The 56076-nt window shown below is 64.9% G+C and carries 55 protein-coding genes (2 of these 55 only partly in view); 35 read left to right on the top strand and 20 right to left on the bottom strand.

The features are described from left to right. The 4 genes from GTP41_RS07365 to GTP41_RS07350 all read left to right on the top strand — a co-directional run. Nucleotides 1–2584, top strand: the 3' portion of a protein-coding gene (locus GTP41_RS07365; protein ID WP_161024913.1) for an efflux RND transporter permease subunit. 563 nt of this gene lie to the left of the window's left edge; only the last 2584 of its 3147 coding nucleotides appear in the window; its start codon lies off the left edge, out of view; the stop codon is at nucleotides 2582–2584. Further along, nucleotides 2584–4065 carry an efflux transporter outer membrane subunit gene (locus GTP41_RS07360; protein ID WP_371867300.1) on the top strand — a complete coding sequence of 494 codons (1482 nt, stop codon included), beginning with the start codon at nucleotides 2584–2586 and terminating at the stop codon, nucleotides 4063–4065. The genes GTP41_RS07365 and GTP41_RS07360 overlap by 1 nt, the downstream gene beginning before the upstream one ends. Beyond that, nucleotides 4065–5138 carry a patatin-like phospholipase family protein gene (locus GTP41_RS07355; RefSeq protein WP_161024911.1) on the top strand — a complete coding sequence of 358 codons (1074 nt, stop codon included), beginning with the start codon at nucleotides 4065–4067 and terminating at the stop codon, nucleotides 5136–5138. Before GTP41_RS07360 ends, GTP41_RS07355 begins: the two co-directional genes overlap by 1 nt. Before the next feature lie 89 nt (nucleotides 5139–5227). Continuing rightward, the gene (locus GTP41_RS07350) at nucleotides 5228–7003 is read left to right on the top strand and encodes a methyl-accepting chemotaxis protein (protein WP_161024910.1); all 1776 of its coding nucleotides are present in this window, start codon (nucleotides 5228–5230) and stop codon (nucleotides 7001–7003) included. On the opposite strand, the gene hemW is transcribed toward GTP41_RS07350, so the two are convergent. From hemW to GTP41_RS07335, 3 genes are read right to left on the bottom strand one after another with little or no spacing between them, the layout of a single operon-like run. After that, nucleotides 7000–8247: a radical SAM family heme chaperone HemW gene (gene hemW / locus GTP41_RS07345; RefSeq protein WP_161024909.1), complete on the bottom strand. Its 1248-nt coding sequence runs from the start codon at nucleotides 8245–8247 to the stop codon at nucleotides 7000–7002. The two genes, GTP41_RS07350 and hemW, sit on opposite strands and share 4 nt — an antisense overlap. After that, complete coding sequence (rdgB, locus tag GTP41_RS07340; protein ID WP_161024908.1) at nucleotides 8244–8828, bottom strand: RdgB/HAM1 family non-canonical purine NTP pyrophosphatase; 585 nt, start codon at nucleotides 8826–8828, stop codon at nucleotides 8244–8246. The genes hemW and rdgB overlap by 4 nt, the downstream gene beginning before the upstream one ends. A 32-nt stretch (nucleotides 8829–8860) precedes the next feature. Beyond that, complete coding sequence (locus GTP41_RS07335) at nucleotides 8861–9865, bottom strand: NADP-dependent oxidoreductase (protein WP_161024907.1); 1005 nt, start codon at nucleotides 9863–9865, stop codon at nucleotides 8861–8863. A 100-nt stretch (nucleotides 9866–9965) separates the two neighbouring features. Between GTP41_RS07335 and GTP41_RS07330 the strand changes: the two genes are divergently transcribed. Continuing rightward, complete coding sequence (locus tag GTP41_RS07330) at nucleotides 9966–10871, top strand: LysR family transcriptional regulator (protein WP_161024906.1); 906 nt, start codon at nucleotides 9966–9968, stop codon at nucleotides 10869–10871. Here the strand turns inward: GTP41_RS07330 and rph are convergent. The 3 genes from rph to GTP41_RS07315 are packed head-to-tail and all read right to left on the bottom strand — an operon-like array spanning nucleotide 10840 to nucleotide 13513. Continuing rightward, nucleotides 10840–11568 carry a ribonuclease PH gene (rph, locus tag GTP41_RS07325; RefSeq protein WP_161024905.1) on the bottom strand — a complete coding sequence of 243 codons (729 nt, stop codon included), beginning with the start codon at nucleotides 11566–11568 and terminating at the stop codon, nucleotides 10840–10842. The two genes, GTP41_RS07330 and rph, sit on opposite strands and share 32 nt — an antisense overlap. A 7-nt stretch (nucleotides 11569–11575) precedes the next feature. Then, entirely contained in the window at nucleotides 11576–12508 is a 933-nt protein-coding gene (locus GTP41_RS07320; RefSeq protein ID WP_161024904.1) for a PP2C family protein-serine/threonine phosphatase, read from the bottom strand. Between the two features lie 12 nt (nucleotides 12509–12520). Further along, entirely contained in the window at nucleotides 12521–13513 is a 993-nt protein-coding gene (locus tag GTP41_RS07315) for a serine/threonine protein kinase (protein ID WP_161024903.1), read from the bottom strand. Between the two features lie 97 nt (nucleotides 13514–13610). Here GTP41_RS07315 and GTP41_RS07310 point away from each other — a divergent pair, with 97 nt between their 5' ends. Further along, the gene (locus GTP41_RS07310; protein WP_161024902.1) at nucleotides 13611–14501 is read left to right on the top strand and encodes a YicC/YloC family endoribonuclease; all 891 of its coding nucleotides are present in this window, start codon (nucleotides 13611–13613) and stop codon (nucleotides 14499–14501) included. 191 nt (nucleotides 14502–14692) lie between these two features. Here GTP41_RS07310 and GTP41_RS07305 read toward each other — a convergent pair whose 3' ends face one another. Further along, the gene (locus GTP41_RS07305; RefSeq protein ID WP_161024901.1) at nucleotides 14693–15994 is read right to left on the bottom strand and encodes a M20/M25/M40 family metallo-hydrolase; all 1302 of its coding nucleotides are present in this window, start codon (nucleotides 15992–15994) and stop codon (nucleotides 14693–14695) included. 49 nt (nucleotides 15995–16043) lie between these two features. Here GTP41_RS07305 and GTP41_RS07300 point away from each other — a divergent pair, with 49 nt between their 5' ends. Next, nucleotides 16044–16793, top strand: coding sequence for a DUF72 domain-containing protein (locus tag GTP41_RS07300; RefSeq protein WP_161024900.1), 750 nt, complete (start codon nucleotides 16044–16046; stop codon nucleotides 16791–16793). Nucleotides 16794–16802: 9 nt separating this feature from the next. Here GTP41_RS07300 and GTP41_RS07295 read toward each other — a convergent pair whose 3' ends face one another. After that, nucleotides 16803–17837 carry an ABC transporter ATP-binding protein gene (locus tag GTP41_RS07295; protein ID WP_161024899.1) on the bottom strand — a complete coding sequence of 345 codons (1035 nt, stop codon included), beginning with the start codon at nucleotides 17835–17837 and terminating at the stop codon, nucleotides 16803–16805. A gap of 40 nt (nucleotides 17838–17877) precedes the next feature. Here GTP41_RS07295 and GTP41_RS07290 point away from each other — a divergent pair, with 40 nt between their 5' ends. Further along, nucleotides 17878–19536 carry an ABC transporter permease gene (locus GTP41_RS07290; protein ID WP_202419652.1) on the top strand — a complete coding sequence of 553 codons (1659 nt, stop codon included), beginning with the start codon at nucleotides 17878–17880 and terminating at the stop codon, nucleotides 19534–19536. On the opposite strand, the gene GTP41_RS07285 is transcribed toward GTP41_RS07290, so the two are convergent. The 3 genes from GTP41_RS07285 to GTP41_RS07275 form a co-directional block, all read right to left on the bottom strand. Next, nucleotides 19512–20519, bottom strand: a complete 1008-nt coding sequence (locus tag GTP41_RS07285) for an extracellular solute-binding protein (RefSeq protein ID WP_161024898.1) — start codon at nucleotides 20517–20519, stop codon at nucleotides 19512–19514. The genes GTP41_RS07290 and GTP41_RS07285 overlap by 25 nt on opposite strands. Nucleotides 20520–20588: 69 nt before the next feature. Continuing rightward, nucleotides 20589–21470, bottom strand: a complete 882-nt coding sequence (locus GTP41_RS07280) for an alpha/beta hydrolase family protein (protein ID WP_161024897.1) — start codon at nucleotides 21468–21470, stop codon at nucleotides 20589–20591. Continuing rightward, entirely contained in the window at nucleotides 21467–22051 is a 585-nt protein-coding gene (locus GTP41_RS07275) for a TetR/AcrR family transcriptional regulator (protein WP_229502774.1), read from the bottom strand. Before GTP41_RS07275 ends, GTP41_RS07280 begins: the two co-directional genes overlap by 4 nt. Before the next feature lie 105 nt (nucleotides 22052–22156). On the opposite strand from GTP41_RS07275, the gene gmk reads away from it, so the two are divergent. Genes gmk through GTP41_RS07260 form a run of 3 tightly spaced genes read left to right on the top strand, consistent with a single transcriptional unit; the run spans nucleotide 22157 to nucleotide 25331 of the window. Beyond that, nucleotides 22157–22795, top strand: coding sequence for a guanylate kinase (gene gmk, locus GTP41_RS07270; RefSeq protein ID WP_161024896.1), 639 nt, complete (start codon nucleotides 22157–22159; stop codon nucleotides 22793–22795). A 28-nt stretch (nucleotides 22796–22823) separates the two neighbouring features. Then, a complete protein-coding gene (gene rpoZ / locus GTP41_RS07265; RefSeq protein WP_005665923.1) occupies nucleotides 22824–23027 on the top strand; it encodes a DNA-directed RNA polymerase subunit omega in 204 nt (67 codons plus the stop codon). 24 nt (nucleotides 23028–23051) lie between these two features. Further along, a complete protein-coding gene (locus GTP41_RS07260; RefSeq protein ID WP_161024895.1) occupies nucleotides 23052–25331 on the top strand; it encodes a RelA/SpoT family protein in 2280 nt (759 codons plus the stop codon). Between the two features lie 33 nt (nucleotides 25332–25364). Here the strand turns inward: GTP41_RS07260 and GTP41_RS07255 are convergent, their stop codons facing one another. From GTP41_RS07255 to greB, 6 genes are all read right to left on the bottom strand, one after another. Then, nucleotides 25365–25985, bottom strand: coding sequence for a transposase (locus tag GTP41_RS07255; RefSeq protein WP_161024894.1), 621 nt, complete (start codon nucleotides 25983–25985; stop codon nucleotides 25365–25367). A gap of 104 nt (nucleotides 25986–26089) precedes the next feature. Next, nucleotides 26090–27313, bottom strand: coding sequence for an ABC transporter permease (locus GTP41_RS07250; RefSeq protein WP_161024893.1), 1224 nt, complete (start codon nucleotides 27311–27313; stop codon nucleotides 26090–26092). A gap of 3 nt (nucleotides 27314–27316) precedes the next feature. Beyond that, nucleotides 27317–28000, bottom strand: a complete 684-nt coding sequence (locus GTP41_RS07245) for an ABC transporter ATP-binding protein (protein ID WP_371867297.1) — start codon at nucleotides 27998–28000, stop codon at nucleotides 27317–27319. Further along, nucleotides 27997–29211 carry an efflux RND transporter periplasmic adaptor subunit gene (locus GTP41_RS07240; RefSeq protein ID WP_161024892.1) on the bottom strand — a complete coding sequence of 405 codons (1215 nt, stop codon included), beginning with the start codon at nucleotides 29209–29211 and terminating at the stop codon, nucleotides 27997–27999. The genes GTP41_RS07245 and GTP41_RS07240 overlap by 4 nt, the downstream gene beginning before the upstream one ends. 9 nt (nucleotides 29212–29220) lie before the next feature. Next, a complete protein-coding gene (locus GTP41_RS07235; protein ID WP_161024891.1) occupies nucleotides 29221–29901 on the bottom strand; it encodes a YIP1 family protein in 681 nt (226 codons plus the stop codon). A gap of 73 nt (nucleotides 29902–29974) precedes the next feature. Next, nucleotides 29975–30538: a transcription elongation factor GreB gene (greB, locus tag GTP41_RS07230; RefSeq protein WP_161024890.1), complete on the bottom strand. Its 564-nt coding sequence runs from the start codon at nucleotides 30536–30538 to the stop codon at nucleotides 29975–29977. A gap of 18 nt (nucleotides 30539–30556) precedes the next feature. Between greB and GTP41_RS07225 the strand changes: the two genes are divergently transcribed. The 11 genes from GTP41_RS07225 (at nucleotide 30557) to GTP41_RS07175 (ending at nucleotide 42365) form a co-directional block, all read left to right on the top strand. After that, nucleotides 30557–31636, top strand: coding sequence for a sensor histidine kinase (locus GTP41_RS07225; RefSeq protein WP_161024889.1), 1080 nt, complete (start codon nucleotides 30557–30559; stop codon nucleotides 31634–31636). Beyond that, nucleotides 31629–32276: a response regulator gene (locus GTP41_RS07220; protein WP_161024888.1), complete on the top strand. Its 648-nt coding sequence runs from the start codon at nucleotides 31629–31631 to the stop codon at nucleotides 32274–32276. Before GTP41_RS07225 ends, GTP41_RS07220 begins: the two co-directional genes overlap by 8 nt. A 112-nt stretch (nucleotides 32277–32388) precedes the next feature. Beyond that, the gene (locus tag GTP41_RS07215) at nucleotides 32389–33966 is read left to right on the top strand and encodes a GGDEF domain-containing protein (RefSeq protein WP_161024887.1); all 1578 of its coding nucleotides are present in this window, start codon (nucleotides 32389–32391) and stop codon (nucleotides 33964–33966) included. Between the two features lie 312 nt (nucleotides 33967–34278). After that, complete coding sequence (locus GTP41_RS07210) at nucleotides 34279–35766, top strand: flagellin N-terminal helical domain-containing protein (protein WP_161024886.1); 1488 nt, start codon at nucleotides 34279–34281, stop codon at nucleotides 35764–35766. A gap of 74 nt (nucleotides 35767–35840) precedes the next feature. Then, a complete protein-coding gene (locus GTP41_RS07205; protein ID WP_161024885.1) occupies nucleotides 35841–36215 on the top strand; it encodes a flagellar protein FlaG in 375 nt (124 codons plus the stop codon). Nucleotides 36216–36398: 183 nt separating this feature from the next. Continuing rightward, the gene (gene fliD, locus GTP41_RS07200) at nucleotides 36399–39050 is read left to right on the top strand and encodes a flagellar filament capping protein FliD (protein ID WP_371867295.1); all 2652 of its coding nucleotides are present in this window, start codon (nucleotides 36399–36401) and stop codon (nucleotides 39048–39050) included. Between the two features lie 22 nt (nucleotides 39051–39072). After that, on the top strand, nucleotides 39073–39510 hold the full coding sequence (gene fliS, locus GTP41_RS07195) for a flagellar export chaperone FliS (RefSeq protein ID WP_161024884.1): 438 nt from the start codon (nucleotides 39073–39075) through the stop codon (nucleotides 39508–39510). A gap of 12 nt (nucleotides 39511–39522) precedes the next feature. Next, nucleotides 39523–39849 (top strand): flagellar protein FliT, encoded by a 327-nt coding sequence (locus tag GTP41_RS07190; protein WP_229502773.1) that lies wholly within the window; start codon nucleotides 39523–39525, stop codon nucleotides 39847–39849. 14 nt (nucleotides 39850–39863) lie between these two features. Then, the gene (gene fliK / locus GTP41_RS07185; protein WP_161024883.1) at nucleotides 39864–41261 is read left to right on the top strand and encodes a flagellar hook-length control protein FliK; all 1398 of its coding nucleotides are present in this window, start codon (nucleotides 39864–39866) and stop codon (nucleotides 41259–41261) included. Then, nucleotides 41248–41604 carry an EscU/YscU/HrcU family type III secretion system export apparatus switch protein gene (locus GTP41_RS07180; protein WP_161024882.1) on the top strand — a complete coding sequence of 119 codons (357 nt, stop codon included), beginning with the start codon at nucleotides 41248–41250 and terminating at the stop codon, nucleotides 41602–41604. Before fliK ends, GTP41_RS07180 begins: the two co-directional genes overlap by 14 nt. Then, complete coding sequence (locus GTP41_RS07175; protein ID WP_161024881.1) at nucleotides 41604–42365, top strand: flagellar brake protein; 762 nt, start codon at nucleotides 41604–41606, stop codon at nucleotides 42363–42365. The genes GTP41_RS07180 and GTP41_RS07175 overlap by 1 nt, the downstream gene beginning before the upstream one ends. Before the next feature lie 80 nt (nucleotides 42366–42445). Here GTP41_RS07175 and fliE read toward each other — a convergent pair whose 3' ends face one another. Beyond that, nucleotides 42446–42787 carry a flagellar hook-basal body complex protein FliE gene (gene fliE, locus GTP41_RS07170; protein WP_161024880.1) on the bottom strand — a complete coding sequence of 114 codons (342 nt, stop codon included), beginning with the start codon at nucleotides 42785–42787 and terminating at the stop codon, nucleotides 42446–42448. Nucleotides 42788–42986: 199 nt separating this feature from the next. Between fliE and fliF the strand changes: the two genes are divergently transcribed. The 13 genes from fliF to fliR all read left to right on the top strand — a co-directional run bounded on the left by fliF (nucleotide 42987) and on the right by fliR (nucleotide 54468). After that, complete coding sequence (gene fliF / locus GTP41_RS07165; RefSeq protein ID WP_371867294.1) at nucleotides 42987–44705, top strand: flagellar basal-body MS-ring/collar protein FliF; 1719 nt, start codon at nucleotides 42987–42989, stop codon at nucleotides 44703–44705. Further along, a complete protein-coding gene (fliG, locus tag GTP41_RS07160) occupies nucleotides 44698–45699 on the top strand; it encodes a flagellar motor switch protein FliG (RefSeq protein ID WP_161024879.1) in 1002 nt (333 codons plus the stop codon). The genes fliF and fliG overlap by 8 nt, the downstream gene beginning before the upstream one ends. Then, complete coding sequence (locus GTP41_RS07155; protein WP_161024878.1) at nucleotides 45699–46445, top strand: flagellar assembly protein FliH; 747 nt, start codon at nucleotides 45699–45701, stop codon at nucleotides 46443–46445. Before fliG ends, GTP41_RS07155 begins: the two co-directional genes overlap by 1 nt. Before the next feature lies 1 nt (nucleotide 46446). After that, a complete protein-coding gene (gene fliI, locus GTP41_RS07150; RefSeq protein WP_161024877.1) occupies nucleotides 46447–47850 on the top strand; it encodes a flagellar protein export ATPase FliI in 1404 nt (467 codons plus the stop codon). A gap of 34 nt (nucleotides 47851–47884) precedes the next feature. Further along, on the top strand, nucleotides 47885–48325 hold the full coding sequence (gene fliJ, locus GTP41_RS07145; protein WP_161024876.1) for a flagellar export protein FliJ: 441 nt from the start codon (nucleotides 47885–47887) through the stop codon (nucleotides 48323–48325). An 8-nt stretch (nucleotides 48326–48333) separates the two neighbouring features. Further along, the gene (locus GTP41_RS07140; protein WP_161024875.1) at nucleotides 48334–49890 is read left to right on the top strand and encodes a flagellar hook-length control protein FliK; all 1557 of its coding nucleotides are present in this window, start codon (nucleotides 48334–48336) and stop codon (nucleotides 49888–49890) included. A gap of 126 nt (nucleotides 49891–50016) precedes the next feature. Continuing rightward, a complete protein-coding gene (gene fliL, locus GTP41_RS07135; RefSeq protein ID WP_161024874.1) occupies nucleotides 50017–50529 on the top strand; it encodes a flagellar basal body-associated protein FliL in 513 nt (170 codons plus the stop codon). Between the two features lie 13 nt (nucleotides 50530–50542). After that, nucleotides 50543–51523 (top strand): flagellar motor switch protein FliM, encoded by a 981-nt coding sequence (gene fliM, locus GTP41_RS07130; RefSeq protein ID WP_161024873.1) that lies wholly within the window; start codon nucleotides 50543–50545, stop codon nucleotides 51521–51523. A gap of 21 nt (nucleotides 51524–51544) precedes the next feature. Next, nucleotides 51545–51967 carry a flagellar motor switch protein FliN gene (fliN, locus tag GTP41_RS07125; protein ID WP_161024872.1) on the top strand — a complete coding sequence of 141 codons (423 nt, stop codon included), beginning with the start codon at nucleotides 51545–51547 and terminating at the stop codon, nucleotides 51965–51967. Then, nucleotides 51964–52599, top strand: a complete 636-nt coding sequence (fliO, locus tag GTP41_RS07120; RefSeq protein ID WP_161024871.1) for a flagellar biosynthetic protein FliO — start codon at nucleotides 51964–51966, stop codon at nucleotides 52597–52599. Before fliN ends, fliO begins: the two co-directional genes overlap by 4 nt. Beyond that, entirely contained in the window at nucleotides 52589–53350 is a 762-nt protein-coding gene (fliP, locus tag GTP41_RS07115) for a flagellar type III secretion system pore protein FliP (RefSeq protein ID WP_161024870.1), read from the top strand. The genes fliO and fliP overlap by 11 nt, the downstream gene beginning before the upstream one ends. An 11-nt stretch (nucleotides 53351–53361) precedes the next feature. Continuing rightward, nucleotides 53362–53631 carry a flagellar biosynthesis protein FliQ gene (gene fliQ, locus GTP41_RS07110; protein ID WP_161024869.1) on the top strand — a complete coding sequence of 90 codons (270 nt, stop codon included), beginning with the start codon at nucleotides 53362–53364 and terminating at the stop codon, nucleotides 53629–53631. 3 nt (nucleotides 53632–53634) lie between these two features. Then, nucleotides 53635–54468, top strand: a complete 834-nt coding sequence (fliR, locus tag GTP41_RS07105; RefSeq protein WP_161024868.1) for a flagellar biosynthetic protein FliR — start codon at nucleotides 53635–53637, stop codon at nucleotides 54466–54468. Here the strand turns inward: fliR and flgL are convergent. Both flgL and flgK read right to left on the bottom strand, forming a co-directional pair. Beyond that, complete coding sequence (gene flgL, locus GTP41_RS07100) at nucleotides 54426–55667, bottom strand: flagellar hook-associated protein FlgL (RefSeq protein ID WP_308700836.1); 1242 nt, start codon at nucleotides 55665–55667, stop codon at nucleotides 54426–54428. The genes fliR and flgL overlap by 43 nt on opposite strands. Before the next feature lie 21 nt (nucleotides 55668–55688). Continuing rightward, nucleotides 55689–56076, bottom strand: partial view of a flagellar hook-associated protein FlgK gene (gene flgK / locus GTP41_RS07095; RefSeq protein ID WP_161024867.1) — the 3' end only. It continues 1571 nt past the right edge of the window; the window shows 388 of its 1959 coding nt (coding positions 1572–1959); the start codon falls outside the window, past its right edge; the stop codon is at nucleotides 55689–55691.

Raw genomic sequence — 56076 nt, 5'->3', positions numbered from 1 at the left:
CGACCCGGACAAGCTGACCGGCTACAAGCTCAATATGAGCGACGTCACCGCCGCCATCCGCCAGCAGAACGCGCAAGTGGCGGCGGGCACGGTAGGCGACCTGCCGAACCAGCGCGCGCAAACCTGGTTCGCGCCGGTGGTGGTCACCGGCCAGCTCACCTCGGTCGAGGAATTCGGCAAGATCGTCCTGCGCGCCAACCGCGACGGCTCGCTGCTGCGCCTGCGCGACGTGGCGCGGCTGGAGCTGGGCGGCGCCAGCTACCGCGTCAGCGCGCGCCTGAACGGCGAGCCTTTCGTCGCCATCGCCGTGCAGCAGTCGCTGACCGGCAACGCGCTGGCCACCGCCAATATCGTGCGCGAGAAGATGGAAGAACTGCAAAAGTACTTCCCGCCGGGCCTGAAGTACACCGTGCCTTACGACACCTCGCTCTTCGTCAAAATCTCCATCGAGGAAGTGGTCAAGACTCTGCTGGAAGCGGTGGCCCTGGTCTTCCTGGTGATGTACGTCTTCCTGCAAAACATCCGCTACACCCTGATCCCGACCATCGTGGTGCCGATCGCGCTGATGGGCACCTTCGCCGCCATGCAGCTGTTCGGCTTCTCCATCAACGTGCTGACCATGTTCGGCATGGTGCTGGCCATCGGCATTCTGGTGGACGACGCCATCGTGGTGGTGGAGAACGTGGAGCGCATCATGAGCGAGGAAGGCCTGTCCCCGCGCGACGCCACGCGCAAGGCCATGTCGCAGATCACCGGTGCGATTATCGGCATTACCCTGGTGCTGATCGCCGTCTTCATCCCCATGGCCTTCTTCGGCGGCGCGGTCGGCGCGATCTACCGCCAGTTCTCGCTGGCCATGGTGGCGGCGATGGCATTCTCCGCGCTGATGGCGCTGTCGCTCACCCCGGCGCTGTGCGCCACCATGCTCAAGCCGGTGCAGGCCGGCCACGCGCACGCCAAGACCGGCGTGTTCGGCTGGTTCAATCGCGGCTTTGCCAGCACCGCCACGCATTACCAGGGCTGGGTGGCGAAGATCCTGAAGCGCACCGGGCGCTTCATGCTGGTGTTTGCCGCGCTGCTCGGCATCGTGGCCTGGCTGTATGTGCGCCTGCCCTCCTCCTTCCTGCCGAATGAGGACCAGGGCTACATCATCGCCAACGTGCAGCTGCCGCCAGGCGCTGCGCGTGGCCGTACCGAGGCGGTGCTGGCGGAGGTCGACAAATACTTCCGCAGCCAGCCGGGCGTGGCGCGCACCATTGCGGTGGCCGGCTTCAGCTTCTCCGGCAGCGGCCAGAACGCGGGCCTGGTCTTCGTGCCGCTGAAAGACTGGAAGGAGCGCGGGCCGGACCAGTCGGCCGAAGCGATTGCCGGCCGCTCCTTTGGCGGCCTGGCGCATATCCAGGACGCGCAGATCTTTGCTTTAAGCCCGCCGCCGATCCGCGAGCTGGGCAACGCCACCGGCATCACCGCGCGCCTGCAGGACCGCGGCGGCCTGGGGCACGACGCCCTGCTGGCCGCGCGCAACCAGTTGCTGGACATGGCGGGCAAGAGCAAGGTGCTGGTCGGCATGCGTCCGGAAGGGCTGGAGGATGCGCCGCAAATGCAGGTCGATGTGGACCGGGAAAAAGCCAACGCCCTGGGCGTGGCCTTCAGCGACATCGCAGCCACGCTGGGCACGGCGCTGGGTTCGTCCTACGTCAACGACTTCGCCAACAGCGGCCGCCAGCAGCGCGTGATCGTGCAGGCCGACCAGGCGCGCCGCATGCAGCCGGACGACATCCTGCGCATGCAAGTGCGCAGCAATAGCGGCGCCATGGTGCCGTTCGCATCCTTCGCCACCACGCGCTGGCTGACCGGGCCGATCCAGCTGGTGCGCTACAACGGCTATCCGGCCTACCGCCTGAGCGCCAACGCGGGACCCGGCTATTCAACCGGCGAGGCGATGGACGAGTTGACCCGCCTGGCCGCGCAACTGCCGCCCGGCTTCGGCATTGAATGGACCGGCCAGTCGGCCGAGGAGCGCCTGTCCGGCGCCCAGGCGCCGATGCTGTTCGCCCTGTCCCTGCTGGCGGCCTTCCTGGTGCTGGCGGCGCTGTACGAGTCGGAGTCGATCCCGGTGGCGGTGCTGCTGGTGGTGCCTCTGGGCGTGCTGGGCGCACTGCTGGGCGCCCACCTGCGCGACCTGCCGAATGATGTGTACTTCAAGGTGGGGCTGATTGCGATCATCGGCTTGTCGGCCAAGAATGCGATCCTGATCATCGAGTTCGCCAAGGACCTGCAGGCGCAGGGAATGGGGCTGATCGAAGCCACGCTGGAGGCGGTGCATTTGCGCTTCCGCCCTATCATCATGACCTCGCTGGCCTTCATCCTCGGCGTGCTGCCGCTGGTGATCGCCTCCGGCGCCGGTTCAGCCTCGCAGCGCGCGATCGGCACCGGCGTAATGGGCGGCATGATCACCGCGACCGTGCTGGCGGTGTTCCTGGTGCCGGTGTTCTTCGTCGTGGTGCGCCGCATCTTCAAAGGCAGCGAGCGCCAGCGCCGCCTGGCCGCGCATGAAATGGATTTACCGGAGCCGAAGCAATGATGACGTCCTTCCCCGCCTTCAACACGCCGCCGCTGCTTCGTGCAGTGGCCGCCACACTGCTGCTGGCCGGCCTCGTATCCGGCTGCTCGATGGCCCCCGCCTACCAGCGCCCCGCCGCGCCGGTGGCCGACGCCTTCCCCACCACGCCGCCCGCCGCTGGCACTGCCGCGTCCACCGCTGTGCCATCCGGCCGCGCACCCTCGGCGCAAGCGCCGCTGACAGCAGCCGATACCGGCTGGCGCACCTTCTTCCCTGACGGCCGCCTTCAGCAAATCATTGCGACAGCGCTCGACAACAACCGCGACCTGCGCATCGCCGCCCTGCGCATTGAAGAAGCGCGCGGCGCCTACCGCATACAGCGCGCCGACCGCCTGCCGACCCTGAACGCGTCGCTCGGCGCTTCCCGCAGCCGCACACCCGGCTTCGCCAATGCCGGCGGCGAGTCGCAAATCGTCGAGCGCTTCGACGCCGGCCTCGCCATCCCAGCCTTCGAGCTGGACTTCTTCGGCCGCGTGAAAAGCCTGAGCGACTCCGCCCTGGCCAACTACCTCGCCACCGAGGAAGCCAGGCAAGCCGCGCAAATCAGCCTGGTCGCGGAAGTCGCCAAGGCCTACTACACCGAGCGCGCGCTGGCCGAACAGCAAGCCCTGGCCGAACGCACCTACGAAGCCCGCAAGCGCACCTTCGAGCTGACCCGCCAGCGCGTGGAAGGCGGCGCCTCCTCCCGCCTCGACCTGCGCTCCAATGAGCAGCAGATGGAAACCGCCCGCGCCTCCGCCCTCGCCGTGGCACGCCAGCGCGCCCAGGCTGCCAACGCCCTTACCCTGCTGGCCGGCCAGGCGCTGCCCCCCGCAAGCGACAGCCTTGCCCAGCCCGACGCGCAAGCCGACGCCATGGCCAACCTGACCGCCGGCCTGCCATCCGACCTGCTGGCCAACCGCCCCGACATCCGCGCCGCCGAGCAGCGCCTGAAGGCAGCCAACGCCAACATCGGCGCCGCGCGCGCCGCCTTCTTCCCGCGCATCACGCTTACCAGTTCGATCGGCAGCGCCAGCCGCGAATTCAACGGTCTGTTCGACAGCGGCAGCGACACCTGGAACTTCGCCCCGCAACTGGTGCTGCCCATCTTCGACACCGGGCGCAACCTGGCCAACCTCGACGTCAGCCACGCCCGCAAAAATATCGCCGTGGCCGACTACGAAAAGACCATCCAGCAAGCTTTCCGCGAAGTGGCCGACGCGCTGGCCGCCCGCAACTACCTGGGCGAACAGGTGGCCGCCCAGCGCGCGGTGCAGGACGCCCAGGCCGAACGCCTGCGTCTATTACAATTACGCTTTGAGAACGGCGTCGCCAGCTCGCTCGACGTGCTGGACGCCCAACGCGAATTGTTCAGCGCGGAACAGGCCCTGGTCCAGGCCCGCCTGCTGCGCACAAGCAGCGCCATCGACTTGTACCGTGCGCTTGGAGGAGGTTTGAAGTAGTGGATTCACCGATCAGCATCCGGCTCGGCCAGCGCGCCCGCCAGCGCATCGAGCGCGAAGGCCTGCAAGCCGCCGACATCGCCATCATCCCCGCCGCGGCGGGCGGCCCCAAAGGCCTGATCCTGAACGGCATCGACCAATGGCTGTTCGGCGAATGGCTGAAACAAGCGCCGCGCCAGCGCCGCCTGGTCGGCGCCTCGATCGGCGCCTGGCGCATGGCCGCCGCCGCCTTCCACGACCCGGTGGCAGCGCACCAGCGCCTGGCCCACCACTACGCGCACCAGACCTACCCGGCCAAGGTGGACGCCGCCTACGTCAGCCGCGTCATCCGCGGCCTGCTCGACAGCGTGCTCGATGGGCGCGGCGGCGAAATGCTGTCCAACCCCGACTACCGCCTGTCCGTCATCACGGTACGCGGCATCGGCCCGCTGGCGCAAACGCGCGGCAGCAAATGGCGGGAAATGGCCGGCTTCCTGCGCGCCGCCGCCGGCAACGCCGTTTCGCGCCAGCGCCTGGCCGGCGCCATGGAGCGCGTGGTGTTCCACGATCCGCGCGACGACGCGGGCTGGCTGCGCGCCGGCTTCGACGCCTTCACCTCGCACTTTGTCGGCCTGTCCGAACAGAACCTGCACGCCGCCCTGCTGGCCTCCGGCTCCATTCCACTGGTGCTGCAAGCTGTCAGCGGCATCGCTGGCGCGCCGCCCGGCGACTACTGGGACGGCGGCCTGGTCGACTACCACCTGCACCTGCCCTACCAGCGCGACGAAGGCCTGGTGCTGTACCCGCACTTCACCGACCATATCGTGCCGGGCTGGCTGGACAAATCCATGCCGTGGCGCCGCGCGCGCGACAGCGCGCTGGACAACGTGATCCTGGTTTCGCCCTCGCCCGCTTTCGTGGCGCGCCTGCCGAACCGCAAACTGCCCGACCGCACGGACTTCAAGCACTACGGCCAGGACCACGGCGCCCGTATCCGCGACTGGCTGCACGCCATCGGCGAGAGCGAACGCATGGCCGACGCCCTGGCGCAATGGGCCGAGAAGCCCGACCTGCGCCTGGCCCAGTCCTTCTGACCTGGCCACAGGCGTTGCAGCCTTGCAACAATTCATCAAGGCTGCACCATTCAGGCGCATACTACTCATCCAATCCCGGGGAGACTTGTATGCAAATCCTGACGCAACTGCGCATTGGTTCCCGCCTGGCGGCGGGTTTCGGCATTGTCCTGCTGCTGTCGGCCCTCGGCACCGGCTACGCCCTGTACCACTCCAACGACACCGCCAATGCCACACGCGCCATGATGGACCGCCCATTGGCCAAGGAACGCATCGTCTCCGACTGGTATGTGCTGATCTATTCCGCCATCGCGCGCACACAGCTGATCGCGCGCAGCAGCGACGCCGAATTGTCGAATAAGTTTGCCACCGTCATCGCCGACAGCACCAAGCGCGGCGGCGAACTGCTCAAGTCCATCGAAGCACTGCTCGAGTCGGAGGCGGAGCGCAAGATCTATCAGGACGCCATCGCCCTGCGCAAAAAATACCAGGAGGCGAAAGACGCCGTCATGAAGGCGAATAAGGAGGGCGATGCGGCGGAGGGCGAGCGTCTCTACCGCGAGTCCTTCGACCCGGCGGCCAAAGCCTACCAGGAGAAGGTCAAAGAGCTGCTCGGGCAACAGCGCAAGGCGATCGACGACACCGCCGCCGGCATTAACGCCGCCCATGAACGCAGCTCGCGCCTGCTGCTCATCCTCAGCACCCTGCTGCTGGCCTTTGGCGCCTGGGCCGCCTGGATGATCTCGCGCAGCATCACGCGCCCGCTCAGCGCCGCCCTGGGCATCGCCAACACGGTGGCCGAAGGCGACCTGACCACCCAGTTCGAAGAGCAGACCGCGCGCGACGAAATCGGCGACCTGATGAAAGCCCTGCGCGGCATGAACGACGCGTTGCGGCGCGTGGTGAGCCAGGTGCAGACCGGCACCAGCGCCATCTCCACCGCCTCCAGCGAAATCGCCTCCGGCAACTTGGACCTGTCCTCGCGCACCGAGCAGCAGGCCAGTTCGCTGGAAGAAACCGCGTCCTCGATGGAGGAGCTGACCTCCACCGTGAAGCAGAACGCCGACAACGCCAACCAGGCCAATCAACTGGCCCTGGCGGCCTCCGACGTGGCCGCGCGCGGCGGCGAGATCGTGGGCCAGGTGGTGGAAACCATGGGCTCCATCGACTCCTCCTCGCGCAAGATCGTGGACATTATCGGCACCATCGACGGCATCGCCTTCCAGACCAACATCCTGGCGCTGAACGCCGCCGTGGAAGCGGCGCGCGCCGGCGAGCAAGGGCGTGGTTTCGCGGTGGTCGCCTCCGAGGTGCGCAACCTGGCGCAGCGCTCGGCCGCCGCCGCCAAAGAAATCAAGGAGCTGATCGACAATTCCGTCGCGCAGGTGAACGCCGGCACCACCTTGGTGCAGCAGGCCGGCACCACCATGGGCGAAGTGGTGAGCAGCGTGCGGCGCGTGACCGACATCATGGGCGAGATCACCTCGGCCAGCCGCGAGCAAAGCGTCGGCATCGATGAAGTGAACCAGGCCATCGGCCAGATGGACCAGGTGACGCAGCAGAACGCCGCGCTGGTGGAGCAAGCCGCCGCCGCAGCGGCCAGCATGCAGGAGCAAGCCGCCCAACTGGCGCAAGTGGCCGCCTCCTTCCGCCTCGGCACCGAAGCGGTCGCGCGCTGGAGCGGCCAGCCGCGCGCCCAGGTGTCGCCGCCGTCAATAGACGACGCCAGCAGCGCGCCGCCGCAACGCCTGGCAGCGCCTGAGCCGCGCGCCAAACCGCGCCAGGCTAGCGCCAAAGCCAGCAGCGCTGCGCCTGCCTCGGAACGCCGCAGCAAGACCGAGCGCCGCGCACCGGCGGCATCGAACGATGAGTGGGAAGAGTTTTAAGCCTCGTCACCGAGGAACATTTGCTGCAGGTCGTTCAGGAAGCGCTGGCCCAGCTCGGTCGGCTTGATCAGCATATGGTCGCGGTATAGCAGGCCCTTGGCCTCGGCCGCGTTCAACTGCTTCTCGATGGCGTTCAAAGCCACGCCGGTACGCTCTGCAAACAGGTTCGGCTCAAAACCATCCTGCAGGCGCAGCGTATTCAGCATGAACTCGAAGCCCATCTCATCGCGCAGCAGCTCGCGCTCCTCCTGCACCGGATTGCCGGCGGCCACGGCGTCCATATACGACTTGGGCTGCTTGTAGCGCGCCTGGCGCAGCACGCGGTGCGGGAAGGACAGCTTGCTGTGCGCCCCCGCGCCGATGCCCAGGTAGTCGCCGAACTGCCAGTAGTTCAGGTTATGGCGCGCCTGGTGGCCGGGCTGGGCGTAGGCCGACACCTCGTAATGGCCGTAGCCGTTGGAGGTGGTCATCTCGGCGATCATGTCCTGCATGTCCGCGCTCAAGTCGTCGTCCGGCAGCTGCGGCGGATACTTGGCGAACAGCGTGTTCGGCTCCATCGTCAGATGGTACAGCGACAGGTGCGGCGGCTTGAAATCGATCGCGGTCTGGATATCCTGGCGCGCCTGCTGCAGCGACTGGTTCGGCAGTGCGTACATCAGGTCCAGGTTGAAGTTGTCGAAATTCGCCAGCGCGATTTCCACCGCGCGCTTGGCCTCGCCGTCGTCATGGATGCGGCCCAGCGCCTTCAGGTGCTCGCCGTTGAAGCTCTGGATGCCGATCGACAGGCGGTTGACGCCGCTGTCGCGGTAGGAACGGAATTTCTCGGCCTCGAAGGTGCCAGGGTTGGCCTCCATCGTGATTTCGCAGGCGCCGTCCAGCGGCAGCAGGCTGCGCAAGTCCGACATCAGGCGATCCATGGCGGCCGCCGACATCAGGCTGGGCGTGCCGCCGCCGATGAAGATGGTGTAAATCTTGCGGCCCCAGATCAGGGGCAGCGACATTTCCAGGTCGCGCCGCAGCGCGTCCAGGTACTCCTGCTCGGGCACCTCGCCCTTGGCCTCGTGCGAATTGAAATCGCAATACGGGCACTTGCGCACGCACCACGGCCAATGGATGTAGAGCGACAGCGGCGGCAAGGCCTGCAGGTTCAGCGCGCCCGGGCGCAGGTAGGTAGCAGCGACGCCGGCGGCGCTGTCGATGGTGCGGCTTGGTACGGCAATGCCGACCGGCTTAATCGGGATCATTTCAGCTTCTCAACCAGTGCGCGCAAGGCCTGGCCGCGATGCGACAGGCGGTTTTTTTCTTCCGGCGCCAGCTCGGCGACATGCTTGCCCAGCGACGGCACCAGGAAATACGGGTCGTAGCCGAAGCCGCCCTCGCCGCGCGCCTCGGGACGGATCTCGCCGTTCCAGCGCCCGTCGGCAATCACCGGCTGCGGGTCGTCGGCATGGCGCACATACACCAGCACACAGTAATAGTAGGCCGATTTGTCGGCATGCGCCGCCAGGTCTGCGATCAGCTTCTCGCTATTGCGCGCATCCGACTTCGGCTCGCCCGCATAGCGCGCCGAGAACACGCCCGGCGCGCCGCCCAGCGCGTTCACGCACACGCCCGAATCGTCGGCCAGCGCCGGCAAGCCGGTCAGGCGCGAAGCATGGCGCGCCTTGGCCAGTGCATTTTCGACAAATGTGTGGAACGGCTCTTCCGCCTCCGGCACATCGAATTCACCTTGCGGATGGGCGGACAAGCCGATGGTCGAGAGCAGCTCGTTGAATTCCTTGAGCTTGCCCTTGTTGTTGGATGCGAGAACGATACGTTGAGTCATGAATGTCGGCTCATATTGAATGAGCCGACATTTTAAACCACTTGCAGCACCAGCTTGCCCTGGTTGGCGCCCGAGAACAGCTTGGCAAAGGTCTCCGGGAAGCTATCCAGGCCCTGCACCACATGCTCGCGGGTTTTCAGCTTGCAGGCCTGGATCCAGGCGCCCATGGCCATGATCGCCTCCGGCGCGCGGTGGTAGTAGTCGGCCACCATCACCCCGCGCATGGTGGCGCGCTTGACCAGCAGCTGCAGGTAGTTGGAAGGCCCCGCCACCGCCTGCGTATTGTTGTACTGCGAAATAGCACCGCAGATCACCACCCGCGCACCGTGCGCCAGGTTGGCCAGCGCCGCGTCCAGGATCGTCCCGCCAACATTGTCAAAGAAGACATCGATACCCTTCGGCGCATGCTGGCGCAGCGCCGCCGCCACGTCTGCGCTCTTGTAGTCGATGGCGGCGTCAAAGCCCAGCTCCTCCACCAGGTAGCGCACCTTGTCCGCGCCGCCGGCGATGCCCACCACGCGCGCGCCCTTCAGCCTGGCGATCTGTCCCACCAGCGCGCCCACCGCTCCTGCCGCGCCGGACACCACCACGGTATCGCCCTCCTTCGGCTGGCCCACGTCGAGCAGGCCGAAATACGCCGTCAGGCCCGGCATGCCGAGCGCGCCCAGGAACAGCGGCAGCGGCGCCAGCGCCGGATCCACCTTGTTCAGGCCCGCGCCGTTATGGATCGCGTACTCCTGCACGCCCAGCAGGCCGCTGACATGCTCACCGGCCGCAAAGCCCGGATTGCGCGACTCCACCACACGGCCCACTGCAATAGCGCGCATCACCTCGCCCAGCGCCACCGGCGGCATGTAGGACTCGGTCGAAGCGTTCATCCAGCCGCGCATGGCCGGATCGAGCGAAACATGCGAAACCTGGATCAGCACCTCACCCTCCGCCAGCGCGCGCAATGGCGTGCTGGCGAACTCGAAATCACTGCGCTGGACAGCGCCTACCGGGCGGCGGGCAAGAAGGAATTGGCGGTTGCTGGTCATGGTGCGTCGTGAGAAAAGTTTGAATGCCAGCAGTGTACGGGGCGCAGGCGTGCTTGATAAGTCAACGAGGCAGCATTACATTGTTGACCAAGGAGGAACAATGAACCCGCAGCGCCTTGCCATTTTCGCCACAATCATCCAGGCCGGCAGCATCAGCGCCGCCGCCCTCAAGCTGGGCTGCGGCAAATCCGTCGTCTCGCGCCAGCTCGCCCAGCTGGAGAAGGACCTGGGCGCGCGCCTGATCCAGCGCTCCACGCGCCAGCTCGCACTGACTGAAGTCGGGCAAATGGTGCTGGAAGAAGCACGCCAGATCGAACGCTCGCTGGACAAGATCGCCCACCTCGCCGACAGCTACCAGCAGCAGGTGCGCGGCCTGCTGCGCGTCTCCTGCGCCATGGCCGGGCGGCGCGCCCTGGTGCCGCTGCTGGCCGAATTCACCGCGCACTACCCGCAAGTCAAAGTCGCGCTGCAACTGGACGACGCCATGGTGGACCTGATCGCGCAGCAGATCGACGTCGCCATCCGCACCACCGCCCTGGTCGACTCGACCCTGGTCGCGCGCAAGCTGGCCGACAACCCCAGCGCGATCTGCGCCGCGCCGTCCTACCTGGCGCGCCACGGCACGCCGCGCACGCCGCAGGAATTGCAGCAGCACGCCTGCCTGGTGTACGCAGTCGGCGCGCGGGTCTACGATGAATGGAATTTTGGCGACGCGGGCACGGTACGGGTCGACGGCCCGCTGCAGATGAACGACGGCGGCGCGCTGGTGACCGCCGCCGTCGGCGGCGCCGGCATCATCAAAGGCCCGCAATCGATCATGGCCGAGGAACTGGCCAGCGGCCAGCTGGTGCGCATCCTGCCCGATATCGACTTGCCGCCGGGCCCCGCCACCTACGCGGTCTACCCGGCGCGCGAATTCCTGCCTTTGAAGACTGCCGCCTTTGTGGACTTCCTGCGGCAGCGCATGGGAAACACTACAGGCCGAGCGCCTGCTTCTGCAGTTTGACCAGGTCGCGGATGCCGCCCTCGGCCAGATCCAGCAAACGGTTCATGGCAACGCGGTCGAAGGCCGCGCCCTCGGCGGTGCCCTGCACTTCCACGAAACTGCCCGCGTCGGTCATGATCACGTTCATGTCGGTATCGCAGTCCGAATCCTCCACATAATCCAGGTCCAGCACCGGCACACCCTTGTAGACGCCAACCGAAATCGCCGCCACGAAATGCTTGACCGGGATGGTTTCGATGGCGCCGCGCGCCTTCAGCTTGGAGAACGCATCATACGCCGCCACCATGGCGCCGGTGATGGACGCGGTACGGGTGCCGCCGTCGGCCTGGATCACATCGCAGTCCAGCTGCAAAGTACGCTCGCCAAACGCCTCCAGGTCGAACGCCGCGCGCAGCGAACGGCCGATCAGGCGCTGGATCTCCTGGGTACGGCCGCTTTGCTTGCCCTTGGCCGCCTCGCGGTCCATGCGCGAATGGGTCGAGCGCGGCAGCATGCCGTATTCCGCCGTCATCCAGCCCTGGCCTTTGCCCTTCAGGAAGCCGGGTACCCGCTCCTCAATGCTGGCGGTGCAGATCACCTTGGTGTCGCCGCACTCGATCAGCACCGAACCCTCGGCATGCTTGGTGTAGTCGCGCGTGATGCGGATAGTGCGCAGCGCATCGACAGCGCGTCCGCTTGGGCGGGTGACAGTGGTCATGTGAATCCTATTTCAATAATTGGGAAGATTTCTCGATAGCGCCGCGGATTTCCGCGATCGCCTTTTCAATTTCGTCATCGTCGAACACATCGATCTCGGTCTTGGCGCCGTGGATGGTGGTGCTCACCACATCCTCCGGCAAAGCCTCGGTCGAAATAATGGTCGAACCGGCATGCGTGGTCGGCGTACCATCCGACACCAGCGCGCCCTGCCACACAATGGCCAGCGCCGTCACGTTATCGCTATGCTCGCCGGCGCGGCGCAGCGCGGTCGCCAGCATATCCGGCACCGCGCGCACCACGGTCTGCGTGGTCAGCATCTGCACCAGCTCCTCATCGCTCACCACCGACCACAGGCCGTCCGAGCACAACAGCAGCGAATCGCCCGGCAGCACGCTGGCGCGGCCGGAAATTTCGATACGCGGCGCGCTGCCCGCGCCCAGGCAGGAGAACAGCTTGTTGCGGTCCGGGTGCGTGTTGCGCGCGGAAGGCGGGATCAAGCCCTTCTCGATCATATTCTCCACATGCGAATGGTCGCGCGTGCGGCCATGGATCTGGCCATTGCGCACCCAATACAAGCGCGAATCGCCGCAATGCGCCCACACCGCCGTATTGTGCTGCACCAGGCAGGCAACGACGGTGGTGCGCGGCGACTCCGGCATATTGTGCGCGGCGGTGTACTTGTGGATTTCATGATGCGCCGCCTGCAAAGCCTCCTCCAGGAAGCGCTCCGTCCCCTTCACGTAGGGCGTGGCCTGCTGCTGGAACATCTTCGAAATCGTGCTGGTAGCGATGGTGGCGGCGATTTCACCGCGCGCATGGCCGCCCATGCCATCGGCCAGCACCAGCAGCAGCGCATCGCGCGTAAAGCTGTAGCCCATCCGATCCTGGTTGACCTTACGGCCGCCAATATGCGTTTCCTGATAAACGGCGAATTGCATGGCGTGCCCTCCTTAATGTTGCGTGCGCGGGGCCGCGTCTTTTTTACGACCAAAACCCAGCTTGCCAGCCAGTTTCCCCAGTTTCTCCAGCGCCCCCGGCGGCGGCGGCGGCTCGTTGGACGTCGGCGCCTGCTGCAACAGCTTTTGCAGCTCGAACAGGCTTTGCGGGCGCGCCAGCGGATCGATCTGCAGCGACCATCGTACCAGCTTCACCAGCTCCGGCGAATACAGCCCGTCCAGCTTTTGCAGGTGCGGCTCCATCTTGTCCTCCTTGCGGCGCTGGTCGGCCGGCTGCGGCGGCTGGCCCAGCATGCAGGCGAACATCGACGCCCCGATCGAATACACATCGGTCCACGGGCCCAGCGCCTCGGTCTTGCTGTAGAGCTCAGGCGGCGCAAAGCCGGGGGTATACATCGGCATCAGCTTCGGGCTGTCCGAATTAACGGTCTGGCGCGCCGCGCCGAAGTCCAGCAGCATAGGCGTGCCATCCGTGCGCAAGTAAATATTGGCCGGTTTTAAATCCAGGTGCAGCAGCTTATTGGTATGCACCTCGCGCAAGCCTTTCAGCACCTGCGTGAAAATCTGGCGCACGAAAGCCTCGCTGCAATTGCGGCCCTTGCTGCGCTGGCGCTGGATATGATCCTGCAGCGAATGGCCCGATTCATAAGCCATGACCATATACACGGTTTCATTGGCCCGGAAGAAATTCAACACTCTTACAACATTCGGGTGTGAAATTTTTGCCAGTGCACGCCCCTCTTCAAAGAAGCACTTCAGCCCGATCCTAAAGACCGGAAGGTTGGCTTTGGTGACCACAGGCACCATTTCGCCCTCTTGACGTAATGCAAGAGAGCTTGGTAAATATTCTTTAATTGCTACCGCATTACCTTCGGCGTCGTAGGCCAGGTACACAATACTGAACCCGCCTGACGCAATTTTCTTTACAATGCGGTATCCAGCAATTTCCAGACCATCCGGTAATGGAGCGTTGTTCTGAGCTGCCATAAGTTTCCTCGCTTCAACTAAACCGGATTGTGTGGGACAAAGCAATATATTGTAAAGACAAAGACAAAATCGGGGATATCCTTTGAGCATTTCCAGCATGACTGGCTACGCAGTAGCCACGAGCGAAAGCGCGGCGGGCACACTGACTATCGAAATCAAGAGCGTGAATTCACGCTTCCTTGACCTGCAGTTCCGGATCAACGACGACCTGCGCGCGCTCGAACCCGATTTACGCTCCGCCATCATGGGCACCATCACCCGCGGCAAGGTGGAGCTGCGCCTGAGTTTCGGCCGCAAAGCCGCCGCCGCCGGCACCCAGGCCCTGAACGTCACCCTGCTCAACGAACTGGCGCGCCTGCAGGGCGAAGTCAGCAAGCACTTCGCCGGCGCCGCACAGATGAGTGTTGCCGAACTACTGCGTTGGCCTGGGGTGGTGGAAGAAGCCCAGATCGGCCAGGAATCGCTGCAAGCCGACGTTTCCGCCCTGATGGCGAAGACCCTGGGCGCCTTTGTCACCAGCCGCCAGCGCGAAGGCGCGGCCCTGGAAGCGATGCTGGTGTCGCGCATTGAAGCGATGGAAGGCATTGTCAAACGCATCACCCCGCTGATTCCACAAGTAGTTGCGCAATTCCAACAAAAAGCCGTCGAACGCATGCAGGAAGCGCTCGGCCTGGCCTGCCAGGGGTCGAATACCGCCATGTCGCGCCAGGACGCGATGGAACGCATCCGCCAGGAAGTGATCCTGTACGGCATCCGCATTGACGTTGCTGAAGAGCTCGGTCGCCTGTCCGCCCACCTGGGCGAGACCCGCCACATCCTGAAAAAAGGCGGCCAGGTTGGCAAGCGCCTCGACTTCATGATGCAAGAGCTCAACCGCGAAGCCAACACCCTGGGCGCCAAAGCCTCCGTCAAAGAGCTCGCCGACGCCTCGATGGAGCTCAAGCTCCTGATCGAGCAGATGCGCGAGCAAGTCCAAAACCTGGAATAAACCAGCGCCAAAACCGGCGGCAAAAACCGGTGCCAGGTCTGTCATTCGGACACCCAGACCACTCCTTTGACAAATATCAAAACGGGGCGAATCGCTAGCTTAGCGTATTCGCCCCGTTTTGCTTTCTAGCATGCTTTGAGAAAAATCAAAGGTGTGCGCCGCGTGTCCGAATGACAGACCTGGCACCGGTTTTAGCGGGTCAGGCGGTGGAGAAGGATGGCGGTGCGGATGGCGCCTTGTTCGATGGAGCGGATGTCGAGGTCTTCGCCGGGGGCGTGGGAGCCGCGACCAATGGCGCCCAGGCCGTCCAGGCTGTCGACATAGGGGGCCGCGAATTGGATGTCGCCGGCGCCGCGCAGGCCGGGCGCTAAGGCGGCGATCGGGCCCAGCCCGGCGTCGGCGCTGGCTTGGGAGTAGAGTTCGAGCACTTTCAAGTTGCCGGGTGTGGGGGCCATCGGTGGGTAACCGTCGTGGAATTTGATCGCGGCACTGGTGCCTGGCAGGCTTTGGGCGACGATGGCGCGCATGCGGGCGCGCGCTTGCTCACCTTGCTCGGGGGTCAGGAAGCGCAGGTCGCCCGTTACGCGCGTGGCGTTGGCGATGACGTTGGTTTTGCCGAAGGCGCTGCCTTTGGCTGTCGTGTCGTCGTAGCCGATCTCGGTGCCGCCTACGATGACGCCGGGGTTGAAGGTTAAATTCGGCTCTTGCAGCTGCTGGCGGAAAGCGTCGAGAATGCGGGCGGCTTCGTACACGGCGCCGTAGCCGGCGTTGTTGCTGAAGATGCCGGAGGAGTGGCCTTGCATGCCTTTCACGTCCAGCAGCCAGGAGGTCGAGGAGCGGCGGCCTATCGTGCCGGTGGCCTTGCCTTGCGCGTCCAGCATCGTGGCTTCGTATGCGAGTGCGACGTCGCTGCGCTTGGCCATTTCCACCATGTCGCGCCGCGAGATTTCTTTGGGCTCGCCGGCGTTTTCTTCGTCGCCGGTGAAGATGACGCTGATGCTGGTGTTCTCCAGCGCGCCGCTGGCATGCAGGGCGCGCAGGGCTTCAATGATGATGACGTCGCCGCCCTTCATGTCGTTGACGCCCTGGCCGCGCGCGCGGTCGCCCACGCGCTCCCATTTCTGCATCGGGCTATCGGCTTCAAATACTGTGTCAAGGTGGCCGATCAGCAGCACGCGCTTGCCTTGCTTGCCTTCGCGCGTGGCGACCAGGTGGCCGGCGCGTTGCATCTCCCTTGGCATGTCGATCCATTGCGTCTTGAAGCCTAACTTGTCGAACTCGGCGCGGAAAAGCTGGCCGACTTCACGCACGCCGGCGTGGTTCATGGTGCCGCTGTTGATGTTGACCGACTTTTCCAGCAGTTCGAGTGCTTTGCCGGAGTTGGCTTTGACGCTGGCGACGATGCGCTCTTCTTCGGGGGTCAGCGTTTGGGCGGCGGCGCTGCCCATCAGTCCAGCGGCAAGCAGGGAAACGAACAGGCGGGTCAGGCGCATTTCTGGCATCCTCCATGAAGTGTGTGCGCAACTTTACTACGGAATCGCTATGCTTATCCGCGTTGGCATCGGCGGCTGGGATTTTCCTCCCTGGCGCGAAACTTTCTATCCTCCCGAGGTGCCGCTCAAGCGCGCGCTGGAATACGCGAGCAGCGTGTTGACCAGCATCGAGATCAACGGCACCTTTTACCGCAACGCCAAGCCCGAGCACTTTGCCGGCTGGGCGCAGCGTACGCCGGATAATTTCGTGTTTGCGGTGAAGGCGTCGCGCTATGCGACCAACCGCAAGGTGCTGGGTGAGGCGGGCGAGTCGATCGCGCGTTTCATGGAGAGCGGGCTGTCGGAGCTGGGCGATAAGCTGGGGCCTATCCTGTGGCAGCTGGCGGCGACCAAGCGTTTCGATCCGGATGACTTGGCGGCGTTCTTCAAGCTGCTGCCGAAGAAGCTGGGCAAGCGCAAGCTGCGGCATGTGCTGGATGCGCGCCATGAGAGCTTCATGTGCCCGGAGTACCTGGCGCTGGCGCGCAAGCACAAGGTGGCGACCGTGCTTACGGATTCGCCGAAATTCCCCAACTTCACGGAGCTCACGGGGGACTTTGTCTATGCGCGGCTGATGGCGGCGCAAAGCGGCGTGGCAAGCGGGTATACCAAGCCGGCGCTCAAGCAGTGGGCGGCGCAGGCGCAGCAGTGGGCGGACGGCGGCAGGCGCGAGGTGTTCGTCTACTTCATCAACGGCGCCAAGGAGCGCGCGCCGGCGGCGGCGCTTGGCTTGCTGCGGGCGCTCGGTGCGAAGCGCTGACCCGGGCCGCTAAGCGCCGGCAGCGAATGCCACCACGTGCTCGGCGCCCAGCACGATGCCGATGCGTTCGCCCAGCGCGTGGTTGTGGTGGCTGGGCACCAGGGACAGCACCTGGGCGCCGCTGGCCAGGCGCAGCGTGTACATGAACTCGGCGCCGCGGAAGGTTTTGGCGACCACTTCCGCCGTCAGGGTGCTGGCGTCGTCGTGCAGCACGTCGTCGGGCCGCAGCAGCACTTGCATCTGCTGCCCCGGCGTGCCGCGCTCGCCCTGCGCGGGCAGGCTGCCCAGCTCGAGCTTGATGCGGCCGTCGGCCTGCACTTCGCCCGGCAGGAATACGCCTTGTCCGACGAAGTCGGCGACGAAGCGGTTGGCGGGGCGGTGGTACAGGTTGTAGGGGGCATCCCATTGCTGGATGCGGCCTTCGTGCATCACGCCGACCAGGTCGGCGAAGGCGAAGGCTTCGTGCTGGTCGTGCGTGACCAGGATGGCGCTGACGCCTTCGGCGCGCAGGATCTGGCGCACTTCCTGCGCCAGTCTTTCGCGCAGTTCGACATCGAGGTTGGAGAACGGTTCATCGAGCAACAGCAGGCGTGGGCGCGGCGCCAGGGCGCGCGCCAGGGCGACGCGCTGCTGCTGGCCGCCGGACAGCTCGTGCGGGTAGCGGCTGCCCTGCCCCGCCAGCCCCACCGTCTGCAGCAGGGAGGCCACGCGTGCCGCGCGTTCGCTGCGCGCCAGGCCGAAGCCGATGTTCTCGGCCACCGTCAGGTGGGGAAACAGGGCGTAGTCCTGGAATACCATGCCGACCCGGCGCAATTCCGGCGCGACGTGCAGCCCGGGACGCGCGACGATTTCGCCTTCCAGCACGATGCTGCCTTGCGCCACGTGTTCAAAGCCGGCGATGCAGCGCAGTACCGTGGTTTTGCCGCAGCCGGAGGGGCCGAGCAGGCAGGCGATGCTGCCGGCTGCAAGCTGCAGCGACAGGCGGTCGACCACGGTGTGGCTGCCGAACGCGTAGGAGATTTGCTGCAAGTCGAGGATAGGCATAGCACGGAATTATAATTCCCATTTTCATCTTGGAGCCATCTTGCCCAATTCACTGAAAGCGCAGCCGTCCATCCTTTGGTGGGCCCTTGCCGTGGCCGCGCTGGTGGCGGTGCCGATCGCCAGCGTGGCGGTGCACCTGCTGGCAGGCCAGGGCGGCGATACCTGGAGCCATTTGGCCGAGACGGTGTTGGCGGGCTATATCGGCAATACCTTGCGGCTGTGCGCGGGCGTGGCGCTGGGTACGGTGCTGGTCGGCACCGGCGCGGCGTGGCTGGTGACGATGCATGATTTCCCCGGGCGCCGCCTGTTCGAGTGGGCGCTGGTGCTGCCGCTGGCGGTGCCGGCCTATGTCATGGCGTACACCTATACCGACCTGCTGCAGTTCGTCGGTCCGGTGCAAAGCTGGCTGCGCGCGGCCACCGGCTGGCAAGCGGGCGAATACTGGTTCCCCGATGTGCGCACGGTGGGCGGGGCGGTGCTGATGTTTGTCTGCGTGCTGTACCCGTATGTTTACCTGCTGGCGCGGGCGGCGTTCCTGGAGCGGGCTGCGGGCGTGCTGGAGGCGGGCCGTTCGCTGGGCCTGGGGCCGTGGTCCAATTTCCTGCGCGTGTCGCTACCGCTGGCGCGCCCGGCTATCGCTGCCGGCGCCGCGCTGGCTTTGATGGAGACGCTGGCCGATTACGGCGCCGTGTCGTATTTCGGGGTCCACACCTTCACCACCGGCATTTACCGCGCCTGGTTTTCGCTGGGCGACCGCGTGGCGGCCTCGCAGCTGGCCGCTACCCTGCTCGGCTTCGTGGCGCTGGTGCTGTGGCTTGAGTACATGGCGCGCGGGCGGGCGCGCTTTCACAATACCGGGCGGCGCGCGGCGCCTGTGGCGCAGCGCCTGCAGGGCGCGCGCGCCTGGGCCGCCAGCCTGGCTTGCCTGCTGCCGCTGCTGCTTGGCTTCCTGCTGCCGGGCGGCGTGCTGCTGCACATGGCGCTGACCAGCGGCGACGCGCAATTCGGCGCGCGCTTTGTGGAGCTGGCACGCAACAGCTTTGTGCTGGCGGCGCTGACGGCCGCATGCGCGGTGCTCCTGGCGGTGCTGCTGGCCTATGCCGGCCGCTTGTCGGCGCACCCGCTGCTGCGCCTGGCCAACGGCACGGTGAACCTGGGCTATGCGGTGCCCGGTTCGGTGATCGCGGTCGGCGTGCTGGTGCCGTTGGGCTGGCTGGATAACCGGCTGGCGCACGCCATCAGCGCCGCCACCGGCGCCAACCCGGGCCTGCTGCTCACCGGCGGCATCGCGGCGCTGGTGTACGCCTACCTGGTACGCTTCCAGGCGGTATCGCTGCGCACGGTGCAGGCCAGCCTGGGCAAGGTCACGCCGAACATGGACGAGGCGGCGCGTTCGCTGGGCCAGTCGCAACTGGGCGTGCTGCGCCGCGTGCACCTGCCCCTGCTGCGCGGCAGCCTGCTGACGGCCGCACTGCTGGTGTTTGTCGATGTGATGAAGGAGCTGCCGGCCACGCTGGTGATGCGGCCGTTTAACTTCGATACGCTGGCCACGCAGGCCTACACGCTGGCGGCGGACGAACGCCTGGCGGAAGCGTCCACCGCCGCCCTGGCCATTGTGGCCGTGGGGGTGCTGCCGCTCATCATGCTGTCGCGGCAGATCCGCCAGGGTAGTACTTACTGCCAACCGGCGCGGTCGTAAATCTTCTGCACCGCGGCCTGGTGCTTGGCCAGCTTGCCGACATTGATGTCGTCCTGCTTGAAGCTGCCCAATTTGGCCAGCGCCGGGTTGGAGGTCTTCACGCCCGCCACCACCGGCCACTCGTTGTTGCCGTCGGCGAAATAGACCTGGGCCGCGTCGGACGCCAGGTACTCCAGGAACTTGATGGCGGCATCCTTGTTCGGCGCCGTCTTCAGCACGCCCGCGCCGGAGATGTTGACGTGGGTACCCGCGCCCTTCTGGTTCGGCCATACCACGCTAACCGATTCCATCAGCTTTTTGTCTTCCGGTTTATCGGAGCGCATCAGGCGCGCCACGTAGTAGGAGTTGGCCAGCGCCACGCCGCATTCGCCGGCCGCTACCGCCTTGATCTGGTCGGTGTCGCCGCCTTTCGGCGCGCGCGCGAAGTTGGCCACCAGGCCTTTGGCCCAGTTCAAAACTTTCTGCTCGCCGCCGCGCTCATACAGCGCCGCGCCCAGCGACAGGTTGTAGGGGTGGGCGCCGGAGCGCACGCAGACCTTGCCCTTCAGGCGCGGATTGGCCAGGTCTTCGTAGTTCTGCACATCGGCGCCGTTGACGCTCTTGTTATGCACGATGACGCGGGCGCGGGTGGAGAATGCGTACCAGTCGGCGGTGCGCAAATGGGCCGGCACGCGCGCATTCAGCGTGGGCGATTGCACTTGCGCGAACAGGTTCAGTTCATCGGCTTTGGCCAGGCGCGCCGCGTCCACCGTCAGCAGCACGTCGGCCGGGCTGTTGGCGCCTTCGTTCTTGATGCGCTCCAGCAGTTCGTTCTCGCCTGCTTCAATGCGGTTGATCTTGATGCCGGTCTGCTTGGTGAAGTTGTCGTACAGCGCCTGGTCGGTCTGGTAATGACGCGCCGAGTACAGGTTCAGTACCTGGGCCTGGGCGGCGCCGGCGGCCAGGGTGGCCGTCACCAGGGTGGCGATTTGCAGCAGCTTCATGGGGCATTCTCCGAAGATGGGATAAAGCCCCGATGCTAGCAAAGATTCAAAGTCAAATGCAAACGATTCTCATTTTACGCCGGCAAACCAATCCAGTGCGCCCTGCCACAATGGCTGCGCGTGCTGGCGGAAGTAGCCCATATGACCGAGTTTGCCCAAGCCGGCGGCGGCCGGGTCAAGGTCCACGCCGTGCCACGGTGCGTTGCGGTAGCCGGACATGAGGGCGTCGCGCGATACCGGCGGCGCCCACAGGTCGTCGGTGGCGTTTAGCGCCAGGATCGGCGTGCGCACGGTGGCGAAACCGGCGGCGATCTCCGGCACGTCGGGGTCGTCCAGGAAATAGCGCGGGAAGCTGCACCAGTGCTTCCATTGGTGGTACACGCCGAGTGGCAGGTCCTCGCCCATGCCAAGCTTGCTCCAGGCCAGGCGGCCTTTCCAGCGCGTGACGATGGGGCCGACCAGGTGCCACATGGCCAGCACGCGCAGGCGCTCCAGGCGCGGCATCCAGCCGTGCCAGCCGGCGCCGACGCCGAACAAGTAGACGCCGGCGATCTTTTCATGGTTCGGCAGCAGGCCCAGGGCGTGGCCGCCGTAGGAGTGGCCCACCATGTACAGCGGCGTGCTGTCCGCGGGGGCGAAGTACTCGATCACCGAGCGCAGGTCGAGGTGGGCCCAGTCGAGGAAGCTGGCTTCGAAGCCGCGCAGCGTTTTGGGCGCGGAGCCGCCCACGCCGCGATAGTCGAAGGTCAGCACGGTGTAGCCCTGCCCGGCCGCGAATTCGGCAAAGCGGCGGTAGAAGCCTTGCGGCACGCCGGTGGCGCCGGCAATCAGCAGGCGCGCCTTTTCGGGGCCGCGGGCGCGGTAGCACATGGCGGCCAGCGGGTAGCCGTCGGCGGCGCGCAGTTCCAGCTTTTCCGCCAGCAGCAAGGCGGCGTTGGGCAAATCGCTCATGGTTTCTTCTCCACTTTCAGCATCGGCATCAGGGCGTCCATGGTCTGCACCATGGGCGCGGTATCGCCCGCGACGCGGGCTTGCAGCAAGCCGCCTTCATAGGCGGCCAGGATCAGGGCGGCGATGCCTTCGGCGCGGCGGCGTTCGTGGCCGGCCTGCTCCAGCGCATCGGCCATGCGCGCGCGCAGGGCGGCGAAGCCGGTGCGCAGGGCGCTGCGGATCTCGACGTCGCCGGCGGTCGATTCCAGCGCCACCGCCGCCAGCGGGCAGCCCAGCTCGAACTCGCTGTCGTCCAGCCCGCGCAGGGCGCGCAGGATCCACGCTTGCAGCGCGATGGTCACGTCCGGCTCGCGCGCCATATAGGTATCGAGCTTGTGCAGCAGGAAGCTGAAGGTGGCCTCGATGGCGGCCACCGCCAGCTGGTCCTTCCCGCCCGGGAAATGGTGGTACATCACGCCCTTGGGCGCCTTGGCCGTGGCCAAAATCTCGCTCAGGCCGGCGCCATGCAGGCCGCGATGCTGCAGCGTGGTGATCATGGCGTTGATCAGGCGTTCGCGGGTGGTCAGGGTATGCGCTGTCATGTGCTTGACTCTATAGACCGGTCGGTCTATTGTCAAGTGCTGCAAAACCCCTTGCTCTTGGTAAAATAACTCTTTGGGCGCTAGCCTAGCTTTCGAGAATTGCAAATGAGCCAACATTTTTCCGGCAGCCTGTTTATGGTCGCCGCTCCATCCGGCGCCGGTAAATCGACCCTGGTGAATGCCCTGCTGGCCCAGGAACCTGCGATCAAGCTGTCGATTTCGACCACCACGCGCCAGCCGCGCCCGGGCGAGGAACACGGCCGCGAGTACTTCTTCACCAGCGCCGAGGACTTCAAGCAGCGCGCCGCGCAAGGCGAATTCCTGGAGTGGGCCGAAGTGCACGGCAATTACTACGGCACCTCGCGCATCTTCGTGGAAGAGCAAATGAAGGCTGGCACCGACATCCTGCTGGAAATCGACTGGCAGGGCGCGCGCCAGGTCAAGAAGCAGTTCCCGCAGGCGGCCGGCATTTTCATCCTGCCGCCCTCCTTCGCGGCACTGGAAGAGCGCCTGCATAAGCGCGGCCAGGACGAGGTGCACGTGATCAACCGCCGCCTGCTGGCAGCCGGCGGGGAAATCGCCCACGCGCCGGAGTTCGAGTATGTTATTATCAATGAAGAGTTTCCGGTCGCCTTGTCGGAGCTGAGCGCGATCGTCCGATCGGCCCGTTGCCGGTTCGCGCAACAAGCCGCCCGCAATGCCAAGTTGATGTCCGAACTGGGCATCCACGCCGACGCAGAATAATCACCGACTTATACCCAGGAGTTTTAGCATGGCCCGTATTACTATTGAAGATTGCCTGAAGAATGTTCCTAACCGCTTCCAGCTGACCCTGGCAGCTACCTACCGCGCGCGCCAGCTGCTGCAAGGCCACACCCCTAAGGTCGAAGCCAAGGACAAGCCAACCGTGGTGGCACTGCGTGAAATCGCAGCAGGCAAAGTAGGCCTGGAAATGCTGAAAAAGGTCCCTATGTAAGCTGGGAACCTTCTAGTTCCCGATATGAACCTGACTTCCGCCGATCCCCACATCAGCGAACAGCCCGCACGGCGGGCACGGCGCCCGGCTAAGCAACAGCCGGGCGTTGACGTTTCTGCAGCTGCCGTTTCCTCTTCCCCCCTCGCCGCGCCGACCGTGACCACGGGCGTCGCCACCATCACCCACCTGACCGAAAAGCTGGCCGAGTACATGGGCGAGGCCGACCTGAAAAAGGTCAAGGAAGCCTACCGCTTCTCGGACGAGATGCACCTGGGCCAGGTGCGCAAATCGGGCGAGCCGTACATCTCGCACCCGATCGCGGTGGCCGAGATCTGCACCGAGTGGAAGCTGGATGCGCAAGCCATCATGGCGGCGCTGCTGCACGACGTGATGGAGGACCAGGACGTCAAGAAGGACGAGCTGATCGAGCGCTTCGGCGCCCAGGTGGCGCACCTGGTGGACGGCTTGTCCAAGCTGGAAAAAATCGAGTTCCAGAGCCAGATCGAAGCGCAGGCGGAGAACTTCCGCAAGATGCTGCTGGCCATGGCCTCGGACGTGCGCGTGATCCTGATCAAGCTGGCCGACCGCCTGCACAATATGCGCACGCTGGAGGTGATGGCGCCGGCCAAGAAGGCGCGCATCGCCCGTGAGACGATGGAAGTCTATGTGCCGATCGCGCACCGCCTCGGCCTGAACAATATCTACCGCGAACTGCAGGACCTGTCCTTCTCGCACCTCTACCCCACCCGCTACAACGTGCTGCACAAGGCCGTGAAAGCGGCGCGCGGCAACCGGCGCGAGGTTGTGACCAAGATCCTGGACGCGGTGAACCACACCCTGGCTGCCGCCGGCATCGAGGCCGAAGTCTACGGCCGCGAAAAAACGCTGTACGGCATCTACAAGAAAATGCGCGCCAAGCACCTGTCGTTCTCGCAGGTGCTGGACGTATACGGCTTCCGCGTGGTGGTCGACAGCTTCCCGAACTGCTATGTGGCGCTGGGCACCCTGCACTCGCTGTACAAGCCGATGCCGGGCAAGTTCAAGGACTACATCGCGATCCGTAAGCTGAACGGCTACCAGTCGCTGCACACCACCCTGATCGGCCCTTACGGCACCCCGGTGGAGTTCCAGATCCGCACCCAGGAAATGCACCGCACCGCCGAATCGGGGGTGGCGGCGCACTGGCTGTACAAGAACGGCGAAGCGAACATGTCGGACCTGCAGCAGCGCACGCACGCCTGGCTGCAATCGCTGCTGGACATCCAGCAGCAGACCGGCGACTCGGCCGAATTCCTGGAGCACGTCAAGGTCGACCTGTTCCCGGATTCGGTCTACGTCTTCACGCCCAAGTCCAAGATCATCGCCCTGCCGCGCGGCGCCACGCCGATCGATTTCGCCTACGCCATCCACACCGGGATTGGCGACCATACGGTGTCGGTCAACATCAACGGCGAGCCGGCGCAACTACGCACAGAACTGCGCAACGGCGACATCGTGGAAATCGTCACCAACCAGAATTCGCGCCCGAGCCCAACCTGGCTCTCTTTCGTCCGCACCGGCAAGGCGCGCTCGGCGATCCGCCACCACCTGCGCACCATCAACCTGCCGGAATCGATCGGCCTGGGCAAGCAGTTGCTGGACCAGGCGCTGAAGTCGATCAGCGTCTCGACCGAGCTGACCGCGCCGATCATGGAGCGCCTGCTGAACGAATCGTCGGCCAAGTCGGAAGAGGAGCTGTACGCCGACATCGGCATCGGCAAGCGCATGGCGGCGCTGGTGGCGCGCCACATCTTCGGCCTGCTGGGAGGCGAATCGGCCAGCGCGCCGGTCGAGCACACCAGCCCGAAAGAGCTGGACCCGGTCACCATTTACGGTACCGAAGGCGTCTCGGTGCAGTTGGCGCCGTGCTGCCTGCCGATCCCGGGCGACCATATCATCGGCCAACTGCGGCGCGACCAGGGTTTGCAAGTGCACACCGGCGACTGCGCCGTGGCCAAGCGCTCAAAACAGAAAGAGCCGGAACGCTGGATCGCCGTGAAATGGGGCACCGAGATCAACCGCCGCTTCGACAGCCGGATCCGCCTGATCATCAACAATGAGAAGGGGATCTTGGCCAGGGTCGCCGCCGAAATCGGCGAGTCGGATGGCAACATCACCTTCGTCGGCATGGACGAGGACCGCGAGCACGTACTGCACCAGTTGCGCTTCACGATCCAGGTAAAAGACAGGGTGCATCTGGCCGCCCTGATCCGCAACGTCAGGAAAGTCGCCGGCGTCAACCGCGTCACCCGCGAGCGCGCATAGCATAGTGTCAGACCCTATGGGTCTGACACTGGTTTACCGGTTTGCCGTTTGGCGCAAAGCACAATCCCCCCTGATCGCAAACCGTATCCGCTCCAAATCCTTTTCGGCCAACGGCATCTCAAACAAAGAGCGATACCGTCTCCTGCGCTCCTCATCATCCAGCCCGAGCCCAAGATAGACATCATGCGGGGAAAGCAAATCGTCCGGCCTACCCTCCGCGTTACCCCGATAGCTAGACCACCGGTACCCACCGGGGAACATAACCATGCCAGCGCGTACCGGGTTGAGCTCAATATACCTTTGGCACATCAACAGATAGGCCTCACTATCGATTTGTGATGAGTGGTATCGCTTATCCCACAGAGAGCCGCTGCCGCCATGCCTGGCATGTCGCCACAACGTGGTGCGCTGTGCGATGGACTTCATAAGTAATGCCTGTGAATTGGGCTCACGTATACTGACCAGCAAGTGGAAATGGTTGCCCATAAGGACGTAGGCGTGGATGTCGCAGTTTGCTTTGACGCTGTGTTCTTTGAGCAGATCGAGGAAGCCGTGCCTTTCCTCGTCGTCGTGGAAAACAGTACACCCGTTATGACCGCGCTGGGTCAGGTGCAGGCAGGTGCCTGAGGGGTAGTTTCTTAGGGGGCGGGGCATGTGGCTCTCCTTTAAACCGGTAAACCAGTGTCTGACCCGCAGGGTCAGACACTGTCTGCTCAAAGGATAGCGATGCTGCTTTTTTGCGCTTTGTGCGCGCGCAATTATTCGTAGCGTAACGCTTCGATCGGGTCGAGCTTGGCGGCTTTGGCGGCGGGTAACACACCAAAGACCACGCCGACGCCGGCGGAGAACAAGACCGATATCGCAATCGCCCACCACGGCACGTACGCGCCCGGGAAGTCGGGGATCACGCTGGCAATCGCGTGGCCCATGCCATACCCAAGCAGCACGCCGACCGCGCCGCCCAGCACCGATAAGGTCACGGCTTCGATCAGGAACTGCATCAGGATGTCCCGGCTGCGGGCGCCGATCGCTTTGCAGATGCCGATCTCGCGCGTGCGTTCGCTGACCGAGACCAGCATGATGTTCATGATCCCGATCCCACCCACCAGCAGTGCAATGCCGACCACGCCGCCCATCACCAGCGTGACCGTGGTGGTCACCGTCTCGAAGCTCTTCAGGAACTGGTCGGAGGACTCGATTTCGAAATCGTCCGGCTGGTCGGCGCGCAGCCGGTGCGACTGGCGCATCACCGTGGCGATGCGGGCCTTGGTTTCTTCGGTCCTGGCGATGTCGGTGATCGACACGGTGATCGACATGTTCGGCTTGCGCGTGGCGCCGATCAGGCTCTGCCCGGTGCGGAACGGCACCAGCACCTGGTCGTCCTGCGACATGCCGAGGATCTCGCCCTTCTTCTCCATCACGCCGACAATCTTGAACCACTCGCCGGAGAACTGGATAAATTCACCAAGCGGATTCTCCGGCAGGCGCAGCATCTCGATCAACTTTTCGCCGATCACGCACACACGGCGCGCGCCGGCGTTGTCGGACTCGCTGAAGAAGCGCCCCAGGCGCGGGTAACTGCCATTGACTTCCATGTACGCCGATGTCACCGCCAGGTACTGGCGGCTGGTGGCGCGCTGGTTGCCGTAGCGGATTTCACCCGGCTGCAGCATGAACACCGGGCTCAGTTCACGGATCCCTTCCACCCGGCCGCGCAACTGCTCCACGTCCTCGAACTGCAGGTAGTTCATCTTCCCGCGCATCACGTCCTTGAAGTCGTTCTTGGCGTGGATCGACAAGGCATTGCCGCCCAGGCCTTCGAACTGGCTGGTGATCGATTGCGACAAGCCCTGGATCAGCGAGATCACGGTAATCACCGAGGCCACGCCGATAATGATGCCGAGCGATGTCAGGAAGCTGCGCATGCGGTGCGCGCGGATCGCCGCCATCGCCGAGCGCAGCGCTTCGATAAAGATATACATGGCTTAGCCCTCCGCCACCAGGTGATCGGACAGCACCCGTCCATCCTGCAAGCGCACGATGCGCTGGCATTGCGCGGCGATGTCCGGCTCGTGGGTCACCATCACCACCGTCTGGCCGTTCTGGTGCACGTCCTTGATCAGCGCCATGATCTCGCGCGTGGTGGCCGAGTCCAGGTTGCCGGTCGGTTCGTCCGCCAGCAGGATCGACGGTTTGCCCACCAGGGCGCGCGCAATCGCCACGCGCTGCCGCTGCCCGCCCGACAGCTCGTTGGGCCGGTGGTGCGTGCGCGAACCCAGGCCCACATGCTCCAGCGCCTCGCGCGCCATGCGTTTGCGCTCGGCTGGCGGGATGCCGCGGTAGATCAGCGGCTGCGCCACATTATCGAGCGCCGTGTGGCGCGGCAGCAGGTGGAAGCTCTGGAAGATAAAGCCGATTTCCTCGTTGCGCACCTGCGCCAGGTCGTCGCTCTGCATGGTCGCCACGTCCTTCCCGTTCAGGAAGTAGGTGCCGCCGCTGGGCCGGTCCAGGCAGCCGACGATATTCATCATCGTCGACTTGCCCGAGCCGGAGGCGCCGATGAAGGCCACCAGCTCATTGCGCTCGATATGCAGGTCCACGCCCTGCAACGCATGCACGGTCTGGTCGCCCATCTGGTACTGCTTGGTAATGCCCTTCAGCGTGATCACGTCTTGCTTCCGGCAGCGACCTTGAGCGGCTTGTCTTCCGCGGCCTTCGGTTTCACGGCGGCGCCCTCGCGCAGCTCGCGCAGGGTGCGCGCGGGACCGACGGCAACCGTCTCGCCCAACGCCAGGCCCTTGGTGATTTCCTGGTTGCTGTCGTCGGACAGGCCCAGCTCCACCGTGCGCTTCTTAGCCACGCCGTCCACAATCGCGTACACGTAATTGGTGCGCTTGCCCTTGCCTTCCGCCGCTTCGCTCAGTTGCACCGCCTGCAGCGGCACCACCGGACGCGGCGCGCCGTCGCCGGTCACGATCTCGGCGCGGCAGGTCATGCCGGCGCGCAGCGCCAGCTGGTGCTCGGCCAGCTTGACCTTGACCACATAGCTGCGGCCCTGGCTGGTCTGGCCCATCATCTGCGCCTTGGGCGCCAGCGAGACCGATTCCACGCTGCCCGTCAGCGGGCGGTCGGCGTAGGCCGACGGGAAAATCTTGGCCTTCAGGCCCGGCACCACTTGCGCGATATCGCCCTCGTCCACGTTCACTTCCGCGATCATCGAGCTCAGGTCGGCAATGGTCATCAGGCTGGAGCCGGCAATGCCGGTGGCGCTGGCCACGGCGGTCTCACCGGCCTTGATCGGCACGGCGGTGGCGGTGCCGGAGATCGGCGCCTTGACCTCGGTCTTGGCCAGGCGCTCCTGCGCCAGCGCCAGCATGGCCATGGCTTGCTGGCGGCTTTCGCGCGCGCTGCGCAGGCCCACCACGGCCAGGTCGACCGCCAGCTTGGCTTCGTCCAGGCGCGAGACGTCGATGAATTTGGCGCTGGCCAGCTGGCGCGCGCGTTCCAGCTTGCGCTGCTGGTTATCCAGGTCAATCTGGGCGCGCTCCACGCTGACGGCGGTATTGCGCACGGCGGCCTCCTGCTGCGCCACGTCGGCCTTGTAGGTGCTCGGGTCCAGGCGCAGCACCACCTGCCCTTTCTCGATCTTGTCGCCTTCCTTGACCAGCACCTCGGAGACTTTGCCGATCACTTCCGGCGACAGTTGCACCTCCTGGCGGAACACCAGGTTGCCGGAGGCCAGCACCGCCGGGTGGATCGCCTTGTTCTCGACCTTGGCCAGCTCGGCCTCGACCTTGGTGGGCGACTTGGTGAATTTAATGGCGACCGGCACGCCGATCATGGCCGCGACCACGGCGGCGGCAATCAGTTTGCGTTTCATGGCGCCGCCTTAGTTCTTGAACAGGATCCAGGCCGCCCAGCAGCCGTAAATCACCACCAGCGGCAGTGCGGAAATGGTGGCGCAGGTCGAGGTGCTCTTGCCGGTCCAGGCGCGCAGGCCGATGGTGCACAGGGCGATGAACCAGAGGTCGGTCAGCTTCACCATGGAAGCCAGGCTGAACCACGGGGTGTTGGGCGCGGCGTTCACGAACAGGTAATTAATCGACAGCATCTCGGCGTTTTCCAGCGCCAGCTGGCCTTTGCTGGTGGCGATCTGCAGCGCGGTCAGCGGCACGCTGATCAGGCCAGGCAGCGAGGCCCAGGCGGCCAGCGCGAAGCCCGACTTGAAGCTCAGCTCCATGCTGGCCAGTTTGCCGGCCAGCCAGAAATAGAAACCGTACAGCGCGAACACCGCCAGGGTGCCGAGCAGCACGCCGGCAATGCCCATGCCCATCATCACGCCGCGCGACATGGCCTTGCTGGCGGCTTCACGCTGCTCGGCCGGCATATCGGGCGGGAAGCTGTTGTTCATCATCCAGTCCATGTCGACGGTCTGAAAGTACCAGACCATCACGGTCAGCGCGCCCACCCACAGCAGGATGATTGGCAGCCAGGCCCGTGGCCGCTCCTTGAGGGCAGCGAAGGCCGCCGACGGTTCGTAGAAGACTTGAGTCAGTTGAGCGAATGCCATGCACGTACCTTGCAAAAAAAGTAATTGAAAGTTGATTATAACAACTTAGCAAGGTTGCGCAAAAACATCTTTTTCAGGTTGTTGGGGCGGGGTAACTAACCTCCAGGATCTCCAATTCTTCCGCCCCGTTCGGGGTATGCAGCAGCACCGTGTCGCCCTCGCGCGCCTTGGTCAGGGTGCGGGCCACCGGGCTGATCCAGCTGACTTTGCCCTTCAATGGATCAAACTCGTCGATGCCGACAATCGTGATGGTCTGTTCCTCGCCGTCGCGCTTGGCGTAGGTCACGGTGGCGCCGAAGAAGACCTGGTCGTTGCCGTGGTGGATGCTGGGGTCCACTACCTCGGCCAGGTCCATGCGCTTGGTCAGGAAGCGGATGCGGCGGTCGATTTCGCGCAGGCGGCGCTTGCCGTAGATATAGTCGCCGTTTTCGGAGCGGTCGCCGTTGGAAGCGGCCCAGTGCACCACCTTCACCACTTCCGGGCGCTCGACGTCGATCAGCTGCAGCAGCTCGTCCTTGATGCGCTGGTAGCCGAGCGGCGTGATGTAGTTCTTGGAACCGGGCGGGATCGGCGGCGCGCCTGGCGGCAGGTCGTCGTCATCGTCGCCTTCACTCTCTTTTACGAATGCTTTGTTCATACCGTATTATTGCACGTCATGAATCATGCTCCGACCAGCCTGGTGTCCCATACGCCGGCCCTTGTCTACCAATTCCAGCTGGCGCCCGGCGGCGCCGTCGCCTTCCCCTACCTGAGCGAGGGCTGCCTGGCCCTGCTCGGCCTGCCCGGCCCGGAACTGCAGGCCACGCCCAGCCGTTTCGAACAGCTGATCCTGCCCGAGGACCGCGTCTCCTACCTGGAGTCGATGCGCTCCTCCGCCAGCTCGCTGTGGAGCTGGAACTGGGAGGGCCGCATCTGGGTCGAGGCCTGGAAGGACGTGAAATGGATCAACCTGCGCGCCACTCCGCGCCAGCTGCCGGACGGCGCCGTGCAGTGGGACGGCATCATGTCCAATATCACGGACAGCAAGCAGGAGCAGCAGGAAGTGCGCGCCAGCCGCGCCCGCCTGGCCGAGCTGACCGCCCACATCGAGCGGGTCAAGGAGCAGGAGCGCGAGCGCATCTCGCGTGAAATCCACGACGACCTGGGCGGCAACCTGACCGCCATCAAGATGGCGCTGGCCATGCTGGTGGCGCGCCTGCCGCAAGGCGACCCGCTGCTGCAGGAAAAAGCCGCCTACGTCGACTCGCTGGTGGACCGCACCATCGACGCCGTGCACCGCCTGACGCTGGACTTGCGCCCGTCCGTGCTGGACTTCGGCCTGCTGCCGGCGCTGGAGTGGCAGGTCAAGGAATTCGAAGCCCAGGCCGGCATCGCCTGCACCCTGCAGGCCAGCATGAAGGAACTGGAGCTGGACCCGGAGCAGGCCACCGCCCTGTTCCGCATCGCGCAGGAAGCGCTGACCAATATCGCCAAGCACGCCCACGCCAGCGCCGTGACCGTCAAGCTGGCGCGCAGCCGCGGCGTGCTGACCCTGAAGATCAGCGATAACGGGCGCGGCATGCAGGCCGCCGACCGCGCCAAGCCCGACTCCTTCGGCCTGCGCGGCATGGCCGAGCGCGCGCGCGCCCTGGGCGGCACCCTTAACCTGGGTCATGCGGCCGGCGGCGGCACCGAGGTGGCGATCAAAATCAAGCTGCCGGCGCCCGCGCCAGAAGTTACAATTGGCCATGAGTGAAAAAGCTGTCATCAAAGTCTTCATCGCCGACGACCACGCGATTGTGCGCGAGGGCCTGAAGCAAATCCTGGCGGAAACCGGGGACATCATCGTGGCCGGGGAAGCGGAAAACGGCCTCGACGCCATCAAGCTGTTCCGCAAGTCCGGCTGCCACGTCATGCTGCTCGACATTTCCCTGCCCGACCGCAACGGCATCGAAGTCCTCAAGCAAATGAAAAAGGACAAGCCCGAGCTGGCCGTGCTCATGCTCTCCATGCACCGCGAAGACCAGTACGCCATCCGCTCGCTCAAAGCCGGCGCGGCCGGCTACCTGACCAAGCAGAGTGCGCCAAAAGAGTTAGTGAATGCAATCCGCCAGTGCGCGGCGGGGTTAAAATACGTGAGTCCGGCACTGGCCCAGGAATTGGCCAACCATGTCGGCGAGGACCACCAGGCAGCGCCGCACGAAACCCTGTCGGACCGCGAGTACCAGACCCTGACCATGATTGCCTCCGGCAAGACGGTGGGCACCATCGCCAAGGAGCTGTCGCTCTCGGTCAAGACGGTCAGCGAGTACCGCGCCCGCCTGCTGGCCAAAATGAACCTGAAGAACAGCGCCGAACTGACACACTACGCCATCAAGAACCAGCTGATCGAGTAGAAATAATGCTATGAAGTAAGCACATTTCCTCCCGTTTATCGTCGCTTCGGCGAGCTGGACAGTGGCTTAAGATGCTAGCAATCGGTAAACCTTTGTAAAGGCTGTACGTCAGATGTCTAGCAAACCCACCAATCCAGCCGCGGCGGACATGAATCCGGCTGATATCGCACGCGAGGCATTCCGCCGCCTCGCCGTACGACGAGTGGCCCCGACGCCCGACGCGTATCGCGACATCTACAATGAAATTGCCGGCATCGTGCCGGTGCCGCCCGCCCCGGTCGTGCAGGAAAGCGCGGCCGAAACCATGCTGGCCCAGTTCGCCACCCGGCTGACCGACCAGCCGGGCGACCTGGCCGACTTTGGCCGCCGCTTCAACCGCGCCGTCAAGGCGCGCGACTGGGAACTGTATTCGCGCACCCTGGCCGCGCTGGCCGAGCGCCCGCTGCTCAAGGTCGGCGCCGGCGGCCTGGTGGCCGAGGAAAACAATGAGCAGGCGCGCCAGCTGCGCGAACTGCTGAGCCGTACCCTGACCTTTGCCGTGGCCTCCCTGCTGACCGGCGCGCCAGCCCTGGTGGCCGAAGCTGAATCGCTGGGCGCGGCCACCAAGGAAGCGCATACCGAAGCGGCCCTGGCCGAAATCGGCACCCGCCTCAAACAGCTGTGCTACCAGATCGAGATCCGCAGCGGCGACACGGCCGAACAGCAGGAGCTGCTGCTGCGCCTGTTCCGCCTGCTGCTGGAGAACGTCAGCGAACTGCTGGACGATGATTCCTGGCTGCGCGGCCAGATCGACGCGGTGCAGGACTTGATTTCCGGCCCGCTCGACCAGCGCGCGCTGGAGGAAGCCACGCGCAGCCTGAAAGACGTGATCTATAAGCAGAGCCAACTCAAGCACTCGATCACCGACGTCAAGGCCACCGTCAAGAATATGATGATGACCTTCATCGACCGCCTCGGCGCGGTGGCCACCTCGACCGGCGACTTCCACGAAAAAATCGGTGGCTATTCCGACAAGATCCGCGCCGCGCGCGATATCGGCGAGCTGAACCAGATCCTCGACGAGGTGCTGAAGGAAACCCGCCTGGTGCAAAGCGAGGCCCTGAAGGCGCGCGACAACATGATGGTGGCGCGCCAGGAGGTGCAGGACGCCGAGGCGAAAATCCACGCGCTGGAAGCCAAGCTGCAGCACTTGAGCGAACTGGTGCGCGAAGACCAACTGACCGGCTCCCTCAACCGGCGCGGCCTGGACGACGTGTTCGAGCGCGAAACCGCGCGCGCCGACCGCCGCGGCACCCCGCTCTGCATCGCCGTGCTCGACCTGGACGATTTCAAAAAGCTCAACGACACGCTGGGCCATATCGCTGGCGACAACGCCTTGAAGCACCTGGTCAAGGTGGTCAAGGAAACCCTGCGCTCGATGGATGTGATCGCCCGCTTCGGCGGCGAGGAATTCCTGATCCTGCTGCCGGAAACCACCATCGAGGCGGCCGAGGCCACCATGACCCGCCTGCAGCGCGAGCTGACGCGCCATTTCTTCATGCACGAGAACGAGAAAGTGCTGATCACCTTCTCCGCCGGCGTGGCGCTGCGCCGCCCGAACGAGAACCAGACCGACCTGGTCAAACGCGCCGACGGCGCCATGTACAAGGCCAAGAAGTCCGGCAAGAATCGCGTAGTGGTTGCCGAATAGGCAACCCCACCCACGCCAGCCCGCCCTCCGGCGGGCTTTTTTTATGAACTGGTTTTCCGCTTTCCCAGTTTTTTCTAAGCGCGAAAAATATTTTTTTTTGCCCTAAAGTTCAGAAAAACCCCGTCGTCTTAGCGAACACTCCAACCGCAACTTGAGGGCCAACAAGGGGCGATTTACCTGCTAAATCACCCTAAAGGTTCCCATAGGGCAACCGTTACCCATTACAACAGCGGCTTGATCGTCACGGGACAGCGTGGCGGGCCAAAGTAAATGAGCAAATTGCCCAACCAGTAGTACAAATGGAGAAATACCATGGCTTCCGTAATCAACACCAACATCGCCTCCCTGAACTCGCAGCGCAACCTGACCGCATCCCAGGGCAGCCTGTCCACCTCCCTGCAACGTCTGTCTTCCGGTCTGCGTATTAACAGCGCGAAAGACGATGCGGCAGGCCTGGCGATTTCCGATCGTATGTCTTCGCAGATCCGCGGCATGTCGCAGGCAATGCGTAACGCCAACGACGGCGTTTCCCTGGCCCAGACCGCTGAAGGCGCCCTGTCGTCCTCCGGCGAAATCCTGCAGCGTATCCGTGAACTGGCCGTGCAGTCGTCCAACGCCACCAACTCGGCTTCGGACCGTCAAGCGCTGCAGACCGAGGTTGGCCAGCTGGCTTCCGAACTGAACCGTATCGCACAAACCACCACCTTCAACGGCCAGGCTCTGCTGGACGGCACCATGGGTACCGCGACCTTCCAGGTCGGTGCCGATGCCAACCAGACCATCCAGACCAACGGTGCGAACTTCCTGACCAACACCTACGGCGACAACCGTATCGAGAATGACCAGGTTGCGGTACTGAACACTGCCGGCGGCTCCAACGCTGCAGCCAGCACCTTCGACGTGGCCGGCGTGCGCGGCAAGGCAACCATCACCACCGCGACCACCGACACCGCCAAGTCGCTGGCCGCTGCCGTCAACAAGCAGACCGCCAACACCGGCGTGACCGCAACTGCCAAGACCGACGCCAACATCACCGTGGGCGCCGGCGAGTCCTACACCCTGGAAGTGGAAGGCGACAACGCCGGCACTCCAGTCACCATCTCGTTCTCGATGGGTGCCTCGACCGCGGTTGCTGCTGACTTCGCTGCAGGTATCAATGCCTTCAACGCCCAATCGGCCAAAACCGGTATCACCGCCCAGTTCGATGAAGCCAACGGCGGCATCAAGCTGAGCCACGCGAGCGGCGCCGACATCAAGATCACCAACCGCGCCACCACCGCTAACACCGTGCTGGCAACGTCGACCTACACGCTGGCCGGCGGCCTGACTGCAGCGGCCAGCCCACTGAACGGCGGCGATGCTACGGTGGCCAATGGTCGCGTGACCTTCGACTCGGAAAGCTCGTTCTCGGTGACCGACGCTGGTTCCGGCTTCGGCCTGGGCGCAGCGACCGCAGGCACCGGCGCGCAAGCGTCGACCCTGAAGGCCGTGTCGACCCTGGACGTGACCACCTTTGACAATGCCCAGCTGGCAATCAAGATTGCTGACGCGGCACTGGCCAGTGTGAACAACCAGCGCGCAGCCTTCGGTGCTCTGCAGTCCCGCTTCTCGTCGACCATCTCGAACCTGAGCGCGACCACCGAGAACTTGTCGGCATCGCGTTCCCGTATCGTCGACACCGACTTCGCTGCAGAAACCGCCAGCCTGACCCGCGGCCAGATCCTGCAACAAGCTGGTACCGCGATGCTGGCCCAGGCGAACTCGCTGCCAAACGGCGTGTTGAGCCTGCTGCGCGGTTAATCGCCCGATAGCATGTAAGAAGCGATTCCCCGCTCCGGTTGCCCGGACCGGGGAATTTTCCGTAGGAGGTCAGTATGACTATCGATTCGATTACTGCTACCGCACCTCGGCCCGACCGTGGCAGCGTGGGTGTGGAGTCGGCTGCCGCCCCGGCGGCCGGCCGCAACCCCGCCGCTGCGGTGGAAACCGTCGATGCGGTCAAGGCCAAGGAGGCCGCCCCTTCCAAGAAGGATGTGGAAGAAGCGGTCGCCAAGCTGAACAAATCGGTGCAAGACCGGGCCCAGGCCCTGGAATTTTCCATCGACAACGACAGCAACCGCACCATCGTCAAGGTGATCGACCAGAGCACCAAGGAAGTCCTGCGCCAGATTCCGACGCCGGAAGCTTTGCAGATCGCCAAGTCCATCGACGCCCGCAGCGGTGGCCTCCTGGTCGACCAGGAAGCCTGAACCCTGCAGCGGCCGTCCCCAGCCCGGTATGCCACGCGGCATGCCGGGCTTTTTTGCGCTATGCTGGAACCATCGGCCCAGCAAGAGTGCTTGTCACCGGAACAAGCCTTGAAATCCCCCTCTCAAGTCGCGTTTGATTTTGCCGATAAGCACTTATAGTGACGCTTTCTATGGAGTACCTCTGTGGCTATTAATTCTCCCACCATGTCCTCGCCTGGTATCGGCTCTGGTTTGCAGGTCGACCAGATCGTGGCGAAGCTGATGGCTGCCGAGGCAGCCCCCTTGCAAGCCTATGAGCGCAAGACGGCCTCCTACCAGGCCCAGGTCAGCGCCCTGGGCGCCCTGAGCGGCGCGGTGGGCGTATTCCAGAGCGCCCTGGGCAGCCTGACCAAGATCGACGCCTTCCGCAGCCTGAGCGCGGTTTCCGGCGACGACAAGATCTTTACCGCCAGCGCCGGCGCCAAGGCTTCGCCCGGCAACTACAACATCAATGTGACCCAGATGGCGCAGGCCCAGACCCTGACCAGCAATGGCCTGGCCAGCAAGACCTCGGCCATTGGCCTGGGCGGCAAGACCACCCTGTTATTCCAGTTCGGCACCAGCACCAATGTCGGCTACGGCATTGCTGGCGGCGGCCTGCCCAGCGCCATGCACGCCAACGGCCTGGCCGACGGCTCGCTGACCATCAACGGCACCGCCATCGCCACCTCGGCCGACACCAACAGCGCCGCCACCCTGGCCGCCGCCATCAACGCCAAGACCGGCGCCACCGGCGTCACCGCCACCGCCGTCAATGTCTTCAGCACGTTCGGCAACGTGGCCACCGGCGCCGACGGCAGCTATTCGCTGACCGTGGGCGGCATCGAGATCGCGGCGCAGGGCGCCAGCACCAATGTGGGCGACGGCGTGACCACGGCCAAGATCGATACCGCACTGGAGTCGGGCCCGGTGCGCGACGCGCTGGACGCGGCCGGCATCACCTTCAGCGGCACGGCCGCCGCCGGCACCCTGGAATTCCGCAGCGCCAGCGGCGGCAGCATCGCGATTGAGGAAGTGGTGGGCGGCACCGTGAGCGGCGGCCTGGAAACGGCGGCCGGCAGCGCCAACGACGGTTCCACCTATACCTCCGCCACCAGCGTGCGCCTGACCTCGGCCAACGCCACCGACATCACCATCGGCGGCAGCAACCCGGCCGCCGCCGGCTTGACGGCGGGCACCAGCGGCGGCAACCTGGCCGGCACCTTCAAGTACGATTCCTCGCCGCTGACCGGCGTCACCATCGACAGCAGCAACAACACGCTGGAAGGCATCCGCGACGCCATCAACAAGGCCAATATCGGCGTCAACGCCAGCATCATCAATGACGGCAGCGGCACCCCGTTCCGCCTGGTGCTGAGCTCGACCAAGACCGGCGAAAAATCGTCGATGAAGATCTCGCTGCAGGGCGACGGCGGCAACCCGGCCGACACGGCACTCAGCAATATGCTGTCCTACGACCCGGCCGGCACCGCGCGCAGCATGAAGCAGACCGCCGCCGCGCAGGACACCAAGGCCACCGTCAACGGCATCGCCGTCACCAGCGCCGGCACCTCGATCAACGAGGCGATCCAGGGCGTGACACTGAATGTGGTCAAGGTCGGCAGCTCCACGCTGAATATCAGCAAGGACACCAGCACCCTCAAAACCAACCTGACCAACTTCGTCAAGGCGTACAACGACCTGGACAAGGCGATCAAGGACATGACCGGCTATAACGCCGAGACCAAGAAGGCCGGCGTGCTGCAGGGCGACTTCACGGCGCAGACCGTGCAATCGCAGCTGCGCAAGATGATGGGCGCGCCGATTACCGGCCTGTCCGGCACCCTGACCAACCTGGGCCAGGTCGGCATCAGCTTCGACAAGACCGGCGCGCTGAACCTCGACACCGCCAAGATGACCAAGGCGATCGACGAGAACTTCAACGATATCGCCGGCCTGTTCGCGGCCGTCGGCAGTTCGAGCGACAGCAATATGAGCTTTGTCAGCTCGACCAACGCCACCAAGCCTGGTACCTATGCAGTGACCGTGACGCAGCTGGCAGCGCAAGGGTCGATCACCTCGCTGGCCGCGCCGGCCGCCACCACCATCAGCGACGGCACCAAGTGGAAGGTGACCTTGAACGATGGCACGCCGAGCAGCCTGAAGAACACGATCGACATCGACATCCCGGCCGGCACCTACACGCCGACGGAACTGGCACGCGTGCTGCAAGGCGCCATCAACGGCAACTCCGGCTTCGCCTCGGCGGGTTCGAGCGTGACGGCCACCATCGATGCCGGCGGCAAGCTGGTGCTGGCCTCCAGCAAATACGGCTCGGTCTCCAATATCAAGCTGGCCGACGCCGGCGGCACCACCGTCAACAGCATTTTCGGCGGCGCCGCCCCGGTGGCCGGCAAGGACGTGGCCGGGACCATCAATGGCTTGCCGGTGACCGGCAGCGGCCAGTTCATGACCGGCCAGGCCGGCTCCGGCATCGAAGGGCTGAAGATCGAGATCACCGGCGGCGCGATTGGCGACCGCGGCAATATCTCCTTCTCGCAAGGCTATGCCTACCAGCTCAACAACCTGGCCACCAGCTTCCTCGGTGCCAAGGGCTTGATCGGCAGCCGCACCGAAGGCTTGAACAAGAACATCAAGGATATCGGCAAGCAGCGCGACGCTTTCAACACCAAGCTGGAAGGGGTGGAAGCGCGCTACCGCGCCCAGTTCACGCGCCTGGATACCGTGCTGGCGCAGATGCAATCGACACAGGCATATTTGACCCAGCAACTGGCATCCCTCGCGGCCAATAGCTGATCAAGAGTACAGAGGAGAGATTATGTTTGGAACCAACTCACGCGGCGTCAATGCGTACGCCAAAGTCGGCCTCGAGACCGGCGTCAGCGCCGCCTCGCCCCACAAGCTGATCGTGATGCTCTACGATGGCGCGCTGGCGGCCATCGCCACCGCCGGGGTGCAGATGGGCGCCGGCAATATCCAGGAAAAAGGCAAGGCCATTTCCAAGGCGATCCAGATCATCGACAACGGCTTGCGCGCCAGCCTGGACAAGGAAGTCGGCGGCGAAATCGCCGCCAACCTGGACGCCCTGTATGAATACATGAGCAGCCGCCTGCTGCACGCCAACCTGAACAACGACCAGCAAGCGCTGGACGAAGTCCGCGGCCTGCTGGCCGACCTGCGCGACACCTGGAACCAGATCGGCGGCACCGTCGCCCCAACCACCAACCCCCAGCCTGCGGCATTCGCCAGCATGTAACCGAGGATGACAATGACGAACGTGGAAGTTTTGACCGCCTACTCCGCCATGGCAGTACTGACCAAACAGATGGTGGCGGCAGCAACGGCGGCCGACTGGGATGGGCTGGAAGGCCTGGAGCAGCAAGTGGCCGCCCATGTCGCCGTGCTGCGCGGCCAGGAGGCCGCGGTCACGCTGAACACCGGCGAGCGCCAGCAAAAGCTGGGCCTGATCAAGCAGATGCTGGACGACGACCGCCAGATCCGCGACCTGACCATGCCCTGGATGGCCCAGCTGTCCAAACTGATCAACAACACCGGCACTGAACGGCGCCTGGCCGCCGCCTACGGTGCCGTCTGAACGGGGCGGCTGGCATGCTGCCCCCGCGCCTGGACATCCGCGGCGTCAGTCCCACCAGCGCCGCCTCGGCGGCGCAAGCGGTGGCGACACCGCGGCAGGAAGCCTTCCAGCGCGCCCTCTCGCAAATGGTCGGGCAAACCCTGCCAGCCCAGGTCCTCAGCAAATTCAACGATGGCAGTTTCCTGGTGCGGGTGGCCGACACCAATGCGCGCATGCTGCTGCCGCCCGGCGTCAACACCGGCGATGAGCTGCCGCTGACGGTCATCAGCGCCCAGCCGCGCCCCACGCTGCAAGTGGGCGCCGGCAGCCCGCAGGCCGGCCAGATGGCCACCTTCGTCAGCGGCGACCCGATTCCCGACACGCCAGCTGGCGGCGGCCGCCTGCCCGCGCAGGAAGCGGCCATCATCAACCTGAGCGGCAAGCAGCCGCCCGCCGGACAAGCCGGCCAGGCTGCCGGCGGCGCAGCGGCAGGCGCGCCCGGCGCCGCCCTGAACGCGGGCGCCGGGGCTGCCGTGGCCAGTGGCGCCGCTGCTGCCGCCGCCGGCCGGGGCGCAGAAGGCGACGCCGTCCTCGCCAGCCAGACCAGCGCCCCGCAAACCCAAGCACGTCCCCTGAGTCCCGGCGCCGCCTTGCTCAGCAAAGCGCCCCTGGTCCCGGCCGACCAGTTGCCCGCGCTGGGCAAAGACACCCCGCAAGCCGCCCTCAGCCCGGCCGCGCGCGCTATTGCCAGCGCCCTGGCCAGTGCCTACACCTCGCCCGGCGTCCCGGTCACCATCAACGGCAAGGCCCCGCTCAGCGCCGGCGGCCCGCCCGACACCGCCAAGCTCAGCGAAGGCCTGCAGCGCGCCCTCGGGGACAGCGGCCTGTTCTACGAATCGCACGTCGCCGAATGGGCCGCCGGCAAGCGCCCCCTGCAAGACCTGCAGCGCGAACCGCAGATGCAGCGCCACGCCGCCCTGCAGGGCGCCAATCAGAACCCGCTGGAAGCGGCCGCCAAGCTGGCGGCCGGTCCCGACCTGTCCGCCGCCCAGATGATCAACCAGCAACTGCACACCCAGGAGCAAGGCAAGGTGCTGTGGCAAGGCGAAGCGTGGCCCGGCCAGCAGATGCAATGGCTGGTCGAGCGCGAACAGCAGCGCCAAGGCGGCCAGGGCGGGCGCGATGGCCGCGACGGCGAAGCCGACACCGTCTGGCGCAGCGGCGTGCGCTTCCGCTTCCCCCTGCTGGGCACGGTGGGCGCCAAGGTCACGCTGGTCGGCGACCAGGTCCACATCGCGGTCGAATCGGGCAGCGAGGAAACCGCCGACACCCTGCGCGCCTGGGCCGGCGCCCTGCAGCAAGCGCTGGACGCCGCCGGCGCGCCGCTGGCCTCGCTCGCCATCAAAGCGGAAGGCCACGATGGCCCAGGGTGACCCCAACGAGCTGCCGCGCAAGCCGCTGCAAAGCGCCGTCGCGCTCGCGTACAAGAGCGGCGAAGGCGCGCCCAAGGTGGTCGCCAAGGGGCGCGGCCTGGTGGCCGAGCAGATCATCGCCGTCGCCGCCGAGCACGGCGTGTTCATCCACGAATCGAAGGAACTGGTCTCGCTGCTGATGGAAGTGGACCTGGACCACCAGATCCCACCCCTGCTCTACCGCGTAATTGCGGAACTGTTAGCGTGGCTATATCATATTGAAGCAGCGCAAAAGACGGGGCAGCCCCGGCCCCCGGCCCCCGATCTGAGCGTACCGAATGAATCCCCAGAAAACGGACTTTGATGCACAGCTATATTTCGGACTCGGACTTGGAGAACTGGCATGACTTCGAGGTGTCCTCACGCCGCGAGATCATCGCCCTGCTGCGCAGCATTGGCGAGAAAAGCCAGCTGATCCGCATGCTGGTGCATGGCGAGTCCGATGTGTGCGTCACGTCCATCCTGGAAGTCGATGCCGACGCCGGCAACGTCATCCTCGACTGCTCGATCAACCCCGACCAGAACCGCCGCATCCTAAGCGCTAAAAGGCTTTCTTTCGAGACCACGCTGGACAAGATCCGCATCATGTTCGGCGGCGAGCACATTGAAGCGTGCACGTTTGAAGGCAGCCCCGCCTTCAAGATGGCCCTGCCGGCCAGCCTGATCCGCCTGCAGCGGCGCGAGTTTTACCGCATGGCGACGCCGGTCAGCAACCCGGTGCGCGTGCTGATCCCGCTGCCGGCCGAACTGGGCGGCGGCAGCAAGGCCTTCCCCTTAGCCGATATCAGTTGTGGCGGCATTGCCATCCTCGACAACAGCCTGGTGCTGGGCGACACGATCGGCAAGGTGTACGCCGACTGCCGCATCGAATTGCCCGAAGTGGGCCCGGTCACCGCCGGCCTGCAGATCCGCAACTCCCTGGACCTGACGCTTTTAAACAACAAATCCAACCGCCGCCTGGGCTGCCAGTTCGTCGAGCTCCCGCGCTCGGCCCTGAACGCCGTGCAACGCTACATCACCAAGCTCGAGCGCGAACGCAACGCCCGCATCGCCGGCCTCGGGTAAACCGGTGCCAGGTCTGTCAAATGGACAAAAGGCGCACGTACGTGCGCCTTTTGTCCATTTGACAGACCTGGCACCGGTTCTTACACCTGCATGTTCATGATGTCGTGGTAGGCCTGCACCAGCTTGTTGCGCACCTGGACCGTGGCCTGGAAGTTGATGCTGGCTTTTTGCATCGAGATCATGACGTCCGATAAATTCACCGAGTCGTCGCCCATCTGGAAGCGCCTGGTCATGCCTTCGGCCTTGGTCTGGCTGGCCTGCACCGCGTCCAGCGCGCCTTTCATGGCGTCGGTGAAGTCGGGCTTGGGCGCCACCTTTTCGGTCTGGATCGCCGGGGGCGTGGCTGCCGGCCGGGTCGCCGCAGCTTTCAACTGGGCAATCATGGCCTGGATCTGGCTGCTGTCTATGCCGCCTGTTTTCATTTCTTTTTACTCCAAAATTTTTGCAGTGGGATGTTGCCTTGCTACAATAGATTCCTACTGTCAGGCTTCCAGAATAAGGCTTCCCGCACAAGGGGCTTGCACTGAGCAGCAAGGCAAACGGGTGCCTATTCCTGCCTTTAAACAGCGCATGATCGCTGGATAATGTGCAACAGGCCCATTAACCCCACAGTGATTACCCATGGCTGCAGCCGCCGAACAACTCGATATCGACGATCCAGACGTCCAGCAAGCCCCCAAGGGGCGCTTCGCCTTCTTCCAGACCCCGATGGGCAAGATGGTGATCCGCGGCGCGGCCGTGGCTGGCGTGCTGGCACTCATCCTGATGCTGTGGATGTGGAATAAGGAGCCGGACTACAAAGTCCTGTTCGCCAACTACACCGACAAGGACGGCGGCGCCATCACGGCGGCGCTGGACGCGGCCCAGATCAAGTACAAGCTGGCCGAGGGCGGCCAGGCCATCCTGGTGCCGTCCGACCAGGTGCACAATGTGCGCCTGCGCCTGGCCCAGCAGGGCTTGCCCAAGGGCGGCAATGTCGGCTTTGAAGTGATGGAGAACCAGAAGCTGGGCGTGTCCCAGTTCCTGGAACAGGTCAATTACCAGCGCGCGCTGGAAGGCGAGCTGGCGCGTTCGATCCAGTCCATCGGCGCAGTGGAGTCGGCGCGCGTGCACCTGGCCATGCCAAAACCGTCCGTCTTCGTGCGCGATGCGCAAAAGCCGACCGCCTCGGTGGTACTGCAGCTGCACGCCAACCGCATGATCGACCCGGCCCAGGTCAGCGCCATCGTGCACCTGGTCGCCTCGTCCGTGCCGGAGCTGTCGCCGGCCAATGTCACGGTGGTGGACCAGTCGGGCAACCTGGTGTCGGACCTGAACAAGAACGGCAACGCGGCCAACAACGCCAAGAACCTCGACGCGTCCCAGCTCAAGTATGTGCAGGAGATGCAGAAGCAGGTCATCAAGCAGGTCGAATCGATCATCACGCCGATCGTGGGCGAGGGCAATGTGCGCGCCGAGGCGGTGGCCGACGTCGATTTCTCCGCCATCGAGCAGGCGGCCGAAACCTATAAGCCGAATTCGCCGCCGGCCGCCTCGGCCATCCGCAGCCAGCAGAGCACGGAGACCAACGGCAATGCCAACCAGAATCCGGGCGGCATCCCGGGCGCGCTGTCGAACCAGCCGCCGGGCGTGGCGACGGCGCCGCTGACCACCACCCCGCCGGGCCAGCCGGCGCCTGGGGCGGCCGTTGCCACCGCCGCGCCGAGCCATAAGGAATCGACCACCAATTATGAAGTCGACAAGACTGTGCGTTATGAGCAGAAGGCGATGGCCGGACTCAAGCGCATGACGGTCGGCGTCGTAGTAAACTACCGTCGCACCATCGATAAAAACGGGAAGGTCGTGGTCAAGCCGCTCAGTGCGGATGAGATGGCCAAGATCAATAGCCTGGTGAAGGAAGCCATGGGCTACAACCAGGACCGTGGCGACTCCGTCAGCGTGGCCAACGCGCCATTCGACGGCGTCGACAAGGAGCCTGAACCACCGCTGGAATGGTGGCGCGATCCGGCCAACCTGCCGCTGGCGAAAGAGCTGGCCAAGTTCCTGATCACGGCGCTGATCCTGCTGTACATCCTGCTGCGTATCGTGCGCCCGATGATGCGGCCGGTGTTCAAGAAGATCGACCAGATCAACGAACCGGAGCCGGAACCGGAACCGGAGCCTATCGTGGAACCCCTCGGCCCGACACCGGAAGAATTGCTGGCGGAGGAAATCGCCAAGATGGAAGAAAACACTGCCCGCACCTACCGCGACAACCTGGCGCTGGCGAAGAAACTGGCAGCGGAAGACCCGCGCATCGTCGCCAACGTGCTCAAGGAATGGATAGGCAACAATGACTAGCGAAAACACCGGCCTGCAGAAGGCCGCCATCCTGATGCTGGCCCTGGGCGAGGCGGAAGCGGCCGAGGTCATGAAATTCCTCGGCCCGCGCGAAGTGCTCAAGCTGGGCGCCTCGATGGCCACCATGAAGAACATCCCGCATGAGATGGTGGTCGATGTGCTGGACGATTTCCGCGACCAGTACGCGGCCGCCTCCACCGTCGGCCTCGACTCGGACGAGTACATCCGCCAGGTGCTGACCAAGGCGCTGGGCGACGACAAGGCCTCGGTGCTGCTGTCGCGCATTTTGGGCGGCAAGGATGCGTCCGGCATTGAATCGCTGAAATGGATGGATTCGCAGTCGGTGGCCGAGCTGATCCGCAATGAGCACCCGCAGATCATCGCCACCATCCTGGTCCACCTGGAGCGCGACCAGGCTTGCGAAATCCTCGGCAATTTCACCGACCGTTTGCGCAACGACGTGGTGCTGCGGATCGCGACCCTGGACGGCGTGCAGCCGGCCGCGCTGCGCGAACTGAACGACGTGCTGACCAAGCTCCTGTCCGGCAACGAAAACATCAAGAAATCCACGCTGGGCGGCATCCGCGCGGCGGCGGAGATCCTGAACTTCATGTCCGGCGAGCAGGAACAGAACGTGATGGACAATATCAAGAACTACGACAACGATATGGCGCAGAAGATCATGGACGAGATGTTCGTGTTCGACAACCTGATCGATGTCGACGACCGCGGCATCCAGCTGCTGCTGCGCGAAGTGCAGTCCGAAATGCTGATCATCGCGCTGAAAGGCGCCTCGCCCGACCTGCGCGACAAGGTGTTCAAGAACATGTCGGCGCGCGCCTCGGAAATGATGCGCGAGGACCTGGAGAACAAAGGCCCGGTCCGCCTGTCCGAGGTGGAGACGCAGCAGAAGCAGATCCTGCAGATTGTGCGGCGCCTGGCCGATGAAGGCCAGATCGTGCTCGGTGGTAAAGGTGAGGATTCCTTCGTTTGATGTCGAATATTCCAAAAGAACAGCAGACCGCCTACCAGCGCTGGGAAATGCAATCCTTTGGCGACACGCGCCCGAGCGTGGTCGCGCAGCAGGAACGCGCAGCGGCGGAAGCGCGCGCCCATGCCGCCGCCGAAGAAGCCGCCGTCATCGAGGCCGAGGAAGCGGCCTACGCCGCTGAACACCCGCCGCAGCCCGAGTACCCGAGCGAGGAAGAACTGGCCGCCATCCGCGAAGAGGCGCGCCTGCAGGGCTATAACGAGGGCTTCAAGGCCGGCCACGAGGAAGGCATGGCGCAAGCGCTGGACGAGCAGCGCGCCGCCACCGAGCAGGCGCTGGCGCCGGTGCGCGAGATCGCCGACAACTTCAGCGCTGCCCTGCGCGAGGCCGACCAGGTCATCAGCAATGAAGTGCTGGAACTGGCCCTGCACCTGGCCAAGGGCATGCTGAAAACCGCCCTGCACGTCAAGCCGGAACTGGTGCTGCCGATCGTGCGCGAAGCGATCGAATACCTGCCGGCGCTGCAGCAGCCGGCCCTGCTGATCCTGCACCCCGAGGATGCCGTGGTGGTGCGCGATAGCATAGCCGAAGAACTGGACAAGGGCGGCTGGCGCGTGATCGACGACCCGACCCTGGAGCGCGGCGGCTGCAAGGTCGATACCGCCTCCAACCAGATCGATGCCACCGTGCCGTCGCGCTGGCAGCGCCTGAGCCTGGCGCTCGGCAAGGACGTGGACTGGCTGGGCTGACATGGGCGCTCCCGATCCGCACGTGCATGCCGGCCGCTGGCGTTCCTACCTGAACGACTGCGCCACCCTGGTCGACTTCATCGAGCCGATGCAAGTGTCGGGCCGCGTCACGCGCGTGGCCGGCCTGGTGATGGAGGCGGTCGGCCTGCGCCTGGCCGTGGGCGCCGCCTGCACCGTGCCCCTGCCCTCCGGCGGCAAGGTGGAGGCGGAAGTGGTCGGCTTCGAGGGCGACAAGCTGTTCCTGATGCCGCAAAGCGATGTCGAAGGCATTGTGCCCGGCACCCGCGTTTTCCCCGTGGAGCAAAGCGTACCGAAACCCGGCAGCGTGTCGCATCCGCGGCGGCGCCCGAGCGACCGCGCGCGCCATTTGCCGGTCGGCCCCGAACTGCTGGGCCGCGTGGTCGATGGCGCCGGCCGCCCGCTGGACGGCCTGGGCCCGATCCAGACCAGCGATTCGGCGCCGATCAATGTGCGTCCGGCCAACCCGCTGGGCCGCGCGCCCATCGTGGAAACGCTGGACGTGGGCGTGCGCTGCATCAACGCCATGCTGACCGTGGGACGCGGCCAGCGCATGGGCCTGTTCGCCGGTTCCGGCGTCGGCAAGTCGGTGCTGCTGGGCATGATGGCGCGCTACACGGAAGCCGACATCATCGTGGTCGGCCTGATCGGCGAACGGGGCCGCGAGGTCAAGGAATTCATCGAGCAAATCCTGGGCGAGGAAGGCTTGCGCCGCTCCTGCGTGGTGGCGGCGCCGGCCGACACGCCGCCGCTGATGCGCATGCAGGGTGCGGCCTATGCCACGGCGATCGCCGAGCACTTCCGCGACAAGGGCCAGAACGTGCTGCTGATCATGGATTCGCTGACCCGCTATGCCATGGCGCAGCGTGAAATCGCGCTGGCCATCGGCGAGCCGCCCGCCACCAAGGGCTACCCGCCCTCGGTCTTCGCCAAGCTGCCGGTGCTGGTCGAACGCGCCGGCAATGGCGAGCTGGGCGGTGGTTCCATCACGGCCTTCTACACCGTGCTGACCGAGGGCGACGACCAGCAGGATCCGATCGCCGACTCGGCGCGCGCCATCCTGGACGGCCACATCGTGCTCAATCGCCGCCTGGCCGAGGCCGGCCACTACCCGGCCATCGATATCGAACAGTCGATCAGCCGCGCCATGCACTCGATCACCTCGCACAGCCACCAGGACCAGGCGCGCAAGCTGAAACAGTTGTTTTCACGCTACGAACGCAGCCGCGACCTGATCGCCGTCGGCGCCTATACCCCGGGCACCGACCCGGTGCTGGACCAGGCCATCGGGCTGCACGACAAAATCGAGCAATTCTTACAACAACAGATTACCGAGCAAGTCACCATGCCGGAGAGCTTGGGCCAATTAACCACGCTATTCGACTGATTGATACGGCTGGCCTTGCCTATAATGAACCATCATGGCCTCTACCCAGCAACTGGAAACCCTGATTGACCTGGCCCGGCGGGAAACCGACGATGCGGCCAAGCGCCTTGGCGCGGCCCTGAAAGCCGTGGCCGACGCGGAAGAGAAGCTGAACATGCTGGTCGGCTACCGCGACGAATACGGCCGCCGCTTCGACGCTTCGCAACAGCAAGGCATTACGCCCTTGGCTTACCGCAATTTCCAGGCGTTCATGGAGAAACTGGATGCGGCCATCAAGGGCCAGGAAGATGTGCTGCGCCACAGCAAGGCGCGCGGCGACCAGGAAAAGCAGGCGTGGCAGGACGCGGAACGCAAACGCATGTCCTTCTCCACCCTGCGCGACCGGGCGCACGCCCAGGAGCTCAAGAAGGAAGCCAAGCGCGACCAGAAGGCCATGGATGAACACGCCTCTCGGCAGGCATTTTTCAAACGCTAGGTTTTACGATGAATACCCAGACTGTCCAGACCAATCCCCTCCTCTCCGGCAACCCGGCCAGCCCGCGTTCGGGCGCGGCCACGGCGGCCCAGGAGGATGGACAGTTCCTGCAAGCGCTGAACCGCCAGATCGAGCGCCAGGCCGCTGCGCTGCCGCCGACGCCGGCCCCGGCCGCCCCCGCCGCCCGCCGCGCCGAGGCCGCCAAGCCCGCTGCGGCCGCGCAGCCGCACAGCCAGCCGGCTCAGCAAGCCCAAGCAGCACGCCAGGCGCCGCCTGCCAATCCCCAGGCAGCCAAGCCGGCGCAGCCCGCGCCCGCCGCCAAACCGGCCAGCCAGCCAGCCAATACCAGCCCGGACGCAGCACATGCCGCGCGCGGCGGTGAGGCCACGCAGCAGGCCCCGGACGCCAGCGCCGCCGACGCCAGCAGCGCCACGGCGGCCCATGCCGGCGCCGCTGCCGCCGACGACGCCGGCGCCGCCGATGCTGCGCAGCAGCAAGCCAGTGACCCGATTGCCGAGATGCTGATGCTGATGGCCAGCCTGAACCAGCCCGCGGTCGCGACGACCGCACCCGCTGGCGAGGCCGCCAACCTGGCCGTCGCTGGCGCCGCGCAAGGGGCTGCGGCGCAGCTGGATAAACGCTTTGAAACTATGCCCATGGCGCAGTGGCCGGGCATGGCGACCGGCGCTGAACCACCGGCCAACATGGCGCCCGAGTATGCAGCGGAAGGCTTGCGCAGGATGATCGGCAATGCCGATGAGAACGGTGTATCCAGCCCGGCCATCGACCATGCCGCCCTGGCCAAGACACTTGCTGCGTTAGACGCCCGCATCGCCCAGCAGAGCGCTGCCGCCCAGTCGGGATCGGCGCCCGCGGCAGCGCTGGCGGCGGACGGGACCGACCTGGCCGCCGTCGCGCCGCAGCCAGGCGCCGGCGTGGCGCCGCCAGCCGACTTCCAGGCCACCCTGGCCCAGGCCAAGCTCGATGCCGGCAAAGCTGGCGAGGGCGCCGCGCGCGACGCCGCACAAACCATCCTGCCCGCCAGCACGGCGCAAGCCACGACCGCGCAAGCCCCCGCCGGCGCCGCCAACGCCCAGGCCGCGCAAGCCGTGGCCAGCAACCAGCTGCACGCCCGCGTCGGCAGCCAGGGCTGGGACCAGCAACTGGGGCAGAAAGTCGTGTGGATGGTGAATGGCGGCGAGCAAAGCGCCACCCTGACCCTGAACCCGCCCGACCTGGGCCCGCTGCAGGTGGTGCTGAGCGTTTCCAACGAGCAGACCAGCGTCGCCTTCATGGCGGCCCAGCCGGAAGTGCGCGAAGCGCTCGAGCAAGCCTTGCCGAAACTGCGCGAATCCATGGGTGAAGCCGGCATTGCGCTGGGCGACACCAGCGTCTCGGCCGGCAGCCAGGAACAGAAGGAAGCCTTCGAACAGATGGCCGCCAACAAGCGCGGCCGTGGCGTGGCGAATGGCCAAAATGACAATTCCGACAGCGCCGCCGGCGCCGACCAGCATGCGCACCAGGCACGCCGCAGCGTGCTGGGCGCGGTCGATACCTTCGCCTAAGGCAGAGATAGCCCCGCTTCCTGCCTCTTTTCGGCGCATCGCCCCCCGAAAGCTTTCGCGATAATGACATAATGGCGTCATGATCCAACTCTTGCATCCAGGGCAGAATTGAAAGCGAATCCAAAAATGAAGGCTGATGCGAAGGCAGAAGCAGCACCGGTAGGCGGTGGTTCCAAGAAGAAGCTGATCATCATCATGGCCAGCGTGCTGGTGCTTGCCCTGGCGGGCGGCGGCGGCGCCTGGTTCATGCTCCAGGGCGACAGCGAGGAGCATGCCGAGGACGCCAAGCCGGCCAAGAAAGCCAAGAAGGCCAAGAAAGCCGGCCCGCCGGTCTATGTGCCGGTGGACCAGTTCACGGTCAACCTGCAGCCGGAAAACGGCGAGCAGTACCTGCAACTGGCCATCACCCTGCAGGCCAGCAGCCTGGAAGAGTCGGAAGTCATCAAGAACAATATGCCCAAGCTGCGCAGCCGCATCCTGCTGCTGCTGTCGAGCAAGCACGCGTCCGAGATCAATACCCCGGAAGGCAAGCAACAGCTGAGCAAGGATATCCTGGAAGCCGTCAACCAGCCGTTTGAAAACGGCGAGGACAGCCAGGAAGTGGCCGAAGTGCTGTTTACGGCGTTTATCATCCAGTAAGGTTGTGTAAAGCATGGCTGATAATTTTCTCTCCCAGGAAGAAGTCGATGCCCTCTTAAAGGGCGTTAACGGCGATCAGGACGACGTCGCGACGCCCGAGGAGTCGACCGGTGTCCGCACCTATAACCTGGCGACGCAGGAACGCATCGTCCGGGGCCGGATGCCGACCCTGGAAATTATCAATGAGCGTTTCGCGCGCCTGCTGCGCGTGGGCCTGTTCAACTTCCTGCGCCGCAGCGCCGAAGTGTCGGTCGGTTCGGTGCGCGTCTCCAAGTATTCCGAGTTCATCCGCAACCTGGTGGTGCCGACCAACCTCAACCTGGTGCACATGAAGCCGCTGCGCGGCACCGCCCTGATGGTGTTCGACCCGGGCCTGGTGTTCCTGCTGGTGGACAACCTGTTCGGCGGCGACGGCCGCTTCCACACCCGGGTCGAAGGGCGCGATTTCACCCAGACCGAGCAGCGCATCATCCTGCGCATCCTCGATATCGTGTTCGAGGCCTATACCAAGTCGTGGGAACCGGTGTACCCGGTGGAGTTCGAGTACATCCGTTCCGAAATGAATACGCAGTTCGCCAACATCGCCACGCCGAACGAGGTGGTGGTGGCGTCGACCTTCACCATTGAGCTTGGCTCGGTGTCCGGCCAGATCCACTTCTGCATGCCGTACTCGATGATCGAACCGATCCGCGACGCGCTGACCTCCTCGCTGCAGGGCGAGGCGCTGGAAGTGGACAAGCGCTGGATCCGCCTGATGACGCAGCAAATCCAGATCGCCGAAGTGGAACTGGTGGCCAAGCTCGGTACCGCGAAAGTCAGTTTCGACGAGATCCTGAACATGAAGGTGGGCGATGTGATCCCGCTGGCCATTCCGGAAACCATCGAAGCCACCGTGGATGGCGTGCCCGTGATCGACTGCACCTATGGTGTGTTGAACGGGCAATACGCATTGAAGGTGGAGAAACTGCTGGCAAACGCCGATAATATGAAGTAAAGCAGCAAACAGGAGAGAAACATGTCGGACAATCAAGAAGACGATACCAGCAGCGAAGAGGATCTGTGGGGGGCCGCGATCGCCGAACAGGCCGCCGCGGAAGCTGCCGCCATGCAGAACCAGGCCGCCACTGCCGCCGTGTTCAAGGACTTTTCCAAGCAGCCGAACAAGACCGAAACCCATAACGATATCGACTTCATCCTCGATATCCCGGTCCAGCTGACGGTGGAACTGGGGCGTACCAAGATCGCCATCAAGAACCTGCTGCAACTGGCGCAGGGCTCGGTGGTGGAACTGGACGGCCTGGCCGGCGAACCGATGGACGTGCTGGTCAACGGCTGCCTGATCGCCCAGGGCGAGGTGGTGGTGGTGAACGATAAGTTCGGTATCCGCTTAACGGATATCATCACGCCTTCCGAACGCATCCGAAAATTGAATAAATGAAGCAAAGCCACGCCGTCCTTCGCACCCTGCGGCCGCTCACCCTGGCGGCCGCCTTCTGCCTCGCCAGCGCGCCCGCGCTGGCGCAGCAAGCGCCAGCCCCCGACACCATCGCCACCAGCCAGCAAGCCGCGCCGAGCGCCGACAGCGCCAGCGCGCCCGCTGCCCCTGCTGCCGCCGCGCCCGCCGCAACGCCCGAACAGCAAGCCGCGCTGGCCGGCGCCCGCGCCGCCAACGCCCCGGCGCCCGCCAATGTGCTGGCCGGGCAAGCGCCGTCCGCCGCCGGCTCCCTGCTGCAAACCATCCTCTCGCTTGGCTTCGTCATCGCCCTGCTGGTCGGCCTGGCCTGGCTGCTCAAGCGCTTCGGCCCGAAACACATCACCGGCGGCACCACGGTCAAGCTGGTCGGCGCCCTCAGCGTCGGCGCGCGCGAGCGCATCCTGGTGGTGGAAGTGGGCGAGCAATGGATCGTGGTGGGCGCCTCGCCCGGCCGCATGAACGCCCTGGCCACCATGCCGCGCCAGGAAGTCGACCAGGCCGACCTGGCCGGCGCGCAGGCGGTGCCCGGGCCCATGGGCTCAGCCAATTTCGCCGAGTGGTTCAAACAGACGATTGAAAAGCGCAATGGCAAATAAGTTCGCCCTGCGCCGCGCCGCCGCCCTGGCCCTCGCCGCGCCGGCCTTGCTGCTGCCGCTGGCCGCGCTGGCCGAACCGACCATTCCCGCCTTCACCAGCACGCCGGCCCCGGGCGGCGGCACCAATTACGGCCTGACGCTGCAAACGCTGATCCTGATGACGGCGCTGAGCTTCATCCCGGCCGCGCTGCTGATGATGACCGGCTTCACCCGCATCGTGATCGTGCTGTCGCTGCTGCGCCAGGCGCTTGGCACGCAGTCGGCCCCGCCCAACCAGGTGATCATCGGCCTGTCGCTGTTCCTGACCTTCTTCGTCATGAGCCCGGTGTTCGACAAGATCTACACCGAAGCCTGGATTCCGCTGCAGGAAAACAAGATCAGCATGCAGCAGGCCATGGACCGCTCGGCCGCGCCGCTCAAGACCTTCATGCTCAAGCAGACGCGCCAGTCCGACCTGGCCCTGTTCGTCAAGATTTCGCGCAGCCCGGCCCTGCAGGGACCGGAGGACGTGCCGCTGAAAGTGCTGGTGCCGGCCTTTATCACCTCCGAGCTGAAGACCGCCTTCCAGATCGGCTTTGCCATCTTCATCCCCTTCCTCATCATCGACATGGTGGTGGCCTCGGTGCTGATGTCGATGGGTATGATGATGATGTCGCCCGCCGTGATTTCGCTGCCGTTCAAGCTGATGCTGTTCGTGCTGGTCGATGGCTGGCAACTGCTGCTGGGCTCCCTGTCCCAGAGCTTCTACTAGGGGAGCCGGCCATGAACCCGGAAACCGTTATGACCATGGGCCGCCAGGCCATGGAAGTCACGTTGATGGTCTCGGCGCCGCTGCTGCTGGTGGCGCTGGTGATCGGCCTGATCGTCTCGATCTTCCAGGCCGCCACCCAGATCAACGAAGCCACCCTGTCCTTCATCCCCAAGCTGGTGGGCGTGTTTGTCGCCTTGGTGGTGGCCGGGCCGTGGATGCTGTCCGTCATGCTCGACTACATGCGCCAGGTGCTGACCGGGATTCCCACCTTCGTCAGCTGACCCATGCTGGTTGTCACCTCCGCCGAACTCAACACCTGGATCGCCGCCCTGCTGTGGCCGACCGCGCGCATCCTGGCCCTGATCGCCGCCTCCCCCATCTTCGGCAATGCCCGCATCCCGATGCGCGTGAAAGTCGCGCTGGGGGTGCTGATGGCGATGGTGGTGGCGCCCGGTGTGCCCGCCATGCCGGCGCTCGACCCGGCCGGCTGGGCCGGGCTGTCGGTGCTGGCGCGCGAAATCGTGATCGGCGCCGGCATGGGCTTCGCCATGCGCCTGGTGTTTGCCGCGGTGGAGATGGCGGGCGAAATCTCCAGCCTGACCATGGGCCTGGGTTTCGCCAGCTTCTTCGACCCCATGTCGCAGGGCCGCTCCTCGGCCGTCTCGCAGTTCCTGGTGTGGATCGTGACGCTGGCGGTGCTGGCCGTGAACGCCCACCTGGTATTGCTGGAAGCGCTGGCGGAAAGTTTCTACACCCTGCCGGTGGCGGCAATTGCCTTCCACAACAACGGCTTCTGGGAACTGGCGCTATGGGGCGCCAAGATCTTCTCGGCCGGCCTGCAGTTATCGCTGCCGATTGTCGCCGCCCTGCTGATCACCAACGTCGCGCTCGGCATCCTGACCCGCGCCGCGCCGCAGCTGAACCTGTTCGGCATCGGCTTCCCCATCACACTCGGCGTCGGCTTCCTGACATTGACGATGACCCTGCCCTACATGAACATGCCGATCCAGACCCTGGTCAACCAGGGCATCGAAAAAGCGCGGCAACTGCCGCGCGAGTGGGATAGCCGCAAGCCTCAGATGAAGTTAAACAGCGACAAGCCGGTCAACGCCTTGTAGGATTTCTGCGCTGCTTCCAGGTTGGTTTGCAGCTGGGTGAAGCGGGAGATGGTTTCCACCGGGTCGGCGTCCAGCAGGTCGCCGATCTGCTGCGCGTAGGCGATGTTGAGGTCGTCGCCGGCACTGTCGAGGTGGTCGAGTTCCTTCAGGCCCGAACCCACGCTGGCGCGCACCGACAATACCTTGTCCAGGGCGTTGCTCATGTTCTGGTTTGCCAGGTTGAGCTGGTTGGTGCGCTCGGCGTCGGCCACCGGATTGGACGGGCTGGCCGACAGTGCCGTGATCAGGTTGCGCATGGTGGTGAACATGGACTGGTTGGTGCTCGGGTCCACCGTGAACTGGTCGAGGTCGGCCGGCTTGCCCTTGATGTCGAGCTGCATGCCGTCGAATATGATCGGTTCGCCCGGCTTGTAGGGCTGGTTCAGCAATGGCTGGCCGCCGTTCGTCAGGTCGTTGACCGTGAAGGTCGTCACTTCCGGCACGCCCGGGGTGGCCGGCACCACGGTAAAGTCGATGGTGTACTTGTGGCCGGTCAGCGCCGCCTGGTCCACCACCGAGCCCGGCGAAATAATCCCGGTGCCGCCGCGCGTCTGGTTGCCGGCCGTGGCCCCCGTTACGAAGGTGCCGTTGCCGGTCAGGATTTCTTCGTAGATGGAGGAGCCCGATACGCTGATTGGCAGCTTGCGCGAGGTCGCCACCTGCAGGTCGCGCGCGCCCTGGTCGCCCTGGTAATTGGCGCCGGTCGAATTCTTGGCAAATGGCTGGGTCGCCAGCTTGTAACCGGAAAACAGGAAGCCGCCGGTGCCATCGGTGGCATTGGCCTGGCCCAGCAAGTCGTCCAGGCGCCCTTCCAGCTCGGTCGCCAGCGACAGGCGGTCCTGCTGCGACAGCGCCGGGTTGCCGGCGTTGACGATCAGGCGCTTGACGTCCTGCAGCAGGTCGTCGGTGTTCTGCAGCGACTGGTCCACCAGCGACATCGAACTGCGCGCATTGGTGCGGTTGGTCACGAACTGGGTGTTCATCTCCTTCGACTGGCTGATCTCCAGCGCGCGCGCCGACGCGACAGGATCATCGGCCGGGGTCAGCACGCGGCGCCCGGTCGAGAGCTGCAACTGGGCCCGCTGCAGTTGCGACTGCAGGGTATTCAACTGGCCCACGCCATTGTTGTAGATGATATTGGAGCTGATGCGCATGACCATGATGCTATTCCTTCAAATTACTTAACCGCCCAGCGAGAGCAAGGTGTCGAACAAGGTGGCGGCGGTGGCCATGACCTTGGCCGAAGCCTGGTAGGCTTGCTGGTAGCGGATCAGGTTGGCGGCCTCTTCGTCGAGGTTCACGCCCGAAATCGATTGCTGCACTTCCGTTGCCTGCGCCACTGCGGTTTCCATCGCGGCGCTGTTGATGTCGGCTTCGCGCGTGCGGTTGCCGATCATATTGACCAGGCCGGCATAGGTGGACTGGTAGCTGGCGGTGCCGCCCAGCATGGTGTTCTTGGTTTGCAGGGCGGCCAATGCCACGCCGTTGCGGTTGTCGCCGACGCCGCTGCCGGGCTTGATGTCGAACTTGTCGAGGTCGCCCGGCGTGCCGCTCAGCGTAAAGCTGAGG

The organism is Pseudoduganella guangdongensis (assembly GCF_009857475.1).
Classification (GTDB): domain Bacteria; phylum Pseudomonadota; class Gammaproteobacteria; order Burkholderiales; family Burkholderiaceae_D; genus Rugamonas; species Rugamonas guangdongensis.
Note: the sequence above shows the minus strand (reverse complement) of the source record. Positions and strands in the feature narration are given on the sequence as shown.

Coding starts and splice junctions, on each gene's coding strand:
- GTP41_RS07360 (WP_371867300.1), top strand. CDS start 2,584: ATGACGTCCTTCCCCGCCTTCAACACGCCGCCGCTGCTTCGTGCAGTG.
- GTP41_RS07350 (WP_161024910.1), top strand. CDS start 5,228: ATGCAAATCCTGACGCAACTGCGCATTGGTTCCCGCCTGGCGGCGGGT.
- hemW (WP_161024909.1), bottom strand. CDS start 8,247: ATGATCCCGATTAAGCCGGTCGGCATTGCCGTACCAAGCCGCACCATC.
- rdgB (WP_161024908.1), bottom strand. CDS start 8,828: ATGACTCAACGTATCGTTCTCGCATCCAACAACAAGGGCAAGCTCAAG.
- GTP41_RS07335 (WP_161024907.1), bottom strand. CDS start 9,865: ATGACCAGCAACCGCCAATTCCTTCTTGCCCGCCGCCCGGTAGGCGCT.
- GTP41_RS07330 (WP_161024906.1), top strand. CDS start 9,966: ATGAACCCGCAGCGCCTTGCCATTTTCGCCACAATCATCCAGGCCGGC.
- rph (WP_161024905.1), bottom strand. CDS start 11,568: ATGACCACTGTCACCCGCCCAAGCGGACGCGCTGTCGATGCGCTGCGC.
- GTP41_RS07320 (WP_161024904.1), bottom strand. CDS start 12,508: ATGCAATTCGCCGTTTATCAGGAAACGCATATTGGCGGCCGTAAGGTC.
- GTP41_RS07315 (WP_161024903.1), bottom strand. CDS start 13,513: ATGGCAGCTCAGAACAACGCTCCATTACCGGATGGTCTGGAAATTGCT.
- GTP41_RS07310 (WP_161024902.1), top strand. CDS start 13,611: ATGACTGGCTACGCAGTAGCCACGAGCGAAAGCGCGGCGGGCACACTG.
- GTP41_RS07305 (WP_161024901.1), bottom strand. CDS start 15,994: ATGCGCCTGACCCGCCTGTTCGTTTCCCTGCTTGCCGCTGGACTGATG.
- GTP41_RS07300 (WP_161024900.1), top strand. CDS start 16,044: ATGCTTATCCGCGTTGGCATCGGCGGCTGGGATTTTCCTCCCTGGCGC.
- GTP41_RS07295 (WP_161024899.1), bottom strand. CDS start 17,837: ATGCCTATCCTCGACTTGCAGCAAATCTCCTACGCGTTCGGCAGCCAC.
- GTP41_RS07285 (WP_161024898.1), bottom strand. CDS start 20,519: ATGAAGCTGCTGCAAATCGCCACCCTGGTGACGGCCACCCTGGCCGCC.
- GTP41_RS07280 (WP_161024897.1), bottom strand. CDS start 21,470: ATGAGCGATTTGCCCAACGCCGCCTTGCTGCTGGCGGAAAAGCTGGAA.
- GTP41_RS07275 (WP_229502774.1), bottom strand. CDS start 22,051: ATGACAGCGCATACCCTGACCACCCGCGAACGCCTGATCAACGCCATG.
- gmk (WP_161024896.1), top strand. CDS start 22,157: ATGAGCCAACATTTTTCCGGCAGCCTGTTTATGGTCGCCGCTCCATCC.
- rpoZ (WP_005665923.1), top strand. CDS start 22,824: ATGGCCCGTATTACTATTGAAGATTGCCTGAAGAATGTTCCTAACCGC.
- GTP41_RS07260 (WP_161024895.1), top strand. CDS start 23,052: ATGAACCTGACTTCCGCCGATCCCCACATCAGCGAACAGCCCGCACGG.
- GTP41_RS07255 (WP_161024894.1), bottom strand. CDS start 25,985: ATGCCCCGCCCCCTAAGAAACTACCCCTCAGGCACCTGCCTGCACCTG.
- GTP41_RS07250 (WP_161024893.1), bottom strand. CDS start 27,313: ATGTATATCTTTATCGAAGCGCTGCGCTCGGCGATGGCGGCGATCCGC.
- GTP41_RS07240 (WP_161024892.1), bottom strand. CDS start 29,211: ATGAAACGCAAACTGATTGCCGCCGCCGTGGTCGCGGCCATGATCGGC.
- GTP41_RS07235 (WP_161024891.1), bottom strand. CDS start 29,901: ATGGCATTCGCTCAACTGACTCAAGTCTTCTACGAACCGTCGGCGGCC.
- greB (WP_161024890.1), bottom strand. CDS start 30,538: ATGAACAAAGCATTCGTAAAAGAGAGTGAAGGCGACGATGACGACGAC.
- GTP41_RS07225 (WP_161024889.1), top strand. CDS start 30,557: ATGAATCATGCTCCGACCAGCCTGGTGTCCCATACGCCGGCCCTTGTC.
- GTP41_RS07220 (WP_161024888.1), top strand. CDS start 31,629: ATGAGTGAAAAAGCTGTCATCAAAGTCTTCATCGCCGACGACCACGCG.
- GTP41_RS07215 (WP_161024887.1), top strand. CDS start 32,389: ATGTCTAGCAAACCCACCAATCCAGCCGCGGCGGACATGAATCCGGCT.
- GTP41_RS07210 (WP_161024886.1), top strand. CDS start 34,279: ATGGCTTCCGTAATCAACACCAACATCGCCTCCCTGAACTCGCAGCGC.
- GTP41_RS07205 (WP_161024885.1), top strand. CDS start 35,841: ATGACTATCGATTCGATTACTGCTACCGCACCTCGGCCCGACCGTGGC.
- fliS (WP_161024884.1), top strand. CDS start 39,073: ATGTTTGGAACCAACTCACGCGGCGTCAATGCGTACGCCAAAGTCGGC.
- GTP41_RS07190 (WP_229502773.1), top strand. CDS start 39,523: ATGACGAACGTGGAAGTTTTGACCGCCTACTCCGCCATGGCAGTACTG.
- fliK (WP_161024883.1), top strand. CDS start 39,864: ATGCTGCCCCCGCGCCTGGACATCCGCGGCGTCAGTCCCACCAGCGCC.
- GTP41_RS07180 (WP_161024882.1), top strand. CDS start 41,248: ATGGCCCAGGGTGACCCCAACGAGCTGCCGCGCAAGCCGCTGCAAAGC.
- GTP41_RS07175 (WP_161024881.1), top strand. CDS start 41,604: ATGCACAGCTATATTTCGGACTCGGACTTGGAGAACTGGCATGACTTC.
- fliE (WP_161024880.1), bottom strand. CDS start 42,787: ATGAAAACAGGCGGCATAGACAGCAGCCAGATCCAGGCCATGATTGCC.
- fliF (WP_371867294.1), top strand. CDS start 42,987: ATGGCTGCAGCCGCCGAACAACTCGATATCGACGATCCAGACGTCCAG.
- fliG (WP_161024879.1), top strand. CDS start 44,698: ATGACTAGCGAAAACACCGGCCTGCAGAAGGCCGCCATCCTGATGCTG.
- GTP41_RS07155 (WP_161024878.1), top strand. CDS start 45,699: ATGTCGAATATTCCAAAAGAACAGCAGACCGCCTACCAGCGCTGGGAA.
- fliI (WP_161024877.1), top strand. CDS start 46,447: ATGGGCGCTCCCGATCCGCACGTGCATGCCGGCCGCTGGCGTTCCTAC.
- fliJ (WP_161024876.1), top strand. CDS start 47,885: ATGGCCTCTACCCAGCAACTGGAAACCCTGATTGACCTGGCCCGGCGG.
- GTP41_RS07140 (WP_161024875.1), top strand. CDS start 48,334: ATGAATACCCAGACTGTCCAGACCAATCCCCTCCTCTCCGGCAACCCG.
- fliL (WP_161024874.1), top strand. CDS start 50,017: ATGAAGGCTGATGCGAAGGCAGAAGCAGCACCGGTAGGCGGTGGTTCC.
- fliM (WP_161024873.1), top strand. CDS start 50,543: ATGGCTGATAATTTTCTCTCCCAGGAAGAAGTCGATGCCCTCTTAAAG.
- fliN (WP_161024872.1), top strand. CDS start 51,545: ATGTCGGACAATCAAGAAGACGATACCAGCAGCGAAGAGGATCTGTGG.
- fliO (WP_161024871.1), top strand. CDS start 51,964: ATGAAGCAAAGCCACGCCGTCCTTCGCACCCTGCGGCCGCTCACCCTG.
- fliP (WP_161024870.1), top strand. CDS start 52,589: ATGGCAAATAAGTTCGCCCTGCGCCGCGCCGCCGCCCTGGCCCTCGCC.
- fliQ (WP_161024869.1), top strand. CDS start 53,362: ATGAACCCGGAAACCGTTATGACCATGGGCCGCCAGGCCATGGAAGTC.
- fliR (WP_161024868.1), top strand. CDS start 53,635: ATGCTGGTTGTCACCTCCGCCGAACTCAACACCTGGATCGCCGCCCTG.
- flgL (WP_308700836.1), bottom strand. CDS start 55,667: ATGGTCATGCGCATCAGCTCCAATATCATCTACAACAATGGCGTGGGC.